The organism is Phyllobacterium zundukense (genome assembly GCF_025452195.1).
GTDB classification, from domain to species: Bacteria; Pseudomonadota; Alphaproteobacteria; order Rhizobiales; family Rhizobiaceae; genus Phyllobacterium; species Phyllobacterium zundukense_A.
Window position 1 is genome coordinate 3,613,803 of sequence record NZ_CP104973.1, and the last position, 56,497, is coordinate 3,670,299.

55 protein-coding genes, 1 tRNA gene and 2 pseudogenes (2 of these 58 only partly in view) are annotated in these 56,497 nt (G+C 56.8%); 36 read left to right on the plus strand and 22 right to left on the minus strand.

Going from position 1 to position 56,497, the window contains the following annotated elements:
* Positions 1-223, plus strand: the 3' end of a protein-coding gene (locus N8E88_RS30180) for a class I SAM-dependent methyltransferase (protein ID WP_262293737.1). 557 nt of this gene lie to the left of the window's left edge; only the last 223 of its 780 coding nucleotides appear in the window; its start codon lies beyond the left edge, outside the window; it ends in the stop codon at positions 221-223.
* Here the strand turns inward: N8E88_RS30180 and N8E88_RS30185 are convergent.
* Positions 220-864, minus strand: a complete 645-nt coding sequence (locus tag N8E88_RS30185) for a 3'-5' exonuclease (protein WP_262293738.1) — start codon at positions 862-864, stop codon at positions 220-222. The genes N8E88_RS30180 and N8E88_RS30185 overlap by 4 nt on opposite strands.
* 241 nt (positions 865-1,105) lie before the next feature.
* Between N8E88_RS30185 and N8E88_RS30190 the strand changes: the two genes are divergently transcribed.
* The gene (locus tag N8E88_RS30190) at positions 1,106-1,258 is read left to right on the plus strand and encodes a hypothetical protein (RefSeq protein ID WP_224505641.1); all 153 of its coding nucleotides are present in this window, start codon (positions 1,106-1,108) and stop codon (positions 1,256-1,258) included.
* 219 nt (positions 1,259-1,477) lie between these two features.
* Here the strand turns inward: N8E88_RS30190 and N8E88_RS30195 are convergent, their stop codons facing one another.
* The 3 genes from N8E88_RS30195 to N8E88_RS30205 form a co-directional block, all read right to left on the minus strand.
* Entirely contained in the window at positions 1,478-2,290 is an 813-nt protein-coding gene (locus tag N8E88_RS30195; RefSeq protein ID WP_262293739.1) for a class I SAM-dependent methyltransferase, read from the minus strand.
* A gap of 154 nt (positions 2,291-2,444) precedes the next feature.
* Positions 2,445-3,200 carry a DUF899 domain-containing protein gene (locus N8E88_RS30200; protein ID WP_262293740.1) on the minus strand — a complete coding sequence of 252 codons (756 nt, stop codon included), beginning with the start codon at positions 3,198-3,200 and terminating at the stop codon, positions 2,445-2,447.
* Between the two features lie 202 nt (positions 3,201-3,402).
* Positions 3,403-4,314, minus strand: a complete 912-nt coding sequence (locus tag N8E88_RS30205) for an alpha/beta fold hydrolase (protein WP_262293741.1) — start codon at positions 4,312-4,314, stop codon at positions 3,403-3,405.
* A 242-nt stretch (positions 4,315-4,556) separates the two neighbouring features.
* Between N8E88_RS30205 and N8E88_RS30210 the strand changes: the two genes are divergently transcribed.
* The 3 genes from N8E88_RS30210 to N8E88_RS30220 are packed head-to-tail and all read left to right on the plus strand — an operon-like array spanning position 4,557 to position 7,837.
* Entirely contained in the window at positions 4,557-5,015 is a 459-nt protein-coding gene (locus N8E88_RS30210) for a (2Fe-2S)-binding protein (RefSeq protein ID WP_262293742.1), read from the plus strand.
* A gap of 3 nt (positions 5,016-5,018) precedes the next feature.
* On the plus strand, positions 5,019-7,175 hold the full coding sequence (locus N8E88_RS30215; RefSeq protein WP_262293743.1) for a xanthine dehydrogenase family protein molybdopterin-binding subunit: 2,157 nt from the start codon (positions 5,019-5,021) through the stop codon (positions 7,173-7,175).
* 11 nt (positions 7,176-7,186) lie between these two features.
* Entirely contained in the window at positions 7,187-7,837 is a 651-nt protein-coding gene (locus N8E88_RS30220; protein WP_262293744.1) for an Isoquinoline 1-oxidoreductase subunit, read from the plus strand.
* A gap of 176 nt (positions 7,838-8,013) precedes the next feature.
* Here N8E88_RS30220 and N8E88_RS30225 read toward each other — a convergent pair whose 3' ends face one another.
* Together N8E88_RS30225 and cysK are read right to left on the minus strand one after the other, a co-directional pair.
* Positions 8,014-9,501: a pyridoxal phosphate-dependent decarboxylase family protein gene (locus N8E88_RS30225; protein ID WP_262293745.1), complete on the minus strand. Its 1,488-nt coding sequence runs from the start codon at positions 9,499-9,501 to the stop codon at positions 8,014-8,016.
* A 13-nt stretch (positions 9,502-9,514) separates the two neighbouring features.
* Positions 9,515-10,603 (minus strand): cysteine synthase A, encoded by a 1,089-nt coding sequence (cysK, locus tag N8E88_RS30230; protein ID WP_262293746.1) that lies wholly within the window; start codon positions 10,601-10,603, stop codon positions 9,515-9,517.
* A 196-nt stretch (positions 10,604-10,799) separates the two neighbouring features.
* On the opposite strand from cysK, the gene N8E88_RS30235 reads away from it, so the two are divergent.
* From N8E88_RS30235 to N8E88_RS30250, 4 genes are all read left to right on the plus strand, one after another.
* Complete coding sequence (locus N8E88_RS30235; protein WP_262295686.1) at positions 10,800-12,773, plus strand: transcriptional regulator; 1,974 nt, start codon at positions 10,800-10,802, stop codon at positions 12,771-12,773.
* 156 nt (positions 12,774-12,929) lie between these two features.
* Positions 12,930-15,326, plus strand: a complete 2,397-nt coding sequence (locus tag N8E88_RS30240) for a glycosyl hydrolase family 28-related protein (protein WP_262293747.1) — start codon at positions 12,930-12,932, stop codon at positions 15,324-15,326.
* 86 nt (positions 15,327-15,412) lie between these two features.
* Positions 15,413-16,183: a pyrroline-5-carboxylate reductase gene (locus tag N8E88_RS30245; protein WP_262293748.1), complete on the plus strand. Its 771-nt coding sequence runs from the start codon at positions 15,413-15,415 to the stop codon at positions 16,181-16,183.
* A gap of 108 nt (positions 16,184-16,291) precedes the next feature.
* On the plus strand, positions 16,292-16,813 hold the full coding sequence (locus N8E88_RS30250) for a hypothetical protein (protein WP_262293749.1): 522 nt from the start codon (positions 16,292-16,294) through the stop codon (positions 16,811-16,813).
* A 233-nt stretch (positions 16,814-17,046) separates the two neighbouring features.
* Here N8E88_RS30250 and N8E88_RS30255 read toward each other — a convergent pair whose 3' ends face one another.
* From N8E88_RS30255 to N8E88_RS30265, 3 genes are all read right to left on the minus strand, one after another.
* Positions 17,047-17,649: a hypothetical protein gene (locus tag N8E88_RS30255; RefSeq protein WP_262293750.1), complete on the minus strand. Its 603-nt coding sequence runs from the start codon at positions 17,647-17,649 to the stop codon at positions 17,047-17,049.
* Positions 17,650-17,751: 102 nt separating this feature from the next.
* Positions 17,752-17,843 (minus strand) — tRNA-Ser (locus N8E88_RS30260).
* A gap of 89 nt (positions 17,844-17,932) precedes the next feature.
* Positions 17,933-18,193: a DUF982 domain-containing protein gene (locus N8E88_RS30265; protein WP_262293751.1), complete on the minus strand. Its 261-nt coding sequence runs from the start codon at positions 18,191-18,193 to the stop codon at positions 17,933-17,935.
* Between the two features lie 144 nt (positions 18,194-18,337).
* Between N8E88_RS30265 and N8E88_RS30270 the strand changes: the two genes are divergently transcribed.
* Entirely contained in the window at positions 18,338-18,781 is a 444-nt protein-coding gene (locus N8E88_RS30270) for a hypothetical protein (RefSeq protein ID WP_262293752.1), read from the plus strand.
* 96 nt (positions 18,782-18,877) lie between these two features.
* A complete protein-coding gene (locus N8E88_RS30275) occupies positions 18,878-19,246 on the plus strand; it encodes a hypothetical protein (RefSeq protein ID WP_262293753.1) in 369 nt (122 codons plus the stop codon).
* Positions 19,247-19,294: 48 nt separating this feature from the next.
* Here the strand turns inward: N8E88_RS30275 and N8E88_RS30280 are convergent, their stop codons facing one another.
* Positions 19,295-19,471 (minus strand): hypothetical protein, encoded by a 177-nt coding sequence (locus N8E88_RS30280; RefSeq protein ID WP_262293754.1) that lies wholly within the window; start codon positions 19,469-19,471, stop codon positions 19,295-19,297.
* 395 nt (positions 19,472-19,866) lie between these two features.
* On the opposite strand from N8E88_RS30280, the gene N8E88_RS30285 reads away from it, so the two are divergent.
* The gene (locus N8E88_RS30285; protein WP_262293755.1) at positions 19,867-20,028 is read left to right on the plus strand and encodes a hypothetical protein; all 162 of its coding nucleotides are present in this window, start codon (positions 19,867-19,869) and stop codon (positions 20,026-20,028) included.
* Here N8E88_RS30285 and N8E88_RS30290 read toward each other — a convergent pair.
* Positions 20,022-20,708 (minus strand): CerR family C-terminal domain-containing protein, encoded by a 687-nt coding sequence (locus N8E88_RS30290; protein ID WP_262293756.1) that lies wholly within the window; start codon positions 20,706-20,708, stop codon positions 20,022-20,024. The genes N8E88_RS30285 and N8E88_RS30290 overlap by 7 nt on opposite strands.
* Positions 20,709-20,799: 91 nt before the next feature.
* Here N8E88_RS30290 and N8E88_RS30295 point away from each other — a divergent pair, with 91 nt between their 5' ends.
* The 4 genes from N8E88_RS30295 to N8E88_RS30310 all read left to right on the plus strand — a co-directional run bounded on the left by N8E88_RS30295 (position 20,800) and on the right by N8E88_RS30310 (position 26,038).
* The gene (locus N8E88_RS30295; protein ID WP_262293757.1) at positions 20,800-21,834 is read left to right on the plus strand and encodes an HlyD family secretion protein; all 1,035 of its coding nucleotides are present in this window, start codon (positions 20,800-20,802) and stop codon (positions 21,832-21,834) included.
* Positions 21,831-23,603 (plus strand): ATP-binding cassette domain-containing protein, encoded by a 1,773-nt coding sequence (locus N8E88_RS30300; protein WP_262293758.1) that lies wholly within the window; start codon positions 21,831-21,833, stop codon positions 23,601-23,603. Before N8E88_RS30295 ends, N8E88_RS30300 begins: the two co-directional genes overlap by 4 nt.
* A gap of 172 nt (positions 23,604-23,775) precedes the next feature.
* Positions 23,776-24,909, plus strand: a complete 1,134-nt coding sequence (locus N8E88_RS30305; RefSeq protein WP_262293759.1) for an ABC transporter permease — start codon at positions 23,776-23,778, stop codon at positions 24,907-24,909.
* A 7-nt stretch (positions 24,910-24,916) separates the two neighbouring features.
* On the plus strand, positions 24,917-26,038 hold the full coding sequence (locus N8E88_RS30310) for an ABC transporter permease (protein WP_262293760.1): 1,122 nt from the start codon (positions 24,917-24,919) through the stop codon (positions 26,036-26,038).
* A gap of 50 nt (positions 26,039-26,088) precedes the next feature.
* On the opposite strand, the gene N8E88_RS30315 is transcribed toward N8E88_RS30310, so the two are convergent.
* Positions 26,089-28,713, minus strand: coding sequence for a GH92 family glycosyl hydrolase (locus N8E88_RS30315; RefSeq protein WP_262293761.1), 2,625 nt, complete (start codon positions 28,711-28,713; stop codon positions 26,089-26,091).
* A gap of 371 nt (positions 28,714-29,084) precedes the next feature.
* Positions 29,085-29,672 (minus strand): TetR/AcrR family transcriptional regulator, encoded by a 588-nt coding sequence (locus N8E88_RS30320; RefSeq protein ID WP_262293762.1) that lies wholly within the window; start codon positions 29,670-29,672, stop codon positions 29,085-29,087.
* 182 nt (positions 29,673-29,854) lie between these two features.
* Between N8E88_RS30320 and N8E88_RS30325 the strand changes: the two genes are divergently transcribed.
* The 5 genes from N8E88_RS30325 to N8E88_RS30345 all read left to right on the plus strand — a co-directional run bounded on the left by N8E88_RS30325 (position 29,855) and on the right by N8E88_RS30345 (position 35,649).
* Entirely contained in the window at positions 29,855-31,078 is a 1,224-nt protein-coding gene (locus tag N8E88_RS30325) for an efflux RND transporter periplasmic adaptor subunit (RefSeq protein WP_262293763.1), read from the plus strand.
* 36 nt (positions 31,079-31,114) lie between these two features.
* Positions 31,115-34,333 carry an efflux RND transporter permease subunit gene (locus N8E88_RS30330; RefSeq protein ID WP_262293764.1) on the plus strand — a complete coding sequence of 1,073 codons (3,219 nt, stop codon included), beginning with the start codon at positions 31,115-31,117 and terminating at the stop codon, positions 34,331-34,333.
* Positions 34,334-34,899: 566 nt separating this feature from the next.
* Complete coding sequence (locus N8E88_RS30335) at positions 34,900-35,190, plus strand: hypothetical protein (protein ID WP_262293765.1); 291 nt, start codon at positions 34,900-34,902, stop codon at positions 35,188-35,190.
* Positions 35,191-35,343 (plus strand): hypothetical protein, encoded by a 153-nt coding sequence (locus tag N8E88_RS30340; protein WP_262293766.1) that lies wholly within the window; start codon positions 35,191-35,193, stop codon positions 35,341-35,343.
* Between the two features lie 96 nt (positions 35,344-35,439).
* Positions 35,440-35,649: a hypothetical protein gene (locus tag N8E88_RS30345; RefSeq protein WP_262295687.1), complete on the plus strand. Its 210-nt coding sequence runs from the start codon at positions 35,440-35,442 to the stop codon at positions 35,647-35,649.
* Positions 35,650-35,692: 43 nt separating this feature from the next.
* On the opposite strand, the gene N8E88_RS30350 is transcribed toward N8E88_RS30345, so the two are convergent.
* Entirely contained in the window at positions 35,693-36,208 is a 516-nt protein-coding gene (locus N8E88_RS30350; protein WP_262293767.1) for a DUF1236 domain-containing protein, read from the minus strand.
* A gap of 164 nt (positions 36,209-36,372) precedes the next feature.
* On the opposite strand from N8E88_RS30350, the gene N8E88_RS30355 reads away from it, so the two are divergent.
* Together N8E88_RS30355 and N8E88_RS30360 are read left to right on the plus strand one after the other, a co-directional pair.
* Positions 36,373-37,485: a pyridoxal phosphate-dependent aminotransferase gene (locus N8E88_RS30355; RefSeq protein WP_410010638.1), complete on the plus strand. Its 1,113-nt coding sequence runs from the start codon at positions 36,373-36,375 to the stop codon at positions 37,483-37,485.
* 32 nt (positions 37,486-37,517) lie between these two features.
* Positions 37,518-37,884, plus strand: a pseudogene (locus N8E88_RS30360) (DUF423 domain-containing protein).
* Positions 37,885-37,986: 102 nt separating this feature from the next.
* Here N8E88_RS30360 and N8E88_RS30365 read toward each other — a convergent pair.
* Both N8E88_RS30365 and N8E88_RS30370 read right to left on the minus strand, forming a co-directional pair.
* Positions 37,987-38,406 (minus strand): hypothetical protein, encoded by a 420-nt coding sequence (locus tag N8E88_RS30365; RefSeq protein ID WP_262293769.1) that lies wholly within the window; start codon positions 38,404-38,406, stop codon positions 37,987-37,989.
* A gap of 11 nt (positions 38,407-38,417) precedes the next feature.
* Positions 38,418-38,918, minus strand: a complete 501-nt coding sequence (locus N8E88_RS30370) for a hypothetical protein (RefSeq protein ID WP_262293770.1) — start codon at positions 38,916-38,918, stop codon at positions 38,418-38,420.
* 140 nt (positions 38,919-39,058) lie between these two features.
* Between N8E88_RS30370 and N8E88_RS30375 the strand changes: the two genes are divergently transcribed.
* From N8E88_RS30375 to N8E88_RS30395, 5 genes are all read left to right on the plus strand, one after another.
* Entirely contained in the window at positions 39,059-39,715 is a 657-nt protein-coding gene (locus N8E88_RS30375; protein WP_262293771.1) for a TetR/AcrR family transcriptional regulator, read from the plus strand.
* The gene (locus N8E88_RS30380; RefSeq protein WP_262293772.1) at positions 39,681-40,844 is read left to right on the plus strand and encodes an isovaleryl-CoA dehydrogenase; all 1,164 of its coding nucleotides are present in this window, start codon (positions 39,681-39,683) and stop codon (positions 40,842-40,844) included. The genes N8E88_RS30375 and N8E88_RS30380 overlap by 35 nt, the downstream gene beginning before the upstream one ends.
* A 44-nt stretch (positions 40,845-40,888) precedes the next feature.
* On the plus strand, positions 40,889-42,496 hold the full coding sequence (locus tag N8E88_RS30385; protein ID WP_262293773.1) for a carboxyl transferase domain-containing protein: 1,608 nt from the start codon (positions 40,889-40,891) through the stop codon (positions 42,494-42,496).
* 208 nt (positions 42,497-42,704) lie between these two features.
* Complete coding sequence (locus N8E88_RS30390) at positions 42,705-44,720, plus strand: acetyl-CoA carboxylase biotin carboxylase subunit (RefSeq protein WP_262293774.1); 2,016 nt, start codon at positions 42,705-42,707, stop codon at positions 44,718-44,720.
* Between the two features lie 92 nt (positions 44,721-44,812).
* Positions 44,813-45,340 carry a Dps family protein gene (locus tag N8E88_RS30395; protein WP_262293775.1) on the plus strand — a complete coding sequence of 176 codons (528 nt, stop codon included), beginning with the start codon at positions 44,813-44,815 and terminating at the stop codon, positions 45,338-45,340.
* 48 nt (positions 45,341-45,388) lie between these two features.
* On the opposite strand, the gene N8E88_RS30400 is transcribed toward N8E88_RS30395, so the two are convergent.
* Entirely contained in the window at positions 45,389-45,592 is a 204-nt protein-coding gene (locus N8E88_RS30400) for a hypothetical protein (protein ID WP_262293776.1), read from the minus strand.
* A gap of 151 nt (positions 45,593-45,743) precedes the next feature.
* On the minus strand, positions 45,744-46,010 hold the full coding sequence (locus tag N8E88_RS30405) for a sel1 repeat family protein (RefSeq protein WP_262293777.1): 267 nt from the start codon (positions 46,008-46,010) through the stop codon (positions 45,744-45,746).
* A gap of 441 nt (positions 46,011-46,451) precedes the next feature.
* Between N8E88_RS30405 and N8E88_RS30410 the strand changes: the two genes are divergently transcribed.
* Complete coding sequence (locus tag N8E88_RS30410) at positions 46,452-46,799, plus strand: DUF2147 domain-containing protein (protein WP_262293778.1); 348 nt, start codon at positions 46,452-46,454, stop codon at positions 46,797-46,799.
* A gap of 322 nt (positions 46,800-47,121) precedes the next feature.
* Here N8E88_RS30410 and N8E88_RS31925 read toward each other — a convergent pair.
* A pseudogene (locus N8E88_RS31925) lies at positions 47,122-47,238 on the minus strand (class A beta-lactamase); the annotation flags it as partial.
* 66 nt (positions 47,239-47,304) lie between these two features.
* Here N8E88_RS31925 and N8E88_RS30420 point away from each other — a divergent pair.
* The 3 genes from N8E88_RS30420 to N8E88_RS30430 all read left to right on the plus strand — a co-directional run bounded on the left by N8E88_RS30420 (position 47,305) and on the right by N8E88_RS30430 (position 50,198).
* A complete protein-coding gene (locus N8E88_RS30420) occupies positions 47,305-47,706 on the plus strand; it encodes a GFA family protein (protein WP_262293779.1) in 402 nt (133 codons plus the stop codon).
* Between the two features lie 775 nt (positions 47,707-48,481).
* The gene (locus tag N8E88_RS30425) at positions 48,482-48,646 is read left to right on the plus strand and encodes a hypothetical protein (protein ID WP_262293780.1); all 165 of its coding nucleotides are present in this window, start codon (positions 48,482-48,484) and stop codon (positions 48,644-48,646) included.
* 43 nt (positions 48,647-48,689) lie between these two features.
* Positions 48,690-50,198, plus strand: a complete 1,509-nt coding sequence (locus N8E88_RS30430; protein ID WP_262293781.1) for an AMP nucleosidase — start codon at positions 48,690-48,692, stop codon at positions 50,196-50,198.
* A gap of 3 nt (positions 50,199-50,201) precedes the next feature.
* Here the strand turns inward: N8E88_RS30430 and N8E88_RS30435 are convergent, their stop codons facing one another.
* The gene (locus N8E88_RS30435; RefSeq protein WP_262293782.1) at positions 50,202-50,969 is read right to left on the minus strand and encodes a VOC family protein; all 768 of its coding nucleotides are present in this window, start codon (positions 50,967-50,969) and stop codon (positions 50,202-50,204) included.
* A gap of 90 nt (positions 50,970-51,059) precedes the next feature.
* Here N8E88_RS30435 and N8E88_RS30440 point away from each other — a divergent pair, with 90 nt between their 5' ends.
* The gene (locus N8E88_RS30440; RefSeq protein ID WP_262293783.1) at positions 51,060-51,506 is read left to right on the plus strand and encodes a MarR family winged helix-turn-helix transcriptional regulator; all 447 of its coding nucleotides are present in this window, start codon (positions 51,060-51,062) and stop codon (positions 51,504-51,506) included.
* Between the two features lie 2 nt (positions 51,507-51,508).
* On the opposite strand, the gene N8E88_RS30445 is transcribed toward N8E88_RS30440, so the two are convergent.
* On the minus strand, positions 51,509-51,865 hold the full coding sequence (locus N8E88_RS30445; RefSeq protein ID WP_262293784.1) for a VOC family protein: 357 nt from the start codon (positions 51,863-51,865) through the stop codon (positions 51,509-51,511).
* A gap of 492 nt (positions 51,866-52,357) precedes the next feature.
* Here N8E88_RS30445 and N8E88_RS30450 point away from each other — a divergent pair, with 492 nt between their 5' ends.
* The gene (locus N8E88_RS30450; protein ID WP_262293785.1) at positions 52,358-53,365 is read left to right on the plus strand and encodes an endonuclease/exonuclease/phosphatase family protein; all 1,008 of its coding nucleotides are present in this window, start codon (positions 52,358-52,360) and stop codon (positions 53,363-53,365) included.
* On the opposite strand, the gene N8E88_RS30455 is transcribed toward N8E88_RS30450, so the two are convergent.
* Positions 53,353-55,020 carry an electron transfer flavoprotein-ubiquinone oxidoreductase gene (locus N8E88_RS30455; RefSeq protein ID WP_262293786.1) on the minus strand — a complete coding sequence of 556 codons (1,668 nt, stop codon included), beginning with the start codon at positions 55,018-55,020 and terminating at the stop codon, positions 53,353-53,355. The two genes, N8E88_RS30450 and N8E88_RS30455, sit on opposite strands and share 13 nt — an antisense overlap.
* A gap of 257 nt (positions 55,021-55,277) precedes the next feature.
* Between N8E88_RS30455 and N8E88_RS30460 the strand changes: the two genes are divergently transcribed.
* The gene (locus tag N8E88_RS30460; RefSeq protein ID WP_262293787.1) at positions 55,278-55,889 is read left to right on the plus strand and encodes a hypothetical protein; all 612 of its coding nucleotides are present in this window, start codon (positions 55,278-55,280) and stop codon (positions 55,887-55,889) included.
* A gap of 51 nt (positions 55,890-55,940) precedes the next feature.
* Positions 55,941-56,497: the 5' portion of a uracil-DNA glycosylase gene (locus N8E88_RS30465; protein WP_262293788.1), read on the plus strand. The gene runs 271 nt beyond the window's last position; 557 of the gene's 828 nt are visible here — the first part of the coding sequence; the start codon lies at positions 55,941-55,943; its stop codon lies off the right edge, out of view.

Here is a 56,497-nt window from a genome sequence, read left to right on the forward strand (position 1 = left end):
TCAGGCACGCAACGAAGGCGTTCTGATCCAGCTCGGTGAACCTTCCTTCCTCCCGACCCTCATGCGGATCATGCTGCCACGCTTGATCGAACATCGTGTTGCCTCGGCGGAAGAGGTTCAACCCGATACTCTCGCACAACGTATCGAGGATGAACATCGTGCTGTCGGCGGCACGATCGTCTGGGATCAGGCCTTTCTCGTGGCGGGGCAGGTCACGGGCTAACCTGCAATGTCCGCGATTGGCGCCATTTGCGGTAGATCGAAAACTTCGGGCTGAAGTTTCCCCGCCTTCATTAGATGTCGCAACGTGTACGAGATTGATAGCGCGTCATCGAGCGCGTCATGCCCCTGCAATGGAGGATGTTCGACACCGTAGTAGTCGGCCAGCTTGTTGCTAGGCGTCTTCGCCAAATCTTCTATCGGCATCCCCGCTGCGACAAGAAGCTTGACAGCGTTGTCAAACCGCTGGGCGGGAATTGGCGGCTGTAGTCCTGCTACATAGCAACTGATAGCGATCATATTTAGTTCGTCCTTGCCCCAAGACCAAAACCGCGCACCATCCGAGAAGCTGTCCAAGGCGGCGAGGCCATCCTGCAGCGTTACGCCCTCGGAATCCATGTTGCCCTCGGTGATGCCCGTCAGGTTGGTGAAGTAGGGACCAAGCGGGTATCTTTTACCAAAACGATCGATGGGTCGAACGTACGATTTAAGCGTATCCAGGATTGGAAAATCGCCTTCAAGGCCAAGTTTGACGGCTCCGATTTGCGCAATGACAGGATCGGGATCGATGGCTGCGCACCAAAACCGGCTTTGCGACCCCTGAATGCACAGAAACTCACAGTCGAACACGATTGCTGTCTTCATTATTCCTGCTCCATTCGTCGAGTCGCAGAATATCGAGTTAGCGAAGCGTCGCAATGACCGCAATTGGCGCAAGCAGACTGTTGAGGGCAATCCGTCGCTGACCGGTAGTGAAGCGGACATCGCCAATTTGTGGCGTCTGGATTGAGTACACGCCCCTAATTAATTTTAGTGAGGCCACGGTTTATTGAGGAGAAATAACGGTTTCCGCACAATACAGACAAACGAATCGGGGACCAGTGATATGCGGAATCGCGACATTGAACCTTTGGAACTTCGGGACTTCCTGATCATGGCTGTGTTGCTGGCAGCCGTCTTGTTTGTGTTGTGGGGAACTGTTCTGACTATCGGAAACACCCGGCATAATTTCGAGGTTCAGCCGGTCGTTGCGCGCTAGTCTAGCGAGTTTCGGTTTTTGACTGAACATACCGGCGTCCGCCACCTCTGCTTCATCTCATGCCCGACCGCTCCGTCATCCTCGGGCTTGACCCGAGGACCCACACTTTCCTGTGGCAACAAGAAATGCGGTGTGTGATTTGAGCGCGAGAATGGGTCCTCGGGTCAAGCCCGAGGATGACGGAGAGGGAGGCGCGGTTCAGTCAAAACCTGAGACGTGCTACCGCACGGCGGCGACAATGTGGGCCCTCATCCCGCCCTCGATGACGCCGTTTCCAAACCGTTGCATCAAGGCCTGTTCTGCATGTTCGGTGGCGGCCTCGAGACCGGCCGGCGAGCGGCCTTCGATCTCCATTCGCAACGGCGTTCCCTGGCAAAGTGCGGTCGCCGCATCGCGCGCAGACTTCGCACGGCTGGTCTTGTCGAGCGTTTCAATGCTGATCGACCTGAAACCCGCGGCCGACAATTCGTCGCGGATCGTCTTCTGATCCCAGTAACCGTGTGGCGTCCTTGCCATGAAACGAGGCGGGTCGTCCGGAAACATCTCTTCCAGCGCGTTTGTCACCACTTGGGTGAAATCACTGGTGGTCAGCTTGTCCCAGACATTGAAAAAATAATGTCCACCGGGCTTCAGGACGCGGTAGGCTTCCTTATGCCCCTGGACCTTGTTCGGGTAGAACATGACCCCGAATTGACACGCTACGACATCGAACATTTGCGGCTCGAAGGGGAGCGCGAGGGCATCCGCTTGCAGCCAGACGATGCGACTATCGTCGGACTGCCTCGAACTTGCCCGATCAAGCATCGGCTGGTTGAGATCCGATGCAACGATCCGTGTGTCTGCATCGAGCCGGGAAGCCATGGCCCGCGTGAGGACACCGGTGCCGGCGGCGATCTCCAGCACGTTTTGCGGCTTGAATTGAGCCACCCGGTCGGCAAGATCCTGCGCATAGGGCTCAAAGATCATCGGCACAACGAGCCGGTCGTAAATTTCCGGAATTGCCCCCGCGAAAATTTTGTCTGTCGCTACCATTGGCTGTCTCCCGCCGTTCGACACGGCTGAATATCATACGCTCCCGAGAGCCACTGCGGAAGCGCCGCGCTGGATGAACTGACGGCGAGAAATTGACTGGACGGAGACCGCGATCCCGCTGACGTTTTGCAAAGCGTTCAGAGGCTCGCCCGACTTATCCGTCTCCCTTCGGTTGCGGAGGGTTGGCGGCAGGGCCATAATTGTCGTGAAGACGCCACCACGTGTAGGGATCGCCCTGAGGACGCCCGGGCGGCACGTCCTGCCAGGTCTCCTGCCGGCCCAACGGCGTCATGTCGAGAAATGACCAGACGGGACCTATTTCTTCAATGCCGCGTCCGTTCAGGAAATACGTGCGGAAAATACGTTCACCGCGCCGGATGAAGACATTGATGCCAAACATTTCTTCAACATTGAAATCCTGAGAGAACCGCTCGTCGGGCAGCGAATAGAAAGGAATATGGTTCCATCCCATCCGTTGGCGCAGGCTCTTGATCTTGTCGACAGGAGCAGCAGTGACGAAGGCGAGGGTCGTGTCGCGTGCTGCAAGATGGGCAGGATGAACGACAGTGTCAGCAAACAGCGAGCAACCGCTGCACGCCCCATCCGGCCAATTCTCGACATCGGGCGCATAGAAGAAACGATAGACGATTAGCTGTCGTCGTCCTTCGAACAGCCCCAGCAGATCCATATCGCCATCTGGGCCTGTGAATTTGTAATTGCGGTCTACTTCGGTCACCGGCAGGAGCCTGCGCTTGGCGGCCAGGCGGTCCTTGGCCTTCATCAAGGCCTTTTCCTCCACGAGCAGCTTCTCGCGGGCAACGTTCCATTCATCTTCTGAAACCACATCGAGGTCGCCAACGGGTTCGCGCATCGACGGAGCCAGGAGTCCGGGACCTTCTTGTCGAGCCATATTCTCCTCCGCTGAAGTGTTGCCTGTTTGCATGCAACGGCTATGCAACACGCCGGTTCCAAGCGAATGAAATTGTCTGCGGTTCGAAGCTTCAACTCTCTCTGAGCATGACCGTCAGCTTTCCATCCCGAAACCAACTCTCGAAAGCTGTCTGACCGAAATCCACTCAATCCCGGTCAGTCCCGGTTTATGGGTTCACGACCTAGTTGGCCGCATTCACCAAATCGTCCCAGGTCTTCACCTTATCCTGCCCGTCAAGAAACGGCATGACGGTCTCTGCCAGCTCCGGCGCAAAGAAAATGTCGTAATGCGTGCGGTTGGGGATGATGGCGAGGCGGTTCTGCGACATGGTCTCGCGCATCCAGCCCGCATCTCTGAGCCCGCCGCCGAGCAGCTGGTAGAATTTGACCACATGTTCGGGACGGTACATGTCGCTATCGGCAAACACCAACATTACCGGCATCTTCAGTTTCGCGACGTCGGCGGAATAATCGTAGGGCTTGCGCATGAAATCACCCATCGCGCCAAGGAGCCGGGGGAAGTCCTCGGGTTTCGGAGCGACGGCGACATAGGATTTGTACATGGGCGTCTCCTTCATCATGTCGGCCATGCCTGCACCCACAGCCGCCTGCATCTTGATCATTTCAGGATAGAACCCGTCCTGCGCATAGCCTGCCGAAACCAGCGCCACGCGATCGACAATTTCGGGGTGCTGTACGGCCAGCCGGAACGCTACACCGCCGCCGAACGAATAGCCAAGAACGTCGGCCTTGTCGTGGCCAAGCGACTTCAGGATCGCCGCCATGTCGTCACCCATCGCTTCAAGGCTCATCGGACGATTGCCGAGCTCGGTGCGGCCATGGCCCTGCAGGTCGACAGCGATAACCTGCCGACCTTCGATGAGGCGCGGCATGATCGGCTGGAACATATCGGTGGATCCAAGCCCACCATGCAGCAGAAGCAGCGGCTTGCCTGCACCTTCTCCCTGTATTTCATAGTAGTAGTTGATGCCACCTGCTTCGACGTGCCCGCTTTTTACCGCGGGCGCGGCGTGAGCCGATGTGATGGTCAATGCAACCGCCGCAACTGCAATGAGGCTTGAAAGAATTTTCATGTTCGTCTCCTCGGACAATGGAACTTATGTGAGCCAATGCAGTTAAGACGAACAGCAACCAGAGCACCCGACAGCCTCTCGAAAATTTTTTCGGGCTGGCGAGCTGCTTTCTGGTTCTGGTAGCAGAAACGTGTCTTGACCCCTCGCCGGACACCTACCATGTTCGATGCAGCCTGGACGCTCAGGACAGACCAACTCAAGCCAGCACGCCCCACGTGCGCAGCCAGATGCGGGACACGAACATGATCACCTTCAAACTCAATGGACAAGAACGGACCTTCGACGGGGATCCCGAGACCCCGTTGCTTTGGGTCATACGCGATTTCGAAAAGCTCACCGGCACGAAATATGGATGCGGCATTGCCCAGTGCGGCGCCTGCACGGTCCATATGGACGGCACCTCGCGCCGCAGTTGCATCACGCCGATATCAACGGTCGAAGGATCGGACGTCGTGACCATCGAAGGCATCGAAGGCAAGGAAGCCGAGGCCATTCACAAAGCCTGGGTTGCGATCGACGTGCCGCAATGCGGGTACTGTCAATCCGGACAAATCATGTCGGCCGTAGCGCTTCTGCAAACGACGCCGAAACCGACCGATGATGATATCGACGGCGCGATGGCGGGCAATATCTGCCGCTGCGCTACCTATCACCGTATCCGGCAGGCGATCCATAACGCCGCCGACACGATGGAGGGCTAAGCGATGACCATTCACACCATCAAAACGACACGCCGGTCCTTCCTCGCAGGTGCGGGGCTCGTCATCGGCTTCACGCTCGCGCCAAAAGTGTTTTCTGCTCAAGCACTCGAAGGTGTCCAGGCTGGCGGCGCGGAAACGCTTTCGCCAATGAACGCCTTCGTCAAGATCGGCGCTGACGATACGGTCACCGTGCTGTCGAAGCATATCGAATTTGGCCAGGGTCCCTTCACCGGATTGGCAACGATCGTCGCTGAAGAGCTCGATGCGGACTGGAGCCAGATGCGTGCGGTGCATTCGCCGGCGGATGACAAGATATACGCCAACCTTGCCTTTGGGCTCCAGGGCACCGGCGGCTCGACCTCCATTGCCAATTCCTACGAGCAGCTTCGCAAGGCGGGCGCCACAGCCCGCGCCATGCTGGTATCCGCTGCGGCAGCGGAATGGAACGTTCCGGCAAGCGAGATCACGGTTTCGAAAGGCCGCATCAAACATGTCGCCTCCGGCAAGGAAAGCGGCTTCGGCGCGCTGGCTGCCAAGGCAGCGACGCAGACCCCGCCTGCCGAACCCGCACTGAAAGACCCGAAGGATTTCGTGCTCATCGGGCAGGAGCTTCCAAAGCTCGATACGCTCGGCAAGACCAACGGCACCGCCGTTTATACGCTCGATATAACTGCCGACAACATGCTCTATGCAGTCGTCGAGCATCCCGCGCATTTTGGTGCGACGGTCAAATCCTTTGACGACAGCGAGGCGCGCAAGGTGCCGGGCGTCGTCGATGTCAAACAGGTACCGCAAGGTGTCGCGGTTTACGCCGACAACACCTTTGCCGCATTGAAGGGCCGCGCCGCCGTGAAGGTCGAATGGGATCTTTCCAAGGCCGAAACCCGATCAAGCGACCAGTTGACGGCGGACTACACCAAGATGTTCGCGGAAAAGGGCCTTGAGGCCACGAATAACGGCGATGTCGACAAGGCATTCAGCGGCCAGGGCGTGCAATCGCTCGAAGCAACGATGGTTTTTCCGTTCCTCGCGCATGCGCCCATGGAGCCGCTCGACGCGGTGTTCATCAAGAGAGCCGATGGATCGGTCGATGTCTATAACGGCGCGCAATTCCCCGGGATGGACCAGAAAACCGCTGCAAAGGTCTTGAACCTCGATCCTGCGAAAGTCCGGCTGAACACGCAAATCACCGGCGGCAGCTTTGGGCGCAAGGCGCAGTTCGGCTCGCCATATATGCAGGAGGCCGCGGCTGTTTTCGGCGCAACCGACGGCAGGCGCCCGTTGAAGCACATGTGGACGCGCGAGGACGACATTCGCGGCGGCTACTACCGGCCTATGTATGTGCACAAGATGCGCGGCGCGATGGATGCCGATGGCCAGATCGTCGGCTGGGACCAGACAATCGTCGGCCAGTCGATCATGGGCAAGGCTGACCTCGACGAAAGTTCGGTCGAAGGCGCTTCGAACCTGCCCTACACAATTCCAAACCTGCGCGTGATTTCGCACAATACCAAGCTGGAGGTACCGCCATTGTGGTGGCGCTCGGTCGGGCATACGCATACGGGCTTCGCGGTCGAGACCTTTGTCGATGAATTGCTGCAGAAGGTCGGCAAGGATCCTGTCGACGGCCGGCTGGCGCTTTTGAGCAAAGAGCCCCGTCATGTGGGAACACTCAAGAAGGTCGCCGAAATGGCCGATTGGGGTTCGCCAGTGCCTGAGGGACGCCAGCGCGGCGTCGCAATCGTCAAGAGCTTCGACAGCTATGTCGCGCAGATCGTCGAGATTTCGCTCGGTGAAGATGGCGCGCCCCGCGTGCACAAGGTGTGGTGTGCCGTCGATTGCGGTGTTGCGGTCAATCCCAATGTCATCGCGGCACAGATGGAAGGCGGCATTGGCTACGGTCTCGGCGCGGTGCTGTTCGATGCTATCACGCTTGGAGATGGCGGCAAGATCGTCCAGTCCAACTTCCACGACTACCGGTCATTGCGCATCAACGAGATGCCGGCGGTCGAAGTCGCGATCATCCCATCTACCGAAAAACCGACCGGTGTCGGCGAACCGGGTGTACCCCCGGTCGGCCCCGCGGTTGCCAATGCATGGCGGCGACTGACCAATAATCCTGTCCGGCAGCTGCCGATCGTCAACGTGCTTTCAGCTTGAGGGGACGCAGGATGAAACGCAACATCGCTTACATCTCGCTCGCAATGTGTCTTGCGGTCAATGGCGGGCTTGCCGTCTCGAGTATTTCGCTCGCCCAGGACAAGCCCGCGGTGGCAAAAGAGGAGCTCAAGCCCGCATCGTCCTTCCAATCAATCACTGACGAAAAGCAGCGATCAGTTGCGCTTTTCGAGGAGGCCGGCAAGGTCATCGAGCATCCGCGCTGTGTCAATTGCCATCCGGCAACTGACAGGCCGCTGCAGGATATTTCCATGCATCCGCACCAGCCGCCGGTATCCCGCGGTGAAGGCGGCATGGGCATGCCCGGAATGCAGTGCAACACCTGCCACGGAGCCGAGAATGTGAAAGTCATCGGGCAAGCCGAGACGATCAAGAGCATTCCCGGCAATCCGAACTGGCATCTCGCCCCCATCGAAATGGCCTGGGAGGGCAAGTCTCTCGGCGCCATCTGCAACCAGATCAAGGATCCGCAGCGCAATGGCGGCAAGAACCTGGACGAGATCGTCGAGCACATGGCGCATGACGATCTCGTTGGCTGGGGTTGGCATCCGGGCGACGGCCGGGAGCCTGTACCCGGAACGCAGGAAGCCTTCGGCGAACTGATCAAGGCCTGGGTCGCGACCGGCGCCGCCTGCCCGTCGTAAGTTGCGCTGGAGAATTTCGGGTTTCGGTGGACGCTACTCTGCCACCCCACCCCGAACCTTCGGTCCGACCCTCCCCATCAAGGGGAGGGTAAAGAGCCGACAGGACCAAGCGCCCACCTCCCCCTTGATGGGGCAGCGAAGCTGCGGGTGGGAGTGTTTCATGCCCCCTCGAAACCTCAGATGCTCTGGCTTCTGCTGGCGATCTCGGCTCCCAGGCGCAAGGTTTCGCGTATCAACAGGTCGAGATCGCCCTGGCGGGTGCGATGATTGTTGATTGCGACACGCAGGCAATGCTCGCCATGAACAGTCGTGTCCGAAATGGAGGCTGTCCCTTCCTCCTGCAATCTGAGCATGATCTCGGTGTTGAGTGCCTTGAGCCGTTCGCCGGAAAATCCTTCAGGACGATAGCGATAGCAGACGATGTTGATGTTGGTGGTTGCGACCAGTTCGAGAAGCGGCTCGGCTTCGACCAAACTATTGAGGTAGTGGCCCTGCCGGATGTTCTGGTCGATGAGACGGCCAAATTTCAGAACACCATGTTCCTTCAGCGACATCCATACTTTCAACGCGCGGAACCCGCGTGAGGTTTGCAGCCCGTAGTCATGCAGCCAGTTGGCAGATGCAAGCCCGCGCGACGTCATCTCCAGAAATTCCGGCGTCACTGCAAATGTCTCACGATGCGCAGTCGCATCGCGGACCAGCGCACAACCGACTTCGAAGGGAGCATGGAGCCACTTGTGCGGATCGAGCGCAACGGAGTCCGCGCGCTCTATGCCGGCAACGCGCCATCTGTTTTCTGGCGCGATGGCGATGAGCGCTCCGATGCAACCATCGACATGGAACCAGAGCCCCTCCTCCGCTGCCAGCGTCGCCAGCCCTTGCAGATCGTCGAAGGCGCCGGTGTTGACGGTGCCGGCGGTTCCGATCACGCAGGCGGGCTGAAAACCTGCCGCACGATCTTCCGCGATTGCCGCGCGCAATGCGGAAAGGTCTATGCGCAACTCATCGTCAGTGCCGATACGCCGGAGCGCACGGTTCCCGAGGCCAAGCGCCTCCATCGCCTTGCGGTGGCAACTGTGGACCTGATCCGACCCATAGAATCGCAGTGGCTTTTCGATCGCGGCGACCCCCTGCTCGCGCACGTCAATACCAGCCTTGGCGTTCCGCGCTACGGTCAGGCCGATGATATTGGCCATCGAGCCACCGCTGACCAGCGTGCCGCTGGCCGAGGCCGGAAAGCCCAGCATCTCCTTGCACCAGTTGACGACCTGTTGATCCATGAGCGCCGCCGCATGGTTGCCGCCGCCAAGGTTGGAACCCTGAATGGCCGCCAGAAAATCTCCGAGTGCCCCGGTGAAGTTGCTCGATCCCATGTACCACGACCAGAAACGCGGGTGGATGTTGCCCATGGGATAGGACATGACCGTATCCGTTACCTCGCGATAGACGTCGGCAAGCGGTGCCGGCGATTGCGGCAGGGGAGCGGCGAAGGAAGCCCTGACCCGGTCTGGCATGTCCTGCCAGACCGGGCGCTCGCGAACATTGCGCAGGTAACCCACGGCATCGTCGATGACCTGATGCGACAGCGTCTGGACGCCCGTCCAGTCCTCCGGATCGAGCGTTTCTTCGACGTTCCTTGCTACCGGCTTGAGCGATGTGTCCATTTCGGATCTCCGGTCATTCCGCAGCGAACTGGTAGCCGGGGGTCGAGCGCGAAAGCGCCGTTTCCTCTTCATCCATTTCTGCCTCGATGCCTTCGAACAGCGGGGTTGTCATGTAGCGTTCGCCCGTATCTGGAAGCATGCACAGGATCACCGAACCAGCAGGCGCCGTTTCGGCGATGCGATGCGCCACGGCAAAAGTCGCGCCACCGGAAATGCCGGTGAATATGCCCTCCTTTTGCGCCAGCGCCCGCGCCCATTTGATGCCTTCCGGCCCGGCGATCGGCACGACCTGATCATAGAAGCTGTCGTCGATGGCTTCTTGCAACACATATGGAATGAAATCCGGCGTCCAACCCTGGATAGGATGCGGTTCGAAGGCCGGATGACTGGCAGCGGGCGCGTTTCCCGCGCCGCGTTCCTGCGCCTTGCCACTGCCGAGCAGTTGAGCATTGGCCGGTTCACTGAGAACGATCCGCGTTTCCGGCCGCTCCCGGCGCAAGACACGGCCAACGCCAGCGACAGTGCCGCCGGTCCCGTACCCGGTCACGAAGTAATCGAGCCGCGATCCGGCAAAATCATTGATGATCTCGCGGGCAGTGGTCGACTCATGGATATCGGCATTGGCTTCCGTTTCGAATTGACGGGCGAGGAACCAGCCGTTCATCTCCGCGAGTTCAACGGCCTTCCGGTACATGCCGAACCCCTTTTGTGCGCGGGGCGTCAGCACGACCTTGGCTCCCAGCATGCGCATGAGCTTGCGCCGCTCGATGGAAAAACTGTCGGCCATGGTCACGACCAGCGGGTAGCCTTTCTGCGCGCAGACCATGGCAAGGCCGATCCCGGTGTTGCCGCTGGTGGCCTCCACGACGGTTTGACCCGGCTTCAGCGTGCCATTGCGCTCGGCCGCTTCGATGATGTTGAGCGCAAGCCTGTCCTTCACCGACGAGGCCGGATTGAAGAACTCGGCCTTCACGTAGATTTTGGCATGGTCGGGAGCGAGATTGTTGATCCTGATCACCGGCGTATCGCCGACCGTATCAAGAATGCTGTCGAAGAGGCGTCCCCGCCCGTTCGTCGTTCTGATTGTCGCTTGCGTTGTCATGTTCCTGTTCCCCTATGGTTGTTTGTTTTTACGAAAATTATGCCAGCCGCACCCTGCACGTCTGGCGCAGGATGCAACTTTTCGATTTCCATGATAGAAGAAAAACGTGGGGCGCATCGTGGGAACAAGCGTGGAAACGCACGTGGAATCTGCATTGTTGGAGCTAGCGGGCCCAGATGCCGGGGTTTCCGTACGGATGCTTGGTCCGCTGACAATCGTCCACAACGGGGTTCCGCTGGACCTTCCCGCGTCGCGCAAGGTGCGCGCTCTTTTCGCCTATCTGGCGCTGACACCGCATGCGGTCGGACGCAGCCGCCTCTGCGATCTGTTGTGGGATGTACCGAACGATCCACGCGGCGAACTGCGCTGGTGTCTCAGCAAGCTGCGCGGCGTCCTCAACGAACCGGGCCACCAAAGAATTGAAACCACCGACGACACGATCCGGCTCGATCTCGATGGCTGTTTCGTCGATGTCCTTCATATTGCTTCGGCTGCGAACGAAGGTATCGAGACCCTCGACCTACCGCGGTTGCGCGAGCTTTCCCGGCACTTCGCCGGTGATTTTCTTGAAGGACTGGAGATCGATCGCAGCCCGCATTTCAATCATTGGCTGATCGCCCAACGGCGCCGGTTCCGCTCCTGCCACGCTGCCGTGCTTGAACATCTGGCCAGGAAACTGCCGGCTGATTCGGACGAGATTTCATCCATCCTGAACGCATGGGTCGGGCTCGCGCCATTCGACAAGCGCGCGCATCTGGCGTTGCTGGCAACGCTTGCGGAGCGCGGTCAGATAGTGGAATGCGAAGAACACCTTGCAACCGCCGCGCGGTTGTTCGAGGCGGAAGGACTGGATTTCACGCCGGTACGGGAGGCATGGCCCGCAATCAAGAACGGGCGACAATCGACGGCTGCAGGACACATCTACATTCCCGCCGCTCCGCGCATCGATTTGATTTCACCAACGACGCCGATTGCCGGTGCGGATCATCACGCGTCACTTGCCGTCATGCCCTTTGTGCTGGAGACAAGCAGCGAGCTGATACGAGGCGGCCTTGCAGACGGCCTGACCCACGACATCATCACCCGCCTTGCCCGGCTGAAAAGCTTCTTTGTGATCGCACGCGGTTCGGTTTTTGCCCTGGCGGAGCGAAACATCGGCCCCGAGGATGCTGGCCGTCGCCTGAACGTGGATTACGTTGCCAGCGGCAGCGTGCGGTATCAGCAAAACCGCATTCTCGTGCGGGCGGAGCTTGTCGAGGTGCGAACCGCACGCATCGTGTGGGCGGAGGTCTTCGATCACAAACTCGATGACACATTCCTTATTCTCGACGAAATCGGCGACAGGATCGTTTCGTCAATCTCCAGCGAAATCGAACTGGTCGAGCGCAACCGCGCGATGCTCAAATCGCCAAGCTCATTGAATGCCTGGGAGGCCTACCACCGTGGCCTCTGGCACATGTACAGGTTTACGCGGCAGGAGAACGAGCTTGCGCAACACTTTTTCGGGGTGGCTGTGCGGCTCGATCCAACTTTTGCCAGAGCGCATGCGGGCCTCTCGTTCACCCATTGGCAGAACGCCTTTCAACGGTGGGGCGATTATGCAAGGGAAAGTGACCAGGCCTACGCTGCGGCTGGCCAGAGCCTTATCGTCGACGATAACAATCCGGCAGCGCACTGGGCCATGGGCCGGGCCCTGTGGCTGCGGCATCGGCAGGATGAATCGCTTGTCGAGCTTGAAAGAGCTGTCGAGCTCAGCCCGAATTTCGCGCTCGGCCATTATGCGCTGTCGTTCGTCCAGTCCCAGTCAGGCGATCCTACGGCCGCGATCGGATCGTCCGACCACTCGCGTCATTTGAGCCCGGTCGATCCGCTGTTGTTCGGCATGCTGGGCGCCCGCGCCATGGCCCATGTTCGTCTCGGTCAATTCGAGGAAGCGGCGGAATGGGCACTGAGAGCAGCGGCGCGGCCCAACGCGCACGCCATCATTCTCTCCATAGCCGCGCACTGCCTGGCACTGGCCGGGCGGATCGACGAAGCCAATGCCTTTGCCGTGTCCATACGCAAGACACTACCCCAGTACTGCGTCGATGATTTTCTTGCGACGTTCCAGTTCACACCCGACACCGAGGCTGTGTTCAGGCAGGGCGCAAAACGGATCGGATTGGCCTAGACACATCCATATTAAAGTCCTGACGGGCTGCAAATGATGGTTTTCTGCGCTTCCGGTGCTCACGTACCTTAAGTACGCTGCGCTCCGGTTCTCGAAACCCACCATTTTCGCCTCGCCATGACTTGAATCTCGATATGCCCTCCTTCAGGGTGAGCCATGAGCCGATTTACGAAATGTCTCGCCCTGATTGTAGTAGCGTGGGTCGGCACGGTACTTTTGCCGGAGGTATCGAGAGCGGATGAGAAAGCTCGGCCAAGCGATTTCGGCTTTCCCCTACCCAACCCCGAGCCAGATCTGCCACAAGGTATAGACGCCTTCGATCCGCCTGCCTTCACTGTAAGTCAGTCCGCGCCAGCTATCGCCGAAATATCGAGAACGACAGACCACGACGAAATCGTCTCGATGACTGGCGTCGAGCTGGATGGAGCGACCAGCTTCGATATCTTTTCGCAGGTGCCGTCCGGGCAGGAAGGATCGGTTATTTCAATCCCGCCGCTGCGGGCCGATGACACGGCGGCCACCGTGCTGCTGCCGGCATCCCTCCCCGCCTGGTCGATGTATCTGATCCGGCCGAAACGTGATGAGGCGGGCGGCAAGGCTTTCGCGATCAACCGCACGGAAAGCTGGTGGCTCGGACCCGACAATGCTGTTCCAGGAGCGACGATTTCGGTCTACGGGCGCAATCTGGCGAAGTCCAACGGCACATCGGCATCGTTCATTTACATCAAGCCCACAAACGGCGCCGGGAAGTTTGTGACGCCGGATTCAGTCAATCCCTTCAAGGTCGACTTCAAGGTGCCCAACCTCACGGCCGGGAGTTACGAAGTTTGGGTCCACAATGGCCATGGAGGTCGTTTCGGCTGGAGCGGTCCGTTGAACCTGGCCATCGCCGATCAATCTCCATGGGCCCGGCAAGACCAGAAGATGATCGACGTAAGGAGTTTTGGCGCAAAGGGCGATGGTGTGACCGACGATACCGCCGCTATCGAGGCGGCATTGACGGCTGCGGTAAGCGTTGCGCCCGCCACTATCCACTTCCCGGTCGGAACCTATCTCATCGATTCGGTGCTCAGAGCGCCCGACAACGTGCACTGGCTCGGCGACGGCATGGATGCGACCGAGATCAGACTCGGCAAAAAGGTTTCCGGCAGCATGGTTGTCGACGCAAACCGCAATGCGCAGTTCGAAAAACTGACGCTCAATGCCAATGGCAATACCGGTTCTACCCCGCTGCTGTGGATACCCGGCGTCAAGAACCTGCGCCTGCAAGCCATGCGGTTGAAAGCCTGGGGCGCACCGGCTCTCGAAGCGCACGACGCATCGGGCCTTTATATCGACAGCTCCGAGTTGATCGAGAATGGATCGTTCTACGGCAATAGCCGGCAGATATTCATGACCAACAATCGCTTTCGCATGACTGGTTACGGGGAGTCCGTGGTTGCGCTTTGGGGCGGGCGCGAGTTTTCGATGGTGGGTAACGATCTCGCCAATGCTGACGAAACACGCGACGACGGACACGGCATCGGCCGTTTCTTTGTTGCCCAAGGTCACGCCGGCAGCATGGAAAACATGTATTGGGGCGACAATGTCTCGCACCAGGCCGCCCCGCATAATTGCAACAAGGTCGACTGCAACAAGGGTGAACAAATATGTTTCGAGATGGTCGGCAGCGACCTGAAGGACGGATTCAAGGCGGCCACGGCGAACACGGTCAGCTTCTCGTCACTCGCGGCCTCCGACAAGGCCGGGGGCCAGGATCTGGTTATCGTCGGCGGCAGAGGCGCGGGCCAGCATCGGCGTATCGTTTCGGTAAACGACAACACGGCGACATTGGACAAAGCCTGGAACGTCGTGCCAGATCGCTCCAGCCGGTTCGCCCTTGCGGCGGCGGCTTCGCAGGTGGCCATCTACAACAACACTTTTCAGGGCCGTCCAAGCTATTTCAAGCATGATTCCGACTCCACCGCCGTCCTGCTCTACGGCAATGTCTATGATGCGGTCGTCGACCGGAACAATATTTCGCAAATGCGCCATGGCATGATGACTGTCGCCTTGAGCTCGGCCAATGGCCTCAGCCCGTATTTCCTGCAATATTCCAGCAACACGGTCAGCGACAGCAATAGCGGGCTTTATGTCGGCACGACCTTTACCGATTCAGGTGTTGCGGGTGTCTGGGGCGGTCTTGGCAATGTCTACCGCAAGAACACATTCAACAGGCTCGCGCATATCGGCGTCGAATTTGAATCCTGGGGTTACAACGGGGCCGATTACAACGGAACGGTTTTTGAAGGAAACCGCTTCACCAATCTGAAATTCGGCTTCATCGACGCTTTTCAACTCATGTGGACCTACACCGGAAGCTTCAAGGCGCCGCCGCTCTACAGTTCACGCAAATACAACACGATTCTCTACAAGAACGTCTTCGAACGAGGATCGGCATTGGGCCCGGGCAGCGTCGGATTCAAGACGCTGCAACCGAAGAACACCTGGTTGAACATCGGCTCGACATGGACGGGCTTTGAGTCGGGCAACAAGGGCCCGGCGAACAAGTAAGTCATGCACAGTCCCGATCCACTTTGCATGGCCCGGCGACCTGATTGAGTTATGCTACACGGACACATCAAACTTTGCGGGGAACAATGAAACTGGGTTTTGTAGGAACGGGTGCCATAACCGAGGCTGTCGTCACTGGCTTGATGAAATCAATATCCGATATCGAGACTATCGTCGTCTCCCCTCGCAGTCAGGAGGTTGCGGCGCGATTGGCAGAAATGTTTCCGGTGGTGCGCGTGGGGCGTGACAATCAGGATGTCGTGGACAGCGCCCACATCATCTTTCTTGCGGTAAGACCGCAAATCGCAGAGAAAGTGGTAAAAGAGCTCAAATTTCGCGAGCACCAGCAGGTGGTGAGCTTTATTGCGGCTGTCCCGATCGAGTCCCTTGCCAGTTGGATCGGCGTGCCCGTAACCATTACCAGGACGATTCCCCTGCCATTTGTGGCGGAACTGCGCGGAGCAACGGCAATCTATCCGCCCAACGATGAGATTGCTGACTTGTTCTCTTCGCTTGGGACTGCATTGCAGGCCGAAGACCTCAAGCAGTATGACCTTTTTGGCGCCGCGAGCGCGCTGATGGCCACATATTTCGGCTTGCTCGAAACAAGCGCACGCTGGCTTGAAGCCGAGGGAATGCCCTACGATCAGGCACGTATCTATTTAAAACAGCTTTTTGGCGGTCTGTCCCATGTAACGGACACCTCAAACGAACAGTCGTTTGAGGCAATGGCTTCCGAGTTTTCGACAAAGGGCGGTCTGAACGAGCAGGTCTTCGAAGAGTTCAAGCAAAATGGTGGAACAAAGGCTCTGACGCTTGCTCTCGACTCCGTGCTGAAGCGTATCGAACAGAGATGATTTGGCTTTGCCCTGCGTGCCGGAGACTGGGACAGTGTCGGCGCCAAACTTGACCCCGTGCGTCATTCATAGGAAAGTCCGGCGACAATGCTATGGAGGGGACACAGCATGGCCATCTCACGCAAGGAAGAACTGCGCGCACTGAACGCGGAAGAGCGTATCTTGGTGGAGCAATCTCACCATCCTGCGCTGCAGGAGATGAATGATGCGGACCTGTCCAACCTGGTGAAGCTTGCACGTCAACAGCGTGACAAGGCGCAAACCGAGGCTAACCGCCGCCGCCGCGAAATGCGCGGCAAGGCCGACCCGAAGGGCAGTGCAGTTTCGGCCCGGGATGATGGATCTCAGCTGAAAGTCGCCGTTCTCGCGATGACAATGCGGCGGCTGAACACTGAAGTGGAGCGACGTCGCCGCCTGGCAGCCAGCATCACACTGGTCGAAAACGCACGCAACGTGCTGGCGTTAAAGCAGCAGGCACCGACAAGAGGCAATGAGTTCAACACGCGATATGCACATCAAGGCATGCGTGCGAAGCCTAACACCAAGGTAAACAGTCTTATCCGGCCAATGGAACGCGGGCGCCAGCGTGCGGCTGCACAGGTAGCACAAGCCAAGCGCGACGCACGCTAACGGCGCTGCCCGCTCGCTTCTATGATTCGTCCCAATCCCACTTTCAAAGTGGGCCGTCAGAGTGGAGCCTGCGGTCAAGGTTGCGCTGGAGAAAGTGCAAAGGCAGACCGGCGAACGGTCGCGGCTTATATAGAGATGCTAATCGTGGCGGACTTGGAGTCGCGGGGCTTTCTGCCTAAGTGAGCGGCGGAATAAGCTTGGTTTCATTAGAGGGTCGCGCTGACGCCAAGCTGTTATTGTTCCTCAGCAACCTCGTCGTCCTCAACCAACGCCTCTAAATAAACTTCCCAATTAGCCTCTATATCGCGACGCAAAGAGTTGTTTACTTCTTCATTGAATTTTTCGAAGCGATCAATCGAGGAGCGAATCCCGTAACGCTGGTGCGCGCCAACATCGATTTTAAACACCATCTCTGGTGGATCGGCTTGGATACTACTGACCGAAAGATAGTTACCACTTGCAATTTGCGCACGGAGTTTAACCCCAGCATACTGAAGCTTTGCAAACGGCACGCGAATGGAAGTAAAATAAGTTAGGTTGCCTTCGATTAATTTGTGCAATTCAGCCGGAAACCCAGCGCGCAGCATCGAGATATTTCGTGACACCTCATATGCACCGAGCACCCAAAACCAGAATTCGGAATGTATGGTCTGGAACGTCGCGCTTACTCGTATGCCTCCGTCTTCATCGCGAGAAATGCACTCGTCGAGCATTGCTATTATTGCCGTGCCTTTTGTCAAACATGCGGATTGCTGGGTCTGCAGATACGATCCCCTCGTCATAATCGGGGTATCCATAAGCATTTTTTTGAAAAGGGCGCGCGACTCGGCAGACAAAACATCCTCCTTCATAGACTGCTACAAAGTGAGACTAAAAGTGGGGTTGATACCGGGGAAAAATACTTTTATTGAACAAAATCAACATGTTAAGCAAGTTAATGGCGGAGAGGAAGGGATTCGAACCCTCGAGACCGTTTAACGGGTCTACTCCCTTAGCAGGGGAGCGCCTTCGACCACTCGGCCACCTCTCCGAGGACGCTGACTAAAGATGAAACCCCATGTTTGCAAGGATTTTGTTCCGTCTAACCCAAAAATCGGATTACGGAGCATCTAGCCGAGATCAAAATTGCCAAGCGCTGTTCCAGACCAATATGCCGGCTTCCTTGGCGGCAGCGACGAAGGCAGTTCTCGCCTCTTCCAGGCTGCCCGTCCCTTCCATTGCATCGAGGCAGGCGCGCCGCGCTCTGGAAAGTTCCTTGCCGCGGTCTACTGGCCAATTCTGGCGAAGGATTTCGGCGGCCTCAGCGACGGAGCTCACGTTCCGCAACTCACCCGTCTCGTCAATTTCAATCGTGACAGCCAGAAAATCGAGATTGGTCATGGTGGGTCAACGCACACAAATGGCACCTTGTTCCGCGACATAAAGTTCGACTAAGTGTCTCTAATCAATTCGATTTAGGAAATCACACCCCTCCTCGAACCCTCGATAGTCCGGCACCGGACAAAGAGATTTCCAGGATTCCCTTTGGATGAAATGTTTGTATCATATCCCGAATCGTTTTCTCCTCAGGAACGTGGGGGCAAGCATGAAATTCCGCCGTTTGGCTGTTATCGCAACACTCGTTGGAATCGCTCTTTTTGGAACCTCAATCAATTCATCCCTTGCCGCAGAAAAGTCCCCCTTCATATATTTCGCTACTGCGGACCCTTTTCTGAAGCCAGGTCAGGCACCGACCGCAACGATATCACAATTTTCGGCGGGTCCTTCGTCAAGAATGCATTTGGTGGCGCCATCCAGGTCTTTGGTGCGGAATTGACCTGGCAGTTGCATCACCGTTCTGGTGGAAACGGAACATTTGGGGATATGGGCGAAGGCTCGAATGCCAATTCGGCATACGTTACCGCTTTTGAGAATTGGGCTAGGCTGGAATTTTCCGAAAACGTCCAGAAATCAGAGTCTGCAACATAAAGAGCCTCGCTCTGGCGTCAGGATCTTTCTCCAAATCGACCCTCTCGACACCACGACGCTGGTTGACTAGCCTGCGCTCCAGTGATGGGGGAGCAGATGCGATTTTCAGTTTTGGCTATTGTATTGGTGGCTGCGATCTTGCCGGCATGCACGACAACCGGCGGCAACACCAGCAAGAGCGGCGTAATCGCCGACGCAAAAAATCTCGTCATCGTTTCCTATCAGTGTCAGGACGCTCTCGGACGCGAGCCGCATTACTCGGCCATCGAAAGCAGCGAAACTATTCTGAAAGGGCTCGGGAAATCGGCCGATGAGGCGGACAGTACCGTACGCAGCTGGCTCAGGGCAGTGATCGCTTCGCCGAAACAACCCGCCGACTATGATGCGAAAACCTGCAAGGACAGATTGCTGACGCTGGCAGAGAAGGCCCGCGTTGGTTATGAAACACTGAAAGCCGGTGGGTAAATACAAAAAGGCGGTTCCGAAGATCCGCCTTTTATCATTTCATCCGGGCTAAAAGCGGTGCCGATCGTTACTGATGGCTTCTTCCGCTGCCACCCATGTAACCACCACTACCATAGCGATAGTACCTGCGGTTATGGCTCCAACGCCGATGATCGCGCCGCTCTGCCCAATGACGCCGATGGTAACGGTCTCGACGCCAATCATGGCGGTCGCGACGCCAGTCACGGCGGGACTTATAATGATGGCGCTTCCAATCTGCCCTGTTGTCGCGCACCTGTTCAACATTTGATGATAGCTGAAGGGTCGCGGGGGACACGGGCGCGGCTTGGGACGTGACCGCGGATGTCAGCAACATTGCCAATCCGAGCATGGCTGCCGAAATGGCATTCAATATCTTGTGCATGATTGTCTCCTGTGACGTGATGCAATCATTAGGTGCGCCTAGTTCGATGAACTTGCAATGAACGACAAAGTTCCAAGCGTCCAGGATCTTGTCCCATGCGCCGCGTGTGAGGATCCCCTTCGCATCTGTAAATGCCGGTTGCAAATCTTGAATGGCGAAGCCGGAACGGGCGACCTATGTGATCGTTATAGGGGCGTCAACCATTCGGAGTACCCACATGACGATACAAACTGTTCCGCAGGATGTTTACCAACGCCATGAAAGAGAATGGCAGATGCTGCGGGAGGCGATTGCCAAGGCACAAAAGAAAGCCGACGAGCCTGCCTACACACACCCCAAGGACAGGCATACAGACACTTCCAAAGATATTCGTCAGTGATCGTCTGATTGCAGCGCCGCTGCCGTTGCCGCCAATCCGGCAAGGGCAAAGCGTTGAAAATGCTCGACGATCTGTTCCTGGACTTCAGGCTCGCCGGAGTTGAACCCCGGCAGCACCTGGGTAAATATCTGCTTGTTGCCGACCAACAGCATGGCGAAGGGAGCGATGATATTCAGTGTACAACGCGTGACGACGGGGTCGTCATGCGGCCTGTCCAAAATCTCCCCTATGATGCCGGTCACGACAAGCTTCTTCGGCAGAATTTCCCGTTTCACAAGGACCGGAAACACCGATGACGGCGAGAGAATCTCGCGGCTGAGGACACGCAGCGCCCACGACGACGACTCGGGTCCGGTGATCCTGCGGGCGATCAGGCCGATGAGGATTTTCAGTTTTTCGGTGGGCTCACCCGGACTCTCTGCAAGTGCAAGGAGCTTATCATAGGTCAAAAGCCGCCGATGGGCTTCTACAAGCACATCGGCATAGAGACCTTCGATCCCACCATAGTAGTAGTTGACCGCAGCCGAGTTGCTGCCTGCCCTCTCGGCAATCTCCTTGCCGGTGGCGCGGTCAAACCCCTTTTCGGCAAAAACCTCGCCGGCAGCTTCCAGAATCTGGGCTTTCGTTGTGGCGCCGTCTTCGCGGCGGCCGGGCAGTTTTCGCGGTGTTTTTCGGGCCATGCGATGATTCTATACGAGATTTGAAATTTTTGAAAGCTGAAATTCAAATTCAAATTTGACATATGAATGTTTTTCGCGTTATGGTTGAGGGATGAACAAGCCGCTTCGCATCGTCATCATCCTGCTTATCCTCGCCGCGATCGGCGGCGGGGCATGGTGGTATCTGCATCGGCCGGCGACCAATGATGCTCTGACGCTTTATGGCAATGTCGACCTGCGGCAGGCAACGCTCGCCTTCAACGGCTCGGAGCGAATTGCCGGTGTTCTCGTCGAGGAAGGCGATATCGTCAAAAAGGGCCAGGTTCTGGCGCGACTCGATACCAGCCGGCTGTCGCCGCAGGTGCGGGAGGCCGACGCGACTGTTGCCGCGCAACGGGCCATGGTGATGAAACTCCGCAACGGCAGCCGCCCCGAAGAAATTGCCCAGGCGCGCGCCAACCTTGCATCGGCCAAGGCGGACGCGGCTAATGCCAACATACAACTTGAGAGGCGGGCGGCACTGTCAGTGAACTCCACCATCAGCAAGCAGGAGCTCGATACGACAAAGGCTGCTGCGGCCATGGCCGATGCTAAAGTCGACGTTGCGCAAAGCGCGCTCGAACTTGCCATTGCAGGCCCCCGCGCTGAAGAATTGCTGCAGGCAGAAGCGCAACTTCGCGGCAGCGAAGCGCAGCTGGCACTGATACGCCAGGAACTGGACGATGCGGAACTCGTGGCGCCGTTCGACGCGGTGGTCCGCTCGCGCCTCATGGAGCCGGGCGAAATGGCAGCCCCGACGAAGCCGGTTTTCTCGCTGGCGACCATCGGCACAAAATGGGTGCGGGCCTATGTCTCGGAGGTCAATCTTGGGCATGTTCGTTCCGGCATGCGCGCCAAGGTGACGACGGACAGTTTCCCGGATCGCCCGCTTGACGGCTGGGTGGGTTTTATCTCGCCGGTGGCGGAATTCACGCCCAAGACGGTCGAGACGGAAGATCTGCGCTCGAGCCTTGTCTATGAGGTGCGGGTTTTCGTCGAGGACAAAGACGATATGTTGCGGCTCGGCATGCCCGCTACTGTAAAGCTCTTGGCAGACGAGGCGCCAAAGCCCCTGCCCCAGAATGCGGACAGCAAGGCGACACCATGACCGGCACCGCGCCAGCTCGGTCAGAATCTGGCCCCGTCACGGCGCGGACCATCCACAAGAGCTTCCGCCGCGATACGGGCGAGACCGTCAAGGCGCTGGAGGGAGTTTCCTTCGAAGCGCGGCAAGGCACCTTAACTGCCTTGGTCGGACCTGACGGTGCGGGCAAAACCACGTTGCTGCGCCTGATTGCGGGGCTGATGGTCGCCGACAGTGGCGAACTCTCCGTGCTCGGCATCGATGTCGCAATGGACCCGCAGACGATACAGAACCGCATCGGTTACATGCCGCAGAAATTCGGTCTCTACGAGGATTTGAGTGTCCAGCAGAACCTCGATCTGTACGCCGACCTGCACGGCATCACCGGGGAACAGCGCAGAGAGATTTACCCGCGGCTGATGGAAATGACCGATCTCGGGCGTTTCACGCAGCGCCTTGCCGGCAAGCTTTCCGGCGGCATGAAGCAGAAGCTCGGCCTCGCCTGCACACTGGTGCGCTCGCCGGAACTCCTTCTGCTCGACGAACCGACCGTCGGCGTCGATCCCCTGTCACGGCGCGAATTATGGGAGATCGTCACCAAGCTCGTGCGCGAGGACAAACTGACGGTCGTCGTCAGCACGTCCTATCTGGACGAGGCCGAACTCTGCGACCACTCCGTCGTTATGCATCAGGGCAAGGTCCTGGCCCAGGGAAAACCCGACGAAATCACGGACAAAGCCAGCAACTGTGTATTCATAGCAACGCCGGGGAAAGGCACGAACGTCCGGTCGCTACAGGCTCGGCTGTTCCGGCAGGACGGCGTTGTCGATGCGGTGCCGGAAGCTGGCAAAGTGCGCGTGGTGAAGCAACCGGACTTCAATGACGACATTACGGTTGACGGCAAAGCCATCAAACTTCAGCCGGTCTCCGCCCGTTTCGAAGATGGTTTCATGGTGCTGTTCGGCGCCGTAGCAAGCAAGAGCCGTTCCAGCGAAGTGGAACTGGAGCGGCTGAAGACCGCAGCAGGTGATGAGATCTCGGTCGAAGTCCACGATCTGGTGCGCAAGTTCGGCGATTTCACTGCGGTCGATCACGTCAGCTTTCAGGTGAAGCGCGGCGAGATTTATGGGCTGCTCGGTCCGAATGGCGCCGGGAAAAGCACGACGTTCCGCATGTTGTGCGGGCTGATGCCGGCAACCAGCGGTACGCTGCGCGTTGCCGGTGCGGACTTGCGTACCTCGCGGGCGGAGGCGCGGCAGAAACTTGGCTACGTGGCACAGAAGTTTTCGCTCTATGGCGATCTGTCGGTGGATGAAAATCTCGATTTCTTCGCCAGCGCCTATGGTTTGCGCGGGCAGAAGAAGCGCGACCGCGTTGCCTGGTCGAAAGAGCAGTTCGAACTGGGCGATCTGGCAACGCTGCCGAGCGGACAACTGCCCGGTGGTTTCAAGCAGCGTCTTGCCATGGCGGCAGCGCTTCTGCACGAGCCGGACATACTGTTTCTGGACGAGGCGACCAGCGGCGCCGATCCGCTGGCACGGCGTGAGTTCTGGGGACGCATTACCGCGCTTTCCGAACAAGGCGTGACGGTGATCGTCACCACGCATTTCATGGAAGAGGCGGAATATTGCGACCGCATAATCATTCTCGATGCGGGGCGCAACCTTGCCGAGGGAACACCTGCCGAAATCCGCGCCCATGCCAAGCCGAAGAACGGCGAAGAACCGAACATGGAAGACGCCTTCATTGCCATCGTCGAGGAGTCCCGGCGGGACAAGAAGGAGGCCGCGTGATGAGACAGTTTCTCCTTGGTTCCGAGGCATCCACAAAGTTCACTAGTTCAATGAGCACCCACCTCGCCGTCATCCTCGGGCTTGAGCCGAGGATAACGGAGAGAGAGGCGCATTTCGGTATACAGGCACCGCCCAAACTAAAATTCGTGGGCTGGCATTCGAGGTCAACACCATGACCACCTCCCAACACGGACGCTTGCGCCGTATCCTCGCGCTGGTGCGCAAGGAGAGCTGGCAGGTGGTGCGCGACCCGAGCAGCGTTGCCGTCGGCATCGTCATGCCAATGGTGCTGTTGATCCTGTTCGGTTACGGCTTGTCGTTCGACCTCAAAAACCTCCCCGTTGCGCTGGTCATGGAGGAATCATCGGCAGAGGCGAGCGCTGCGGTCTCCGGATTCGAACTGTCGGATTATTTCCAGACACATCCGGTCAAGACCATGGCGGAGGCGGAGCGGCTGCTCGCGGACAAGACCGTCAGCGGTATCGTGCGCATACCACCGCAGTTCGCCCGAGACGTACAGAACGGCACGGCGGAAATTCAGGTCGTCGTCAATGGCAGTGACGCCAATACGGCCCGTATCGCGCTCGGCTATGCGCAAGGCGCGGTCGGCACTTGGCTGGCGCGCGAGGCTGCCCAAGGAATGGTCTTGAATTCCGGCGCATCGATCGATCTGCAGACGCGGCTTTGGTTCAACGAAGCCAATGACAGTACCTATTTTCTGGTGCCGGGACTGATTGTTCTTGTGATGACACTGATCGGTGCGCTGCTGACAGCGCTGGTGATGGCGCGAGAATGGGAACGCGGCACATTCGAAGCGCTGTTCGTCACCCCTGCCCGCCCCGGCGAAATTCTACTGGGCAAGACAGTTCCCTATTTCGTCCTTGGCATGCTGGGACTGGCGCTTTCGGTCATCGGCAGTCAGGTGCTCTTTGGCGTGCCCCTGCGCGGATCGCTGTGGATATTGATCATCGTATCGATGCTCTATCTGCTGGTGGCGCTCGGTATCGGACTTTTGATCTCCTCGCTCACCAAGAACCAGTTCATCGCCAGCCAGATCACGTTGATCGTCACATTTCTGCCGGCGATGATGCTGTCGGGCTTCATGTTCGACATCAGGAGTATGCCTCTGGTGATCCAGGGCATCACCTACATCTTCCCGGCGCGCTATTTCGTCAGCGTGCTGCAGACATTGTTCCTTGCGGGCGATATCTGGGCCGTCATCCTGCCCAACGCGGCGGTGCTTGCCGTCATGGCAACCATTCTGATGACCGCCTCCCTTTTCGCCACGCGCAAGAAACTCGGGTGAGACGGCCATGAAAGAATCCTTCTTCCGGATAATCGCGCTGATCCGCAAGGAATTGCTGGCAATGTTCAAGGACCCGAAAAGCCGCATCGTGCTGGTACTGCCGCCGATCCTGCAATGTCTGATCTTTGGCTATGCGGCGAGTTACGATCTCAACAATGTGCCCTACGCGGTACTCGATCACGATCACAGCGCGGCATCCATCGAGCTGGTTTCGAAACTGGACGGATCGGGCATTTTCAGCCGCGTTGCGACGTTGCAGCGGACATCCGATATCGACAATTTCATCAATGACGCCCGGGTTTTGCTGGTCGTGGTCATCGACCAGGATTTCGAGAGGCGGCTGATGGCCGGAATGCCGGCCAAATTGCAGATCATCGCCGACGGCCGCAATTCCAACACGGCCGGCACCGCGCAGAGCTATGTGAACATGATCGCAACGGACTTCGCTGAGCAATGGCGTCAGGAAAATGGCCAGGCAGCCAACAGCGGCGTCAAGGTTACGACCCGCGCGTGGTACAATCCGAGCCTCGAGACGCGGTGGTACATGATCCCGTCATTGATCGGCACGATCACCATGATGATGACGCTGATGCTGACTGCCATGTCGGTCGCGCGCGAACGTGAGGCAGGGACTTTCGACCAGCTGCTGGTGACGCCATTCAGACCGTCCGAGATCATGGTTGGAAAGGCCCTGCCCTCGATGCTGGTCGGTCTGTCGCAGGCAACCACCATATTCCTCGTCGCCCAGCTATGGTTCCAGATTCCCTTCGAGGGTTCCTATTTCATACTCTACCTTGGCCTGGTGCTCTTCCTGTCGGCAGCTGTCGGCATCGGCCTTTTCATCTCTTCGCTCGCAGGCAACATGCAGCAGGCAATGATCTACTCGTTCGTGCTGCTGATGCCATTCATGCTGTTGTCGGGTCTGACGGCGCCGATCGGCAATATGCCGGAGGTTCTGCAGTATCTGACAATGATCAATCCGCTGCGCTATGCGATCAGTATCACGCATCAGGTTTATCTGGAGGGCGCAGGACTGAGGCAATTGCTGCCGGAAATGCTGGCGCTGGTGGCCATCGCCGCGGTTACCTTGCCGTTTTCGGCCTGGCTGTTCCGGAACAGGCTGACGTGACGGCAGACCAGAATGGGAAAGGGGCAATGATGACACCTGCCCCTTCACTTCTATTGCACTATCTGCGGGCCTGTCGGCTCCTGGCCGGGCGGAGTCTCGTCTTGCGGCCAGTTTATACTCGGTATCGGTGACATCTTGAACGTCAGCGTGCCGCCGGCGGTGATCTCCGAATGCCTGATCCAGTAACGCTGCAGCGGCTTGCCGTTGAGCATTGCCGATGCGATGTATGGCGTATCCTTGGCAGTAGTACCCGCGGGCCGCTCAGCAATCACTTCAAACGTCTTGCCGTTTTCGAGCTGCAGTTTCGCACTGGAAAAGAGCGGCGTGCCGATCACATAGGCCGGTACGCCGGGCGTGACCGGATAGAAACCAAGTGCGCTGAATGCATACCAGGCAGACATTTGGCCGGCATCGTCATTACCGAACAGGCCGTCCGGCGCATCCAGATATTGGGTGCGGCGTTGCTCTTCGACATGTTTCTGGGTCTTGGCTGCAGCTCCCGCATAGTTGAAGAGATAGGCGATGTGGTGGCTTGGCTCATTGCCGTGCCAGTAATATCCCTTGCCCTTGCCCGCAAAGAGCGCATCGAGCTTGCTGAGGAAGCCCGCCTCTCTGTCCTTCTGCAGGCTGATCAGGCCGGGAATATCCTGCGGCACATAGAACGTATATTGGAAAGGGCTACCCTCGGTGATGTAGCCGACATGCCTGCCGGGACAGAAACTTTCCGCCTGAATACATTGCGCGTCGAGCTTGGCATCCCTGAACCATGTGCCGTTCTCATAACGCCCGCGTGCAAAACCGGTCGCCGGATCGATCACATTACGGTAGTTCTGCGCCCGTTGGCGGAAGGTTGCCTCATCCGTTTTCTCACCAAGACTCTTGGCGACTTCCGCCAGGACGAAATCATCATAGGCGTATTCCAGCGTGCGCGATACCTGTTCGTTCTGATGAAAAGCATCTGGCACTCCATCTTCCAACGGAATATAGCCAAACTTCAAATAATTCCCGAGCGCCCGGCGCCCCTTCCCATCCTCATATTCGGCTTTTCCTGCTATCTGCGTCGCGTTCTTGACCATCAATGCGTATGCCTTGTCGACGTCGAACCCTCTAATGCCTTTGAGGTGTGCATCGCCGATCATCGAGATGGCATGATCGCCGATCATTGCGCTCGTATAGCTGTTCCACAGCGGGAAAATCGGCAGGAAGCCGCCCTGCTCACCCTTGATCAGCAGTGACCGGACAAGATCGGTCACGCGCTTGGGCTCTGTAATCGTCAGAAACGGGTGTAGTGCGCGGAAAGTATCCCACATGGAATAATCGTCATAGTAGGTGAAGCCGCGTGCCGCTTCATAGGATGCGCCGCCGCCGAAGCGCGGATACTTGCCGCTGACATCGCTGAACATGCGCGGCGCCAGATACATGTGATAGAGCGACGTATAGAATATGCACCGGTCCGTCTCGGTACCGTCGACAAGAATCGTGTTGAGGACCCTGTTCCACGCTGCTCTGCTGGCCTTTTGCACCTTGTCGAAATCAAAATCGGGCAGTTCCGCCGCACCATTGGCGCGCGCACCGTTAACATCGGCGAATGACATACAAGCGCGTGCTGTAACGGCTTCGCCGGCTTTCAGATCATCGAACATGACGACCGCTCCGGACGGCGCGGTCCCAGCGGCAGCCTGTTTGCTGTCAGGAACGAAAGTCTTGCCAATCCATATACCGCCTGTGCGAAACTTGCGGTCGAATGTCACAGCAAACTGGCCGAAAAAGCCGGCCGGCTTGTGCATGCCTGCATAGAAGCGGCCTACCTTGTTGTTGCCCACGACCTCCTGCGTCTCCGCCTCGATCGTGGTTCGACCCGCACCATTCCATAGGGTGGTCAGGCCTGCAGGTATCTGTCTGTCATTGTTATTCTGGACTGATATCCAGCCTGTACCGCCTTTCAGGAAGCGGAAACGGATCAGGCCGCAACGCGCCGTCCCGGTCATCGAAACTGCGATATTGCGTTCAGGCAATTCGACCTCGTAAAGGTCCGGGCCGGCTTTTTCTTTTTCATGGGAAAATTTCGACGACAGGAGATTTGGTGTCCATTGCTCCTTGGCATCCTGACCGGCGAACAGCTGGATACTGCCATATTCCTGCACTGCCGACCCGCTCAGGAAGTGACTGCTTCTAAAACCCTTGATGGACGCATCGCCGTAGTAGTACGGAGCCGTGCCTTTAGTTTCGGTCGAATTGGTCGCGGGAGTCCATTGTGTCATGCCGAAGGGAACACCTACTGCGGGATAGGTCTGACCCTTGTCCTCGGAATGCGCATTGGTTGTGCCTGCGGTTCCGACCATGGGATTGACCAAGGGCACCAGGTCCTTATCATCTCCACGGCCCGTCACTTGCGCGACCTTTCCATCGGCCGGAATTTTTTTCACATTTTCCGGTGGCGTCGCCTGTTCATCTTCCGACACGTCTGGGACCTCGGTGACGGTAACCGATTCGATGGCCGCCTGGCCGGCAATCCGCTGTTTGAGCTGATCGATCTGTCCGTTCAGCTCCCTAACCGTCTGATCAAAGGTGCTCTGCAGATTGGCCGTATCGTTCTTCTTGCCGTCGTCGCCGTTGCAGCTAGCGAGCATCGTGCAGCCGAGCAGCGTCGCGAGCAGCGTCTTCTTAATTGTCATGGATTCCTCCCGAATGAATAAAATATGCTTTGAAAAAGAATGACGTGATATTTCAATCGATTAAGTATGTGGCTGAGTTCGAGTTGATTTAGGTTCGTCAAATAAGGGTTCAGATTAATAGGCTGTGTGCGAGACGGCTCAATCGAACGTGTTTGTCATGCCGCTACAGGGTGTGCGCAGTTGCAATGCAAGTTCGGGGTGGTGTCTATTCGCTGGTGCGTTCAAGGCTCCTCCCTCTTCGCAACTTCTTCCAGAATTGACGACACTTATCGCTGAGCCAAAATCGCGTCAATTATTCCAAAGTCTAAGGCCTGAGGTGGCCAGGGTTCGCAAGCGCACGTAACGCGGCCGCAAACGGGTGCCGGGGATGGTTAGTTCGAGCCCGGAAAAGACTTCATGGCAATGTCGATCAGCCGGTAAAGCTCTTCCCGGCCAGCGCCGCTCGATGCCTGGACGGCAGTGCCTTGGGCGATGGTCAAGAGGTAGCGGGCAAGATCCTCCGCGTTGCAGTCGGCGGGAAGATCGCCTTCACGCCTTGCGCGTTCGAAACGCCGCGCCAGCGCCTTCTGCCCTATCTGGCGGCGCTCGATGATTGTTTTCTGGATCGCTTCCGCGGCTTCGCTGCAGCCCATGGCCGCATTGATACCAAGGCATCCACCCGGATTGCATTCTTCAGTCTGGGCATTGGCAAAGCCATGCAATATATCCAGCGCGACAATCCGTGCGGTCGGCTGCTCCAGTGCCTTCCAGAAGAAGGCCATGTAGTTCTGCTCATAGCGCTGCAGCGCCATGCGGAAGAGCTCTTCCTTGTTGCCGAAGGTTCCGTAAAGACTGGGCTTGGTGATACCCATGCCGTCGGTCAGGTCAGTGATGGATGTGCCTTCGTAGCCTTTTCGCCAGAATAGCTCCAAAGCCGTCTGCAATGCGTCATCCGCATCAAATTCCCTGGGCCGTCCCATGGACAACACTCCCTAAAAGAATTATACCGTTCGGTATAAAATTCCATTGACAGCTGTTACATCGCCGCCTTATATCAGCCGTTCTATACCGCTCGGTATAGAACGTCAATGCTCAATTCGATGATCGAATTCAGATTCGCCACCCTCCCAATGGCGGAAACTTTCAAAGCAGGATGACCACGATGTCAATCAGCACTTTAAGAAAAAGCCTCTATGCCAGCGCTTTAGTTCTGACACTTGCCACAGTCGGCGGCTCGCACTTTCTGGACATGCAGCAGAGCCACGCGGAAGGCGAAAAGAGTCAGGCCGCGCCTGCGCCAGCGACGCCCGTTTCGGTTGCGGTCGTACAGCCAAAGCTCGTAACGCAGTGGAGCGAATTCTCTGGCCGGCTCGAGGCGGTCGACGCGGTTGAAGTACGTTCACGTGTCGCCGGCGCCATTCAGTCGGTGGCCTTCAAGGAAGGCGCGATCGTCAAGCAGGGCGACCTTCTGGTCAAGATCGACCCGGCGCCATATGAGGCTGAAGTTGCACGCGCAAAGGCGCAGGTGGCCTCTGCCGAATCGAAGCTCGCCTATGCCAAGAGCGAACTTCAACGCGGCAAGCAGCTCGTGACATCGCGCTTTGCGTCCCAGAGCGACTACGATCAGCGTTTGAACGTCCAGACCAGCGCGGAAGCGGACCTCGAAGCGGCCAAGGCCGTGTTGCAGACCGCCATGCTCAACCTCGACTGGACCGATATTCGTGCACCGATCAGCGGCCGTGTCGGACGTATCGAGATCACCCCCGGCAATCTCATCGCCGAGGGACCGAGCGCGCCGCTATTGACATCGCTGGTTTCGATCAGCCCGATTTATGCAAGTTTCGAGGCCGATGAAAACGTCGTCGCCAATGCGCTCGCCGATCTTCCCGAGGGCTTGAACAGCCGTGACTTCGTCAACCGCATCCCGGTTCAGATGGATGTTCACGGCCAGGACGGGATCACCGGCAAGCTACAGCTGATCAACAACAGCGTCGATGCGACGAGCGGTACCGTCAAGGTTCGCGCGGTGTTCGACAACGCCAATGGCAAGCTGATGCCCGGCCAGTTCGCCAAGGTCCGCATGGGTCAGGCCAACGAGCGCAATGAATTGCTGGTCGACGAAAAGGCTGTCGGAACCGACCAGAACAAGAAGTTCGTCATGGTCGTCAATTCGAAGAACGTCGTCGAGTATCGCGAAGTCTCGCTTGGCGCCAAGGCAGATGGCTTGCGGATAGTCACGGCTGGATTACAGGCGGATGACAAGATCGTCGTCAATGGCCTGCAGCGGATTCGCCCTGGCTCGCTCGTTGCACCGGAGATGGTTGCGATGGGCAACAAAGCCCCAGACCAGCAGGCGCTGGCGGACCAGGCCAAGCTCAAACAATAAATACCCAGAGCCCCGCATCGGGCAGGTGGAATTGATATGAATATCTCCAATTTCTTTATCGACCGCCCGATCTTTGCGGGCGTTCTTTCTTTCATCATCTTCCTTGGCGGTTTGATTGCGCTGACGACGATGCCCGTCTCGGAATATCCGGACGTCGTGCCCCCGTCGATCGTGGTGCGGGCGCAGTATCCGGGGGCAAATCCGAAGGTCATTGCCGAAACAGTCGCAACGCCGATGGAAGAGCAGATCAACGGCGTTGAAGGCATGCTCTACATGGGCAGTCAGGCGACGGCGGATGGCCAGATGACGCTGACTGTGACCTTTGCGCTCGGTACAGATCCGGACAAGGCACAACAGCTGGTCCAGAACCGCGTTTCGCAGGCGGAACCGCGCTTGCCGGAGGAAGTGCGCAGCCTCGGGATCACCACGGTCAAGAGTTCGCCTGACCTGATGCTGGTGGTCAATCTCATTTCGCCCAATGATCGCTATGACATTACGTACCTGCGCAACTACGCCCTGATCAACATCAAGGATCGCCTCGCCCGCATCAATGGCGTCGGCGATGTGCAGTTGTTCGGGTCTGGCGACTATTCGATGCGTATCTGGCTTGATCCGCAGAAGACCGCGGAACTCGGCCTCTCGGCAACCGATGTTCTCAACGAAATCCGTGCGCAGAACGTGCAGGCGGCTGCCGGTACCATCGGTGCGTCGCCCAACTCGAACAGTGTCGATCTGCAATTGACGGTGAACGCGCAAGGCCGGTTGCAATCCGAAGAAGAATTCGGCCAGATCATCGTCAAGACTGCCGCCAATGGCGCGATCACGCATTTGAGCGACATTGCCCGCATCGAACTTGGCGCAGCCGACTATTCGCTACGCTCGCTGCTCGACAACAAGAGCGCCGTCGCTATCCCGATCTTCCAGGCACCGGGCTCCAATGCGATCCAGATCGCCGACGAAGTTCGTGCAGCGATGAACGAGATGAGGCTGACCATGCCGGAAGGCGTGGACTACGAGATCGTCTACGATACGACCCAGTTCGTTCGCGCTTCGATCGAGGCCGTCATCCATACGCTGCTTGAAGCGGTATTGCTGGTCGTTCTGGTTGTTATCCTCTTCCTGCAAACGTGGCGTGCATCGATCATCCCGCTGATTGCGGTGCCGATATCGATCGTCGGTACGTTTGCGGTGATGCATCTGTTCGGTTTCTCGATCAATGCGCTAAGCCTGTTCGGTCTTGTTCTCGCGATCGGTATCGTCGTCGATGACGCCATCGTGGTGGTTGAAAACGTCGAGCGAAACATCGAGAACGGTCTGGCCCCACGGCAGGCGACAGTACAGGCGATGCGGGAAGTTTCGGGACCAATCATCGCGATTGCGCTGGTTCTGGTCGCGGTGTTCGTGCCCCTCGCCTTCATCAGCGGACTGACCGGTCAGTTCTATCGGCAGTTCGCGCTGACGATCGCCATCTCGACGGTCATTTCAGCTTTCAACTCCCTTACACTGTCCCCCGCCCTCGCCGCTCTTCTGTTGAAGGGACATGATCAGCCAAAAGATCGCTTGACGCGCTTCATGGACCTGACGCTGGGCTGGCTTTTCCGTGGGTTCAATGCCGTGTTCACACGTGGAGCCAACGGCTACAGCAAGGGCGTGCGCGGCGTTATCTCGCGCAAGACGATCATGATGGGGATTTATCTCGTCTTGATCGGCGCGACGGCCTTCATGTTCAAGAGTGTGCCCGGCGGTTTCGTTCCGCCGCAGGACAAGCAGTATCTGGTCGGCTTCACCCAGCTGCCGGATGGTGCGACGCTAGACCGGACGGAAGCGGTCGTCCGCCGCATCGGCGATATGGCGTTGAAGATACCCGGCGTGCAAAGCACGATTGCCTTCCCAGGCCTGTCCATCGCCGGTTTCACCAATAGCTCGAATGCCGGCGTTGTCTTCGTTTCGCTGAAACCTTTCGAGGAGCGCAAGACGCCAGACTTGAGTGCCGGTGCGATCGCCATGGCACTCAATCAGCAGATAGCCGGCATCCAGGAATCGTTCAGCGCCGTCTTCCCGCCGCCTCCCGTCCAGGGTCTCGGCTCGATCGGCGGGTTCAAGCTGCAGATCGAGGATCGCAATGGTCTTGGTTACCAGGCTCTCGACGACGCAACCAAGGCGTTCCTCGCCAAGGCGGCCACTGCACCGGAGCTGACAGGTCTGTTCACCAGCTATCAGATCAATGTTCCACAGCTCTATGCCGACGTTGACCGTGCCAAGGCACGCCAACTCAACGTATCGCTGCCGGAAATCTTCAACACGCTGCAGATCTATCTTGGCTCGGTCTATGTCAACGACTTCAACAAGTTCGGCCGCACCTATTCCGTCCGCATGCAGGCGGAGTCGGATTTCCGGGCCAAGTCTGAAGATATTGGCGACCTCAAGGTACGATCCGGTTCGGGCGAGATGATCCCGCTGTCGGCCCTGGTCAACGTCTCGTCCAGTGCGGGACCGGATCGCGCGATGCGCTATAACGGCTTCCTTGCTGCCGACGTGAACGGCAATGCAGCGCCCGGCTACTCGTCGGGTCAGGCGCGGGCTGCGGTGGAAAAGATTGCCGCCGACACCTTGCCGCCCGGGATCGGCTTCGAATGGACGGAACTGACCTATCAGGAGATCATTGCGGGCAACTCGGCCTACCTCATCTTCCCGTTGTCGATCCTCCTGGTATTCCTCGTCCTCTCGGCACAATACGAAAGCCTCTCGCTGCCACTATCGATCATCATGATCGTGCCGCTCGGATTGCTCGCCGCCCTCACCGGCGTCTGGCTGACGGCGGGAGACAACAATGTCTTCACGCAGATCGGGCTGATCGTGCTAGTCGGGCTATCCGCCAAGAACGCCATCCTGATCGTCGAGTTTGCGCGGGAACTGGAGTTTGCCGGAGCGACGCCATTCAAGGCCGTGATCGAGGCCAGCCGCCTGCGACTGAGACCGATCCTGATGACGTCGCTGGCCTTCATCATGGGCGTGGTGCCTCTCGTCACATCGACGGGAGCCGGTGCGGAAATGCGCAGTGCCATGGGTGTCGCGGTGTTTGCCGGGATGATCGGCGTGACGTTGTTCGGTTTGTTCATGACGCCAGTGTTCTATGTGCTCATACGTGCGATGACTGGAAACCGGCAGCTGAAGAGCCACCATGCAAGTACCTTCGACGGCGATTCCAGCCACAATTCGGGCGCGATTGCTCCTGCCGCAACGCCAGCCGAGTAACAAAAATCTCCGACGGCGCAGAGCTTGCTAGGGTTTCTGCGCCGCCGGAGCTAACCTACTGAAACTGAAGATTTTCCCTACGTTATGGCAGCAGCATTTGATCGCCGAGTAGAGCCTATCACGGCACAGTTGAACGACGATGAGAACTTTTTGGGTGACAAAAGGTTTCAAACTGTTACAGTTGCGTGACCAAGCCGAAATTCGGCACTGACGATCATGATCCTTCGGCACTTTCAAAGGATCGTCCAATCGGGAGCAGTCCTTATGAGCTTTGCCGCAGCAAACGATAACCGAAAGATCAGCGACGGTTTTATACCGTTCGTCACTTTTGTCATATGCACCCAGGTAGCAGCCACTATTCTGCTCGCTTTGCCAAATTGGTATTGAGGCCTCAACCCACACCTACAGGTTTTTCAATCCTGCCGGTTCTGGCAGGAGCAGTGATTATTTTAATGATCGCCGGTGTTTTTTTCGCGACTTGAGACGGCTTTGTAAGCCTCCCTCCCAATCCTTTCATGCAACCAAAGTCTGGCTATTAAAGCTGCCAAGCAATTGGGATAGTGCCCATGGTTTGGTTCGATTTGGAAATAGCGTTCATGAGTGGCGATAGCGATACAAAGGCAAGGGACAACGAGGTTACAAAATACATTGCCGCGGCACTGGACCGGCTATCGACCGGGTCCATCATTGTCGGATTCGTTGGGCCCATGGCGACGATCATGAATGATCCTACAAAAACCATGACATTGGACTATCATCGCTGGCTTGCCATCGGCCTTGTAAGTGGCTCGTGGATTGCCGTATCGTACTGCCTGCATATCTACGGCAAGAGAGCGTTGTTAAAAGGGATCAAGTAAATGGACGAATGGATCTATCTGGTCTTGTCTTTAGCGATGGGCGCCGTTGTCCTCATTTATAGCCGTTTCGCGGTAAACAAGCATATTGCCACGGTCGAACGTCACGAACGTGAGCGCGAGCAGCGGAAACGCAAGTACGTGAAATCGGTATAATAAGGCGACGACGTGCGAAGCCGCCAGAAGAGAAATATTCAACTGCTGCGGGCCTCCGCTCTATTGCTGATTCTGGCAGTCGCCGGCTGTGTCTCCATGACGCCGGAAGAGCGGCGGGCGCTCGATAATCAGACCTGTTCATCCTATGGTTTCCGGCGTGGAACCGATGCGTTCGCAAATTGCCTGCTCAATCTCGACCTTGACCGGCGCGCCGCGAGCCGGGCGCAATTCGAACAGATGCAATTTAACACGCCGCTGATCATCTATGACAATCGCTATCGATATTATCGGCACCGCCGATGGTAACACTCGCCCGCCCACGAGTGCGGGCAAGTGTCATTCGCAATGATTACCGAACCCAGACGACCCGGCGTGTCTCGCGTTCTATAAGCGCGGGACGATCCTGCACGTAGACGTATGAGTAGCGCGGCTGATCAGGCACAGCGACCAGCGGCACGTCGTCAGGAATGACAGTGCCCGTGGTTATGTCTCCGTCGATGACCACCGGATCTGTCGGATTAGTTTCTATGTAGGAGATAACCTCATCCGGCACAGCTCGGGGCGCAATGCCAGCATCATCCGACAGATACACGACCTCGCGATTTTCCATGGAGACGATCACCGGACGGCCATCGACATAAATATAGCCATAGCCCGGGCTCTCCGGAATTGGCCGCACCACGATTGTTTCGGGTACGACGTAACCCTGGGATAAATCACCCTCTATAACTACTGGATCGGCCGGATGCGCGATGACATAGTCCCGGGCGGACTGCGGTACTTCAACGACAACGCCATCCTGAGCGATCGCCAGACCGGAGGCGGCGAAAAACGTTGCTGCAGTCACCATAAAAATCTTTTTCATTATCCTGCCTCTCAATTGAACCTGTTTTGTCCCAGTAGGAGGGAAACCCCCGCAACAATGGATTGGTTCCGCTGAAAGACGATATGTCATCGCGGCTTCGAACTTTGAGCTCGGCGCAAAAGAGCGAAATTTTGCTTTTCGCCGGCACAAAAACTGATATCGCTGTGGACATGGAACCGCAGCTGATCTCCCTTATCGACTCCCTGCCGTCGACTGTCCCGTTCGTCGGGCCGGAAACGCTGGAACGCAAGCGCACCAGGCCTTTCAAAGCGCGACTTGGCGCCAATGAAAGCGGCTTCGGCCCAGCGCCTTCAGTCATTACGGCCATACAAAACCATGCCGGGGAGGCGTGGAAATACGCGGATCCAGAAAATTTCGATTTGAAGCATGCGCTTGCCGCGCATCTAGGCGTTGAACCGGTCAATATTGTCGTTGGCGAAGGCGTCGATACACTGCTCGGACTCGCCGTACGCCAGTACGTTCGCGAAGGCACGCCGGTCGTCACTTCGCTCGGTGCCTATCCGACATTCAATTTTCATGTGGCCGGCTTTGGCGGACGGCTGGTGACGGTGCCATACAGGGAGGATCGCGAGGACCTCGAGGCATTGCTTGCTGCAGTAAAGCGCGAACAGGCACCGCTCGTCTATTTCTCCAACCCTGACAATCCAATGGGGACGTGGTGGGCGGCGGCACAGATCGAAAGCTTTATCGATGCGCTGCCGAAAACTACGATGCTGATCCTCGACGAAGCCTATGGCGAAACCGCACCAGCGGGCACTCTGCCGCGGATCGATGTTTCGCGGCCGAATGTCCTGCGCATGCGCACGTTCTCCAAGGCATACGGGCTCGCCGGAATGCGCTGCGGCTATGCTGTCGGCGCAGAAAAGCAGATCCTCGCCTTCGACAAAATCCGCAACCATTTCGGCATGAACAAACTGACACAGATTGCCGCCCTGGCAGCGCTAGAGGATCAAGATTATCTCAAGGCGGTGATTGCACGGATTATCGCCGGGCGTGAGCGGATCATGCAGATCGCCAAAAGTAATGGTTTGAAGGCGATTCCCTCTGCGACCAATTTCGTCACTATCGATTGCGGGCGCGATGGGCCATTCGCCCTCGCCGTTCTCAATGCCCTTATCGACCGCGACGTCTTCATGCGCAAACCAATGGCGCCGGGTCTGGACCGTTGTATCCGTGTCAGCGTCGGCCTTGATGAAGAACTCGATTATTTCGAGCAACAGCTTCCGCAGGCCTTAGCCGCTGTAAGTAACCGCTGAGCCCGGACAAAACCTTAAAAACGGAGATTAACTTGGAGATTAATCGGGTTTTTGCCGGTCTCGGCGGTCTGTTCGGGGCTGCAGGTATCGCGGCCTATGCCGCAGCGGCCCATAGTGCGGAAGGTCATATGGCCACGATTGCGCCGATCCTGTTCATCCACGCCCCCGCATTTCTGGCGTTGTCGCTGTTAGCAAAGGTCAGTCGTCCAGCCTATTTCGGCGCGTGGGTGCTGGTGTTGGGGTTTGCTATTCTTCATCGGCGATCTGGTGTCGCGCGATGTTACAGGTGACCGTTTATTTGCCTTTGCGGCACCGCTTGGTGGAACGCTGCTCATCCTGGGCTGGATTGTAGTTGCAGCGACGGCATTCAAGACGCTGGATTTCAAGCGCTTGGAATAATCGGAGCGTCATCATTGTCCCACGACAGCGGCTCGCAGGGTCTTCAGATATTGCGCTATTACTTATGACCGGCCCGAATGGTCGACCGGAGCGACTCAGATTTTACGGCGTGAAATATTTGAAGAACCCCGCCATGGCGAATATGGCCAATACGAAGCCAAGCAATTGCAACATTGTAGGAAGGTGGTCAATCCTCCCTTTCAGATAGGCGAGACCTTCTTTCAAGCCTGAAACGTCTCCCTTCAAGCCCGAAATGTCTCCCTTCAATCCTGTAACGTCTCCCTTCAGACCCGATACGTCGCCCTTCAGGACCGAAACGTCTCCCTTCAGACCTGATACGTCACCCTTCAGGATTGAAACATCCTCCTTCAAGCCTGCAAGGCCATTGAGGATGACATCCAGTTTGCCGTCCATCTTCCCAAAAGATTTTTCCAGAAATGCGACGCGATGTTCCATATCTTCAAATGTGCCACCGCCATCGGCGGATTTCAAGCTCTCCAGCGTTGTAGGTTTATGGGCCATGGAGCGCGTCGTTAACGTCCACCTTTGAGTTTGGCATTGCATAACTTGTAGTAACCGCCGCCCTTCTCGATCCAGCGCGTGCCGCCGAGCGTGCCGCCTTTCTTGTTCGCGTGGTATTGCTCAAGGCATGTGTGCATGCGGGCCTTGGCAGGTTTCTCTGCAGCAAATTTTGCGGCTATCGACGACGGAAACGTCGTCTTTCCGGATGGAGATCTGGCTACGACTTCGGCTTTTTTTGGCGTTGTCTCCGGCTTTTCTTCAGTCGTCTCTGTTTTGGCCTCCGTCGGTGCAGGTTTGGTTGGCTTGTCAGCCGCCTCAGCGGGCGAGATGCATTGTGCTTTACGGAATTCGCTCCACGAAACGCCTTCTGCTTCGCCGGCACTTTGCGCCGCCTTGTACTTGACGCTGCACTCTTTCATGCTCAAGGCATATGCAGAAGGGATCGATGCCAGCGGCAGGAAAACCGCTGTAATCAGGGTAGCGAATAGACGGGAAATGCGTCGTTCAAACATGAAACCCACTCTGAAAATTGATTGATGAAAATCGACTCCGATTGGCCGACCGTACATGCATCCCTTCCCCTCCTCTATCCATACCTTCGTCTAGCAACACTCCTCTTGAATTAATTGAACGTTCGTTTTATTAATTCATCATGGCACGCACAACCGGATCAGATGGCGGAAGGACACGCAGCGCGATTGATATTGCTGCCAAGCATTTGATTGCACGGGTCGGCTATGAAGCGATGTCGATGCGCCAACTCGCGGACGAAGTGGGCGTGCAGCCCGCGGCCTTCTATCGCTATTACCCTAACAAGCAGGAATTGCTGTTTTCGGTTATGCGGGGGCACATGGATCGTGTGCTTGCAGCCTGGGAAGCCGAGAGCCGCAGCGCTCATACGGCGCTTGAAAAATTTTGCGCCTTCATTCGTTTCCATATCCGTTACCATGTGGAGCGGCGTGAGGACGTGCACATCGCGAACATGGAGCTACGCAGCCTCAGCCCGGAAAACCGGGCCATCATCGTTGAATTGCGCGGACGATACGAGAACAGCCTTCGCGATATACTCGACGACGGGATGGATACACGCGAATTTGCCATCGATGATATTGCCCTGACAACCCGCGCCATTATCGCGATGATTACCGGAATCATGGTCTGGTTCCGGCCGGGCGACAGGCTTAGTGTCGACGAGATTGCAGAAAAGTATGTCGACATGGGACTGCGCCTTGTTGGCGCCAAGAAGATTGCAACAACTAAAACGGGAGGACGAAATGTACCAGTCGGGCCTAAGATTCGGCGTCTCTGAGGAGATCGAAGCACTGCGGGAAACGGTGCACCGGTTTGCGCAAGCGGAAATAGCACCGCTAGCGGCCGAGACCGACCGATCCAATCAATTCCCCGTGCACCTCTGGCAGAAAATGGGCGAGCTCGGCTTGCTCGGAATGACCGCCGACCCCGAGTTTGGCGGGTCCGGCCTTGGATATCTCGCACACACGATTGCAGTAGAAGAAATCTCCCGCGCCTCGGCGTCAGTCGGTCTCTCTTATGGTGCGCATTCCAATCTTTGCGTCAACCAGATCAACCGCTGGGGCACCCCGGAGCAGAAGGCAAAGTTTTTGCCGAAACTCTGCTCGGGTGAACATGTCGGCGCGCTCGCCATGTCAGAACCGGGCGCGGGCTCCGACGTCGTTTCGATGAAACTGCGCGCCGACAAGAAGAATGACCGTTATGTTCTGAACGGTAACAAGATGTGGATCACCAATGGTCCGGATGCCAGCACGTTGGTGGTCTACGCGAAGTCCGATCCCGCCGCGGGCTCGCGCGGAATCACAGCATTTCTCATCGAGAAGGAATTCAAGGGTTTTACCACCGCGCAAAAGCTGGACAAGCTTGGTATGCGCGGTTCCAATACGTGCGAGCTCGTCTTCGAGGACTGCGAAGTGCCATTTGAAAATGTACTTGGTGAAGAGGGCCAAGGCGTCAAAATCCTGATGTCGGGGTTGGATTATGAGCGCGTCGTGCTTGCCGGTGGACCTTTGGGAGTGATGGACGCCTGTCTGGATGTGGTTGTGCCCTACGTGCATGAGCGCAAGCAATTCGGCCAACCGATCGGAGAATTCCAGCTGATGCAAGGCAAGCTGGCGGACATGTACACGACGACGAATGCTTGCCGGGCCTATGTTTATGCCGTGGCTGCCGCCTGTGACCGCGGTGAAACCACACGCAAGGATGCAGCAGGGTGCGTTCTGTACGCAGCGGAGAAAGCAACATGGTGCGCGCTTGAGGCCATCCAGGCGCTCGGTGGCAATGGCTATATCAACGACTATCCGACCGGACGGCTGTTGCGCGATGCCAAGCTCTACGAAATCGGTGCTGGCACGAGCGAGATACGACGCATGCTTATCGGCAGGGAAATGTTTGCAGAGAGCGCTTGAACCACCACCACTGCTACTATTTACCGCCGATAACAGGAGACCGCATGACCGTCCTCACCTCCCAGATCAGCACCACGTCCGAAACCTTTACCGCCAATACTAAGCGAATGCAGGCACTGGTCGGTGATATCCAGGCCAAGGCGGAACTGGTAATCAAGGGCGGTACCGATGAGGCGCGCGAGCGCCACACATCGCGCGGCAAGCTCCTCCCGCGTGATCGCTTGGCGCAGCTTCTGGATGCCGGTTCGCCCTTTCTGGAAATTGGCCAGTTTGCCGCCTGGGATATGTATGACGATACAATTTCATCCGCCGGTCTGATTGCAGGGATCGGCCGGGTATCGGGCAAGGAAGTGATGATCGTCATCAATGATGCGACGGTGAAAGGCGGCACCTATTATCCATTGACGGTGAAAAAGCATCTCCGGGCACAGGAGATCGCGGTGCAGAACAATCTGCCCTGCCTCTATCTTGTGGATAGCGGCGGAGCCAATCTGCCCAATCAGGACGAGGTCTTTCCGGATCGCGAGCACTTCGGTCGCATCTTCTACAATCAGGCCAATATGTCGGCGGCAGGCATCCCGCAGATTGCGGTCGTCATGGGATCATGCACGGCGGGCGGCGCCTATGTGCCTGCCATGTCGGAAGAAACCATCATGGTGAAAGGCCAGGCAACGATTTTTCTTGCCGGTCCTCCCCTGGTCAAAGCAGCGACAGGCGAAGAGGTTTCGGCAGAAGACCTTGGCGGTGCGGAAGTGCATACACGCGAGTCGGGCGTTGCCGACCATTACGCCGTGGATGATGCACACGCGCTTGCCATTGCCCGGCGTATCGTTGGAAACCTGAATCGAAAGAAGGAGATAGGCCTCGATCTTCGTAAGGTGATTCCGCCGCTTTATGATCCACATGAACTTTACGGCATCATACCGAGCGATCTGCGCCAGCCATACGATGCGCGCGAATTGATCGCCCGCATCGTCGATGGTTCGGAATTCGACGAGTTCAAGCAAAACTACGGCACGACGCTGATAACCGGTTTTGCGCATCTTTACGGCATGCCGGTCGGTATCATCGCCAACAATGGCGTGCTGTTTTCCGAAAGCGCGCTGAAGGGCACGCATTTCATCGAACTGTGCACGCAGCGCGGTATCCCTTTGGTCTTCCTGCAGAACATCACCGGCTTCATGGTCGGACGTTCCTACGAGGCGGGCGGAATCGCCAAGGATGGCGCCAAGCTCGTTACCGCCGTCGCGACAGCGAGGGTGCCCAAGGTGACGATGATCGTCGGCGGTTCGTTTGGCGCCGGCAATTATGGCATGTGCGGCAGAGCCTTCTCGCCGCGCTTCCTCTGGATGTGGCCGAATGCCCGCATTTCGGTCATGGGCGGCGAACAGGCGGCCACCGTTCTGGCACTGGTCAAACGCGAGGGAATCGAGCGCAAGGGTGGAGAGTGGTCAGCCAGCGACGAAGCTGCATTCCGTGCACCGATCCTTGAAAAATATGAGCGTGAGGGTCACCCGCTTTATTCCTCGGCGCGGCTTTGGGATGATGGCATCATCGACCCGGCAAAAAGCCGCGAGGTGCTGGCGCTTTCCCTCTCCGCCGCGCTTAATGCGCCTATCGAGGAAACGCGCTTTGGCATGTTCAGGATGTGATGATGAAGATGTTGTCGCCTGAACGCCGATTTCCCCTGCACCTCAGCTGTGCGTGGTTCGACAGGCTCACCATGAGGGAGATGGGGAAATCGCAGGGAGCCAGAATCTGGAACGTTGGCGACTACATTTGCAACGCACCAAGCTCCCTCATGGTGAGCCTGTCGAACCACGCACAGGGCAGATGCCGAACCAGCGAGAAGCGAAACCCATGACCAGAACCTTTTCCAGAATCCTCATTGCCAATCGTGGCGAGATCGCCTGCCGCGTCATCCGTACGGCGCAGAGAATGGGTATCGGCACAGTCGCAGTCTATTCCGATGCGGATGCGCACGCGCTGCATGTGGCGATGGCCGATGAGGCGGTCTATATCGGACCCTCGCCCGTCACCGACAGTTATCTGCGGGCCGACCACATCATCGACGCTGCATTGAAAAGCGGAGCCGAGGCCATTCATCCCGGCTATGGGTTCCTTTCCGAAAATCCAGGTTTTGTAGAGGCGGTGGTGAAAGCTGGTCTGGTCTTCATCGGACCTTCTGCAGACTCGATCCGGGCCATGGGGCTCAAGGATGCCGCCAAGCGGTTGATGGAAAAGGCCGGCGTCCCCGTCGTTCCGGGCTACCATGGCGAGGCGCAGGAACTGGTGGTTCTTGCCGGGAAGGCACGCGAGATCGGTTATCCCGTGCTGATCAAGGCGCGCGCAGGCGGCGGCGGCAAAGGCATGCGCAAGGTCGATAATCCCGACGATTTCGCCGAGGCGCTGGGGAGTGCGCGGCGCGAGGCCAAGAGCGCCTTTGGCGACGATCGCGTGCTGGTGGAAAAGTACATCGCCAAACCGCGCCATATCGAAGTGCAGGTGTTTGGCGACAATCACGGCAATGTGGTGCATCTCTACGAGCGCGATTGCTCGTTGCAGCGCCGCCATCAAAAGGTCATCGAGGAAGCCCCTGCCCCGGGAATCACTGCAGAGGTGCGCTCTGCAATGACCAGTGCAGCCGTCAAGGCAGCGCAAGCGATCAACTATTCCGGCGCGGGCACCATCGAATTTATTGTCGATGCCACGGAAGGGCTGAAGCCCGACCGTTTCTGGTTCATGGAAATGAACACACGGCTGCAGGTAGAACACCCGGTAACCGAGATGATCACCGGGCTTGACCTGGTAGAGTGGCAATTGCGTGTGGCGGCAGACGAAGAGTTGCCACTATCCCAAAAACAGATCCCTCTCAACGGCCATGCTATCGAGGCGCGGCTCTATGCCGAAGACCCGGCGAAAAGTTTCCTCCCAGCTATCGGCACGCTGCACCATCTGTCGTTTCCCAGTGCGTTGAAGGACGGCGAGGTTCGCGTCGAAACCGGCGTTCGGACGGGCGATACGATCTCACCCTACTATGATCCGATGATCGCCAAGCTTGTGGTGCACGGGCCCGATCGGCTGTCTGCACTTGCCGCAATGGAGAGCGCGCTGAACCAGACGGAAATTGCCGGAACGACCACCAACGCGCCGTTCCTGGCAGCTCTGATCCGACACCAGGGATTTGCCGCCGGTGACGTCGATACGGGATTGATCGATCGCGATCTTGCAGGATTGATCGTTCCCGTCGCGACGCCGGCAGGTGCGAAGGAACTGGCCATCCTTTCTGCCAGCGGTCTCCTGAAACGACCTGTCCACGGTGATCCATGGACTGCCTTGCGAGGCTACAGTCATCACAACGGGCTGGCTTATCCGGTCATGCTCGAAGAGGCGGGGCAGATCGTGCGATATGGCGTTTCCGTACTTGGAGACGAGCGCTACGCGATTTCCGGTTCAGATGCTGTAGTCGAACTGCGTGTGCGACATGAACCACTTGGCTGGCACCTCACCGGCAAGAGTATCAATTTGCGGGCGAAGACCATTGCGATACCGCATGGCGTAGCCATAGTCGCCAATGGGACAGCAACGGCATTCAGCATCGCCGATCCTTTTCTGCTCGCCGAACAGGCAGGCAACGCCGGAGACCGGCTTACCGCTCCGATGCCAGGCCTGGTGAAGGCCGTGCGGGTTGCCGCCGGTGATCTGGTCAAAAAAGGTCAGATATTGCTGGTGCTCGAAGCCATGAAAATGGAGCACTCGATTACTGCGCCGCATGATGGCAAAATTGCCGAGATCGTGTCCGGCAACTCGCAAGTCAAAGAGAATTTCCCCTTGGTGCGGTTTGAGGAAGCACCTGCCGATACAACCAAGAATTGAGGCAGAAATGTTGGATGACGCGTGCTAGAACGAGCGCGGCACTCGACCGAGCGTCAAATCGAAGAGTTTTCCTACGTCAAGGAGATCGACCCGTGGCTAAAAAATCCCTGCAGACCATCAAACGTGCACCGACCGCTACCCCCAGCGATCTGGGCGGTAACGCAGTGCGCGATATCGCTGGAGCGGTAAATGCTCTGCTCGCAGACACATTTGCAATTTATATGAAGACCAAGAATTTTCACTGGCACATGAGCGGCCCGCACTTTCGCGATTTCCATCTCCTGCTGGACGAACAGGCAGAGCAGATTTTCGCGATGACCGACGTCCTCGCCGAACGGGTCCGGAAGATCGGCGGCACCACGTTGAAATCCATTGGGCAGATCGGCGCCCAACAACGCATTCCTGACAATGATGCCAATTTCGTCACGCCGGAAGACATGCTGGCTGAGCTGCGCGACGACAATAAGAGCTTCATCGGCTATTTGCGCCAGGTTCACGAGCTGTGCAGCGAACACGGCGACAGCGCCACAACGAGTATCATAGAGAACTTCATAGATGAGACAGAGCGGAGGCACTGGTTCCTGTTCGAAGCCACACGCGTCGGACCAGCCAGCATCTAAGCGGCGAACAAAACAAACTCCAGCTCTCCAAGCTGGAGCTACCGATGCTCAATCATTGGCCTTGACCGGCCGGGCTTTCTGGTCCCGGGCGTCGGCGATAAGCGCTTCAACTGCTGAAATGTTGAGAGCCAAGGTGGCAACTTTGTTCAATGTATTGTTATCCGGAAATGCTTTTGACTTGGCAGACAACAATATCAGCTGCTTTTGAGCAGCCGTTAATCTCGATAACAATCCTTCAAGATCGTCAAGCATCACTTCCCCGTCTTATCAAGAATCATACATACGCACAGCAACACTCCATACGTGACAAGGCAAGCAATTGTATACCCACGGTTGCAAACATTACGATATCGCGTTGTGATTGAGTTCACAATATGGGATTTTCTGCAGAAGGGTTGTGGTTCTAGTGGGAGGTCATCCATTCGCGCGCAGCACGCAGGGCCGCCGCGATATCGGGCTTCGACATTGATTGAGCAAGTTCCGCCCGCAGTTCAGCCGCCCGGTCGCACCCCTTGATGGCGGCAATATTGAACCATTTATGGGCTGCCACAAGATCGATAGCGCAATCCCGGCCTGTTGCGTACATAATTCCCATTTCGAAGAGAATATCTGTCTGCGCCGAGCCTCCGGCGTGCCCACTATCGGTATATTGAAGATCAAAGCGTGCCATTTTACCAAATTCCTCGTTGAACCCGAACCGTTACTTGACGAAAGTCCTGTTAGACTTCTGAGAACCGCTAGCTTTGTTGTTTGGCGTGTTCTTTTGATGCTTTTGATAATGCAGCATAGGCTTGAAATTGCTGTTAAAGGGCATGATTAACCGGGCACAAACAAAACAAAAACAACTCGTAAATTTCGGAATTTATTAAATATAACGCGCCAGCAATTGCGGGCATTTGTCGAAAATTCTCCTAAAATCCAAGTAAGAGATTTCAAGCATTTGATAACCAAAGAACAGGTTTTGTGAGGCGAGGAGTGATTACAATTTCCCGCCATTGCATGGCTGCAAGGATCGAATTTCTGTCGAAAATGACCTTGAATTACGTTTACGTGTGCGTAATATCGCCGGACTGCGTGGATGGTATGCAGCCATGCATTTCGGGAGGAAAGTATGAAGCGCAAAATAGTGCTGGCCTGTGCCGGTTTTATCCTCATGACAGGCCCTGCCCTTGCGGAGGAGCCTATCGTTGGGTCATGGAAGCGGCCAAATGGAACGATCATCCAGTATTCTTCGTGCGGTGGGGATTCCTATTGCGGAACAGTTTTGACGGGGGAATACAAGGGTAAATCGATTGGTTCAATGTCCGGCAAGGACGGATCCTATAAGGGCACAGTCAACAAGCTCGATGAAGGCAAGACCTATAATGGCAAGGCAACGGCCAGCGGAAGCAAGCTCTCGCTCTCCGGATGTGTGATGGGTGGGCTGATCTGCAAGAGTGAAAGCCTGACCCGGCAGTAACCAAGTTCAGGCGCCTGGACCAGATGCCGCTTGGCAATACGACGCAAGTGGTATGCTGTGATTGGAGCGGGAGGCAGGTTTTCACCCGCCTCCCTTTTCCTAGACTACTGAAGAGTGACCCGGATGACAACTTGCCAGCTGGTCCGGGTTCTTTTCAATTCTAGGGTGACCCTAAACGGCATATACCGCATAGCGCACCTCCACACCGGCTGGCTCGGTGCTTGCTGCTTCGCCCATAAGATACGCAACACATGACTTGCTTTGCCTAAAGCGACAACGAACCCAGGGTTGAACGAGTGGCCCTGCGATCCTTGCTGGCCATGCCGCTGTCGCTGGTTCCGGTCTTGTCACCAACGCTCCAGTCCTTCGGCAGGCCGGCGCGCAAGCGCTTGTCTCCGGTCTTGCTGGCGAAAGTGGTGGCCAAACTTGACCTTTGCGATGGAAACCTTTATTAACCAATCGGTTATTTAACTCAAAGGTTATACATGTACCACCGGAGGAGAGAGTGAAAAAGACGTATCACGGAAGTTGTCATTGCAGCGTTGTCTGCTTCGAGGCAGCCATCGATCTCGACCAAGGTACGAGCAAATGCAATTGCTCGTTTTGCGCAAAAACTCGCTTTTGGAAGGCATTCGTTGACGAAAATGCCCTGCGGGTAACCTCCGGCTCAAATTATTTGACTGAATACCAGTTTGGCAGCCGAACCATCGTCCACTTCTTCTGCCGGACGTGCGGAGTCAAACCCTTCGGCCGTGGTGAAACGGCGGATATGGGTGTGTTCTACGCCATAAACGTCGCTTGCCTGGACGATTTGACGCCTGACGAGCTGTTAAAGGCTCCCGTTGAGTACCAGGATGGAAAGCACGACCTTTGGGAGCGCAAACCCCAAGACGTTCGCCATTTGTGAAGAGTTCACATAATACCAGTTCGTTCTGATTACCCCCCATTTTCTCACGATTCAATCGATTTAGACTAAGGTATAATTGCGGAAATTCGCGATATCTCCTATCCATCAGCTTTCAGCGTGAAGTTGTTTCGAAATGCCGAATATTGAAGTTCTTTTATCTTGTATTGTTGAGCCATCGTCGTTTGTGTGCATCCTCCCTGCATACAAAGCCTGAGTGAAATTCTGGGAGGCCAAGAATAGAAACAGCATCGTGTGTTTTATTCGTTGGTATGTCGCCTGCCTGGATTGAACAATGCAAGACCAAGCCGCCTGGACAGATCCTTCGCTGGTCATGGGCAAAGACAGGCAGCCATGGTGGTCCCTCCATGGCTGCCTTTTGCTGTCAAGAGCTCAGCGCCCATTAGGGTTTCCTGGCCCCTAGTCGCATCCGAACAGACGTCTTTCATGCTCGCATAGAACCGTTCTGCCATTGGAATCCAGGACGGGGTCAAGGGCTGGTGAGACCGAAGCCCAAAGCGTTTCCACCGGACAATCCCGCCGCCCGGCTTGAATTCACCAGCCCGTGGGTGGAACGGCTTGCTGGTTTGCAAGGCAAAAACCAAGCAGCGGTTTCCGCGCCTCAAATGCCCTATTGGCGTACGACGTACAATTCAAGAAATCACGCTTCCGGTTGAACGCGCGATGAACGAACGCATCAGCTTTGGTTCAGATCGGTTGAGCCATTGTCCCGAAGCCAACAACGCAAAGCTACACCGGGACAAGGAGTGAGGGGATCATGATACAATCAACCACAAATTTATCGCTGCTTTTTCTGCGTGCGCTGATTTTCTCCGCCATTCTTGTTGGTCCTGTCGTGGCTTTTGCCGCAAGCTATGAGGGGCGAAACCCATCAAATGGCGGTATAGGGCTGGTTCTCCTCGTCAGTCTGCAGAGAGTTTGAGACACCGCTTTTCAAGTGTCATGCTATGTCACTATATTGGGGCATGGACAAAAGAATCGGAACCAAGAAGCCCACCGCCATCAGCATGCCCAGCCATGTAGAAGCGCAAGAATTTACCGATGCCAAGGCAGCTGTTCAGGCGCTCAGCGTGCTTTATGAACGCAATACGCAATTTTTGCGCGATGCCTTCGACAGGGTTGCGCGCGGCGAAGAACGCGACACAATGCATTTCCGCGCTTTCTATCCGGAAGTGCGTCTTTCAACATCGAGCTATGCGCAGATCGATTCCCGCCTGGCATTCGGCCATGTGTCGGCGCCCGGCCAATATACGGCGACTATCACGCGACCGGACCTGTTCGACAATTATCTTGAGGAACAGATACGGCTGTTGATCCGCAACCACGGCGGTCCCGTGACGGTGCAGGAATCCACAACGCCGATCCCCATCCACTTTGCCTTTCTTGAGGGCACCCACGTGGAATCATCTGTAGCGGATGCATTCACCCGCCCGCTTCGCGATCTCTTCGATGTTCCGGATCTCGCAGCGACGGATGATCGCATCGTCAACGGCGAATATGAAACCGACGACCTCGACAGTATCATGCCTCTGTCGCCATTTACCGCACAACGGGTCGACTATTCCCTGCACCGACTGTCGCACTACACGGCGACGCGACCGATGCATTTTCAGAACTACGTGCTGTTTACCAACTACCAGTTCTACATCGACGAATTTTGCGCATTGGCGCGCGGACAGATGGCGGAAGGCGGCGGCAGCTATCAGCGGTTTATCGAGCCGGGTAACCTGATCACCGAAGCCGGTGATGATGCACCGACGTCGGGTGTTCCAATTGGCCGGCTACCGCAGATGCCGGCTTATCACCTCGCACGTGACGACGGTTCGGGCATCACCATGGTCAATATCGGTGTCGGCCCTTCCAACGCCAAGACGATTACCGATCATATCGCCGTGCTGAGGCCGCACGCCTGGCTAATGCTTGGCCACTGCGCCGGGCTGCGCAATACGCAAGCGCTTGGCGACTATGTATTGGCCCATGCCTACGTGCGCGAAGATCATGTGCTGGATGACGATTTGCCGGTCTGGGTGCCGATCCCCGCACTTGCCGAAGTGCAGGTCGCACTTGAACAGGCAGTCGCGGAAATCACCGGGCTCGAGGGATATGATCTGAAGCGCATCATGCGTACCGGTACCGTGGCAACAATCGACAACCGCAATTGGGAGCTACGGGACCAGCGCGGCCCCGTTAAACGGTTGTCGCAATCGCGCGCGATCGCGCTCGACATGGAATCGGCGACAATTGCGGCCAATGGTTTTCGCTTTCGCGTGCCTTACGGAACGCTGCTATGCGTCTCGGACAAGCCGCTGCATGGTGAACTGAAACTGCCGGGCATGGCGACGGAGTTTTATAAACGCCAAGTGGCGCAACATTTGCAGATCGGCATTCGTGCCCTTGAAAAGCTGGCTGAAATGCCACCCGAGAAATTGCACTCCAGAAAGTTGCGCAGTTTCTACGAAATGGCATTTCAATAGGAGCTATTTGCGAGGACCAAGAAGAGCGAATGACACGCCCTGTGGATCGAGCGCTTGCAAAACCCACTGCTCGCCGGGAACTTCCACCGGCCCGAAGACCACGTTGCCGCCCTTGTCTTTGATCCGCGATTCAGCGGCGTTAATATCGTCCACGCAGATATAATAGCACCAGGCTGGACGGGTTGACGGCTCAGGATTGTTCATCATGGCGCCAAACATTTGGCCGTCGCGCTCTACGATCTGGTATGTGCCCATGCCGCCCATATCCATGGCTTCGCCCTTGGTCCAGCCAAACAGGCCGGAATAGAATTCAAAGGCACTCTTCCAGTCGCTGGTGTTCAATTCGTGCCATCCGACTGTACCCGGTGTAGGGGGTTTGGGATTGTCGCCGCGATCCTCCATCGATGGCTTGAACAGAGTGAACGGCGCCCCCTGCGGATCGGCAGCGATCGCGAACCTGCCGACGTCCGGTATGTCCTGCGGTTCGACCGTTATCTTGCCTCCCGCATCCTTTACACGCGCGGCAAACTGATCGACGTCATCGACAGCAATATAGCCGGACCACATTGACTCGACGCCGGTATTGCAGCCCTCCGGCATTGTCATCATACCGGCAACCGGAGCTTCACCGACTTTCATCAAGGTGTATTTCATCTGCGGATGGCCAGCGTCTTGTGCACTCCAGCCGACGACATTGCTATAGAAGCGCTCGGCAGATTCAGCATCGCTGGTCATCAGTTCGTACCAAACAAAATTACCGGAATTGGACATGATAACTCCTCCTTCTCATGATCGACCGGATTGTATAGATGGCTCGTGTCTGGATGTTGACATTTACGTTGATATCAACATATATAGGCCATGTCAAAGCCGATTTCAGTTCCTTTCGAAACAACAATTCACGTTCGCGATACGTGCCTGTGCCTTGCTGTACAACGGGCCGCGCGCGCCCTAGCCCGCCGCTTCGATGAAGCTATGCGGCCCTATGACCTCACCAACGGACAGTTTTCGCTGCTGATGTCGCTGAACCGGCCGTCGCCACCCAATCTGAGTTCCGTGGCTTCATTGCTCGCGATGGACCGAACCACACTCACCGCCGCCCTTAAGCCGCTGGAGCGACGTGGCCTGGTTAAGGTCGTGGTCGATCCCGCTGACAAACGCAGCCGCCTCATGGCTCTTACACCCGACGGGATGCGCCTTCTTTCCGATGTCGTGCCGATATGGAAGAGGTCCCATGGCAAACTTGAAGAACTGCTCATAGACGGCGAGCATGATGGACTTCTAAGAGGCTTGAAAAAGCTCTTGTGATCTCAATCAACAGCATGAGCCAAGATGTTGACCAATCGCCCGGTTGGGTCGCGGACGTAGAAACGCCGGACGCCCCAGGGCTCATCTGCGATATTATAAGCGATTTCATAGCCGGCTGTTTTCATTCGCTCATAGACGATATCGACATCCTCGACTTCAATCGAAATGTCGGGCACAGGGGTGCCTGACCCTCCTTCGCTGGCGATGCTGATTTGCGGCTTTGCAGAAATGTCGGCTGCAAATGTCAGAATCCACCCATGATCCATGACGACTTCCAGTTCCAGCGAGTTTTCATAGAAGTCACGAACTCTGCCGGGATCAGGACATGCGAAATTTGGAACGATGCGTTTTACGATCACGGGACACCCTCCTCAAGTTGAGTCTCGTCCGAGCTCTCACACTAATCATCTCTGTCATGCGTCTAAAGTCCAAAACAGCGCTGCTTGGAAATAATGGGAAAGCTGCTATATTCTGTATTGGAGTAGGGAGCGGGCTTCCGCCCACCCCCTTTTTCACTGAACTATTTGATTTGAACCCGGATGCTGAGTGACCAGCTTATCCGGGTTCTTTTCATCGTCAGTGTGACGCTAAACGGTAAAAACCGCATAGTTCACCTCCAAGTTTTAAAGGCAAGGCTTTGCCAGAGTCGGAGTAGCCAATCTTCCCCGATATACCGGTTCACTCGATATGCGCCGCGTCTGCCTACAGAACCCTCCACACATGGCTGGAATTGTCACAGACCACAACGAATGCAGGGTTGCATAAAGTGCGGGCGAAGGCGCTGCGGGTTGTCCTACGATCACAAGCGCTGGCATCTTGATTGCGTCGCAATTGCCGGTTTAATGCGGAGCATGACGAGAGAGAACAAGCTATCGTGGATAAGACTTGCCGCCGTATTGATACCGGTGATGTTTTCGGTACCGCTGGTGCTGGGATTTTTCGGCGCGGCGCATCCGCTGTTCGATTCCTTTGCACATTTCCGCATGCATCTTGCGGTGCTGATGGCAGTATCGGCCATTCCAGCCCTTGTTCTTGGACTGTGGCGAGAAGGTTTGATGGCAATGGTGTTGGCACTGACCGCGCTTGGTACAGTGCTTGTTCCCTCCCCGGCACCTTCCGCAGAGGCTGAAACAGCCCAGCCGGAATACAAACTGATGCAGCTCAACCTGCGCTATGACAATCGTCACCAAGCTGACGTCCTTCGCTTGATCGCGCAAGAAGCCCCCGATGTCATCACTTTGCAGGAAGTATCCACTGCGTGGCGCCCAAAACTGAAAGCGATCGAAGCACGCTATCCCTATAATCTTTACTGCCCCAACCGCAGTCACATTGGCGGCGTTGCAATCCTCTCCCGCCGCCCATTCGCCCTAGGTACCACGCCGCAATGCGTCGACAGTCTGATCGGTCTCGCACGCATCGATTTCGGCGGGCGCAGCGCCATTGTCACCGCCATCCACCTCGACTGGCCTTGGCCCTATGGCCAAGCAGGCAACGTTGAGACGATCGCCCCCTATTTCGAGAAGCTACAAGGTCCAATGATAATCGCCGGTGATTTCAACGCAGTGTCCTGGAGCCAGACACTAAAAACCATCAGCGAAGCAAGTAAGACATCTTCAGCCGAAGGGTTACGCCCGAGCTGGCTCGTCAACGGTACATTCGCGCATGTGGCGCGCTGGGTTGGCTTGCCGATCGATCATATCCTTGTTTCCGACCGAATTATCCAAACGCGAGTCGAAACACTGCAACCTGCCGGCTCGGATCATTTGCCGTTGCTGCTACGCTTTTCAATCAGCGGCGTTGATGACAATAGCGGTCCGGATCAGCAAACTGTGTTAAGGCAAGGCAATCACATATTCTGATACACCGGGCCTTCGCCGCCCTGTGGTGGCACCCAGTTGATGTTCTGGTTAGGATCCTTGATATCGCATGTCTTGCAGTGCACGCAGTTCTGCGCGTTGATCACGAATTTCGGACCGTTTGCCTCCTCGACCCACTCGTAGACACCGGCCGGGCAGTAACGTGCCGAAGGCCCGGCATAGACTTCGAGTTCGGAGCTTTTCTGCAGGCCCATGTCGTTGACGATGAGGTGTACCGGCTCGTTTTCCTCATGATTGGTGTTCGACAGGAACACCGAGGACAGGCGGTCGAAGGTCAGGACACCATCGGGCTTTGGATAGGCGATTGGCGTGTATTTGCTTGCAGGTTCGAGTGAGGCCGCATCGGACTTGCCATGTTTCCACGTGCCGAAGGGTGACCAGCCGCCAAAGATCGTGTTGAGCCACATATCGAGACCGCCGAGCATGACGCCACCGATTGTGCCAAGCTTCGACCACATGGGCTTGACGTTACGCACCCGCTTCAAATCCTTGCCGATCTCACTTGAGCGCCAGGTATTCTCATAGGCAATCAACTCATCATTGGCCCGCCCGGCAGCGATCGCTTCCGCCACATGTTCGGCGGCCAGCATGCCGGAGAGCATGGCATTGTGCGAACCCTTGATACGCGGCACATTGACGAAACCGGCCGAACAGCCGAGCAGCGCGCCTCCGGGGAAGGACAGCTTCGGTACCGATTGCCAACCGCCTTCAGTGATTGCGCGCGCACCATAGCCGAGGCGCTTGCCGCCCTCGAAGAGGCCCCGGATGGACGGATGGGTCTTGAAGCGCTGGAACTCCTCGAATGGCGCAAGATAGGGATTCTTGTAGTTGAGGTGCATGACGAAGCCCACAGCGACCGTGTTGTCCTCGAGATGGTAGAGGAATGACCCTCCGCCCGTCTTCATGTCCAGTGGCCATCCAAAGGAATGCTGCACGAGGCCGAGCTTGTGCTTTGCCGGATCAACCTGCCACAACTCCTTCAATCCGATACCGAATTTGGCCGGCTCCTTACCTTCATCGAGCTTGAATTTGTTGATCAATTGCTTGGCAAGCGAACCACGCGCACCTTCCGCGATCAGGATATACTTTCCAAGCAGCGCCATGCCCCGCGTATAGGCTGGTCCGGGACTGCCATCCTTCTCGATGCCCATGTCACCGGTGGCAACACCGATAACAGCGCCATTGCCGTCGTAAAGCACTTCCGAACCGGCAAAGCCCGGGTAGATTTCTACGCCCAGTTCTTCTGCCTTGGTCCCGAGCCAACGGCAGACATTGCCCAGCGAGACAATGAAATTGCCATGATTGTTCATCAAAGGTGGCATTGCGAAATTCGGGAGACGCAGCGAGCCGGAATGCCCGAGAACCAGGAAATGATCGGCCGTAACCGGCGTCTTGAAGGGATGCCCTTCTTCGTCGCGCCAGCCCGGCAGGAGCTTGTCGACGCCGATCGGGTCGACCACGGCGCCTGAAAGGATGTGCGCACCGACTTCGCCGCCCTTTTCCAGGACCACAACCGACAATTCCGGATTGATCTGCTTGAGCTTGATCGCTGCGGATAGACCAGCCGGCCCTCCTCCAACTATGACGACATCAAACTCCATGCTCTCGCGCTCTGGAAGTTCGGTTACCTCGCTCATGCAATCCTCCTAAGAATCATTCCCGCAAGCACTTTTGTGCAGTATTTTCCCGATTTGTAGCGCAACAATAGCCATATGACACAGACAGTCATGCATTCCAGATGCGGCCAATTGCCCTCATTTCACGACGGTTGGCGGAATCTAAATTACTTTAACGTAAACGTCAATATTTTGCACTTTCATAGAGTGTTTGCACAGGATGCGGTTTCAGTCATAATTCAGCTTATTGTCTCGCATGCCAACCGATGGGAGACCTGATGAAACGAAACCGCACGGACTGGATGCTGCGTGGCATGATGGTCATCTGCATGCTTTTCGTCGGTTACGTTCCAAAAGGATCGGCACAAGAAGATCCGCGGCTCTGGACTGCCGGCCCTTACTCATTTTCCGATGAGCTTGGCGGCTTCATCATTCGGTCCATCAGTGGCACGGGAACCATGCAGGATCCAATCATCCTCACGGAAGAGTTCCCCTCGGTAACGCCAACCACACTCATCATTCGCACCGAAAAAATAGCGCAGCTTAACCCAAGCGAGGATGCCGGGATTCTATTCTATCTACGTGTTCGGGCCACTAACAGCAGCGGTCATCCCTGGGTCGAGTTCGAGTTTGAACTGCAGGAACAGCTTAACGTGCCAAGCGATTATGGCGATGGTCTTTCCTTCTACCAGCCAGGTGACAAGAGGGGCATGATCAAATCGACCGGTTACGGCACTTTCAGCGACGATTTCGAGCCCTATGATCGTATGGTGTTTCGGGATGGCAAGATCGATCCCGGCTTTGGTGCGAGCTTTGATTTTCCTATTGCTGATTTCACACCCAAACGCGTGTTTTATCTGGTGCAGGAGCCACGCATTCCTTCCTCCTGACCTTGCAATTGTGCCGGCAATTTGCGACTTCAGAGACAAAAGGATTATCGCTTGACCAATTTGCGCGAACTGCTGCATTTCTATGCCGAGGCCGGCGTCGATACGCCGCTCGAAGATGCGCCGGTCGACCGCTTCTCCCAAATCGAGGCAAAGCGTGTTGCAGCTCCGCCGGCGCAGGCCGCGCGACCTTCCCAGCAGCAGCGACCTGAACAACCCGCAGTTAGCCAACCGGCTCCGTCCATCCTCAGCAAGGCCTCTGTCCCGGACGATGCCAAAATTGCGATGGCGCGGCAGATGGCTTCAAGTGCAGCTACGCTGGAGGAATTGCGCGAGCAGCTCGCCGCGTTCGACGGCTGCAACTTGAAATTCACTGCGAAGAATCTGGTGTTTGCGGACGGCAACCCCGCTGCGCCCATCATGTTCGTAGGCGAAGCACCGGGGCGCGAGGAGGATCTTGAAGGTGTGCCGTTCATCGGCCGTTCGGGGCAACTCCTCGACCGCATGTTTGCGGCCATCGGCCTCGACCGGACGAGTGTTTATATCGCCAATACCATTCCATGGCGTCCGCCTGGCAACCGCACGCCAACGCCGCTTGAAACGGAGATTTG

Excerpts from the sequence above, each read along its gene's own strand:
- N8E88_RS30185 (WP_262293738.1), bottom strand. The coding sequence starts at position 864 with ATGAAGACAGCAATCGTGTTCGACTGTGAGTTTCTGTGCATTCAGGGG.
- N8E88_RS30190 (WP_224505641.1), top strand. The coding sequence starts at position 1,106 with ATGCGGAATCGCGACATTGAACCTTTGGAACTTCGGGACTTCCTGATC.
- N8E88_RS30195 (WP_262293739.1), bottom strand. The coding sequence starts at position 2,290 with ATGGTAGCGACAGACAAAATTTTCGCGGGGGCAATTCCGGAAATTTAC.
- N8E88_RS30200 (WP_262293740.1), bottom strand. The coding sequence starts at position 3,200 with ATGGCTCGACAAGAAGGTCCCGGACTCCTGGCTCCGTCGATGCGCGAA.
- N8E88_RS30205 (WP_262293741.1), bottom strand. The coding sequence starts at position 4,314 with ATGAAAATTCTTTCAAGCCTCATTGCAGTTGCGGCGGTTGCATTGACC.
- N8E88_RS30210 (WP_262293742.1), top strand. The coding sequence starts at position 4,557 with ATGATCACCTTCAAACTCAATGGACAAGAACGGACCTTCGACGGGGAT.
- N8E88_RS30215 (WP_262293743.1), top strand. The coding sequence starts at position 5,019 with ATGACCATTCACACCATCAAAACGACACGCCGGTCCTTCCTCGCAGGT.
- N8E88_RS30220 (WP_262293744.1), top strand. The coding sequence starts at position 7,187 with ATGAAACGCAACATCGCTTACATCTCGCTCGCAATGTGTCTTGCGGTC.
- N8E88_RS30225 (WP_262293745.1), bottom strand. The coding sequence starts at position 9,501 with ATGGACACATCGCTCAAGCCGGTAGCAAGGAACGTCGAAGAAACGCTC.
- cysK (WP_262293746.1), bottom strand. The coding sequence starts at position 10,603 with ATGACAACGCAAGCGACAATCAGAACGACGAACGGGCGGGGACGCCTC.
- N8E88_RS30235 (WP_262295686.1), top strand. The coding sequence starts at position 10,800 with ATGCTTGGTCCGCTGACAATCGTCCACAACGGGGTTCCGCTGGACCTT.
- N8E88_RS30240 (WP_262293747.1), top strand. The coding sequence starts at position 12,930 with ATGAGCCGATTTACGAAATGTCTCGCCCTGATTGTAGTAGCGTGGGTC.
- N8E88_RS30245 (WP_262293748.1), top strand. The coding sequence starts at position 15,413 with ATGAAACTGGGTTTTGTAGGAACGGGTGCCATAACCGAGGCTGTCGTC.
- N8E88_RS30250 (WP_262293749.1), top strand. The coding sequence starts at position 16,292 with ATGGCCATCTCACGCAAGGAAGAACTGCGCGCACTGAACGCGGAAGAG.
- N8E88_RS30265 (WP_262293751.1), bottom strand. The coding sequence starts at position 18,193 with ATGACCAATCTCGATTTTCTGGCTGTCACGATTGAAATTGACGAGACG.
- N8E88_RS30275 (WP_262293753.1), top strand. The coding sequence starts at position 18,878 with ATGCGATTTTCAGTTTTGGCTATTGTATTGGTGGCTGCGATCTTGCCG.
- N8E88_RS30285 (WP_262293755.1), top strand. The coding sequence starts at position 19,867 with ATGACGATACAAACTGTTCCGCAGGATGTTTACCAACGCCATGAAAGA.
- N8E88_RS30290 (WP_262293756.1), bottom strand. The coding sequence starts at position 20,708 with ATGGCCCGAAAAACACCGCGAAAACTGCCCGGCCGCCGCGAAGACGGC.
- N8E88_RS30295 (WP_262293757.1), top strand. The coding sequence starts at position 20,800 with ATGAACAAGCCGCTTCGCATCGTCATCATCCTGCTTATCCTCGCCGCG.
- N8E88_RS30300 (WP_262293758.1), top strand. The coding sequence starts at position 21,831 with ATGACCGGCACCGCGCCAGCTCGGTCAGAATCTGGCCCCGTCACGGCG.
- N8E88_RS30305 (WP_262293759.1), top strand. The coding sequence starts at position 23,776 with ATGACCACCTCCCAACACGGACGCTTGCGCCGTATCCTCGCGCTGGTG.
- N8E88_RS30310 (WP_262293760.1), top strand. The coding sequence starts at position 24,917 with ATGAAAGAATCCTTCTTCCGGATAATCGCGCTGATCCGCAAGGAATTG.
- N8E88_RS30315 (WP_262293761.1), bottom strand. The coding sequence starts at position 28,713 with ATGACAATTAAGAAGACGCTGCTCGCGACGCTGCTCGGCTGCACGATG.
- N8E88_RS30320 (WP_262293762.1), bottom strand. The coding sequence starts at position 29,672 with ATGGGACGGCCCAGGGAATTTGATGCGGATGACGCATTGCAGACGGCT.
- N8E88_RS30325 (WP_262293763.1), top strand. The coding sequence starts at position 29,855 with ATGTCAATCAGCACTTTAAGAAAAAGCCTCTATGCCAGCGCTTTAGTT.
- N8E88_RS30330 (WP_262293764.1), top strand. The coding sequence starts at position 31,115 with ATGAATATCTCCAATTTCTTTATCGACCGCCCGATCTTTGCGGGCGTT.
- N8E88_RS30335 (WP_262293765.1), top strand. The coding sequence starts at position 34,900 with ATGGTTTGGTTCGATTTGGAAATAGCGTTCATGAGTGGCGATAGCGAT.
- N8E88_RS30340 (WP_262293766.1), top strand. The coding sequence starts at position 35,191 with ATGGACGAATGGATCTATCTGGTCTTGTCTTTAGCGATGGGCGCCGTT.
- N8E88_RS30345 (WP_262295687.1), top strand. The coding sequence starts at position 35,440 with ATGACGCCGGAAGAGCGGCGGGCGCTCGATAATCAGACCTGTTCATCC.
- N8E88_RS30350 (WP_262293767.1), bottom strand. The coding sequence starts at position 36,208 with ATGAAAAAGATTTTTATGGTGACTGCAGCAACGTTTTTCGCCGCCTCC.
- N8E88_RS30365 (WP_262293769.1), bottom strand. The coding sequence starts at position 38,406 with ATGGCCCATAAACCTACAACGCTGGAGAGCTTGAAATCCGCCGATGGC.
- N8E88_RS30370 (WP_262293770.1), bottom strand. The coding sequence starts at position 38,918 with ATGTTTGAACGACGCATTTCCCGTCTATTCGCTACCCTGATTACAGCG.
- N8E88_RS30375 (WP_262293771.1), top strand. The coding sequence starts at position 39,059 with ATGGCACGCACAACCGGATCAGATGGCGGAAGGACACGCAGCGCGATT.
- N8E88_RS30380 (WP_262293772.1), top strand. The coding sequence starts at position 39,681 with ATGTACCAGTCGGGCCTAAGATTCGGCGTCTCTGAGGAGATCGAAGCA.
- N8E88_RS30385 (WP_262293773.1), top strand. The coding sequence starts at position 40,889 with ATGACCGTCCTCACCTCCCAGATCAGCACCACGTCCGAAACCTTTACC.
- N8E88_RS30390 (WP_262293774.1), top strand. The coding sequence starts at position 42,705 with ATGACCAGAACCTTTTCCAGAATCCTCATTGCCAATCGTGGCGAGATC.
- N8E88_RS30400 (WP_262293776.1), bottom strand. The coding sequence starts at position 45,592 with ATGCTTGACGATCTTGAAGGATTGTTATCGAGATTAACGGCTGCTCAA.
- N8E88_RS30405 (WP_262293777.1), bottom strand. The coding sequence starts at position 46,010 with ATGGCACGCTTTGATCTTCAATATACCGATAGTGGGCACGCCGGAGGC.
- N8E88_RS30410 (WP_262293778.1), top strand. The coding sequence starts at position 46,452 with ATGAAGCGCAAAATAGTGCTGGCCTGTGCCGGTTTTATCCTCATGACA.
- N8E88_RS30425 (WP_262293780.1), top strand. The coding sequence starts at position 48,482 with ATGATACAATCAACCACAAATTTATCGCTGCTTTTTCTGCGTGCGCTG.
- N8E88_RS30430 (WP_262293781.1), top strand. The coding sequence starts at position 48,690 with ATGGACAAAAGAATCGGAACCAAGAAGCCCACCGCCATCAGCATGCCC.
- N8E88_RS30435 (WP_262293782.1), bottom strand. The coding sequence starts at position 50,969 with ATGTCCAATTCCGGTAATTTTGTTTGGTACGAACTGATGACCAGCGAT.
- N8E88_RS30440 (WP_262293783.1), top strand. The coding sequence starts at position 51,060 with ATGTCAAAGCCGATTTCAGTTCCTTTCGAAACAACAATTCACGTTCGC.
- N8E88_RS30450 (WP_262293785.1), top strand. The coding sequence starts at position 52,358 with ATGACGAGAGAGAACAAGCTATCGTGGATAAGACTTGCCGCCGTATTG.
- N8E88_RS30455 (WP_262293786.1), bottom strand. The coding sequence starts at position 55,020 with ATGAGCGAGGTAACCGAACTTCCAGAGCGCGAGAGCATGGAGTTTGAT.
- N8E88_RS30460 (WP_262293787.1), top strand. The coding sequence starts at position 55,278 with ATGAAACGAAACCGCACGGACTGGATGCTGCGTGGCATGATGGTCATC.